This window comes from Caballeronia sp. AZ7_KS35, assembly GCF_023631045.1.
Lineage (GTDB): Bacteria > Pseudomonadota > Gammaproteobacteria > Burkholderiales > Burkholderiaceae > Caballeronia > Caballeronia zhejiangensis.
Genome location: NZ_JALQDV010000039.1, coordinates 169589 through 219856 on the forward strand (window position 1 = coordinate 169589; position 50268 = coordinate 219856).

Genomic DNA, 50268 nt, shown 5'->3' on the forward strand with positions numbered 1-50268 from the left:
GAGCGCTCCGATTTGCGCATCGCGGCCACCGACGCGTTGCAGGCGCTGCGCGACGCGACGCAGGAGACGGTGCATCTGGCAGTGCGCAGCGGCTCCGAGATGGTGTACATCGAGAAGCTCGAAAGCCCGCATGCGGTTCGCATGGCGTCGCGCATCGGCACGCGCGTGACGCTGTATTCGAGTTCCGTCGGCAAGGCGTATCTGTCGACGCAATCGCCCGCCGAACGCGATGCATTGCTGCATGGCCTGAAGTTCGAACGCTTCACACCGAACACGATCACCGATCGCGCCGCGCTCGACGCCGAACTCGATGCAACTCACGCGCGCGGCTATTCGGAAGACCGCGAGGAAAACGAGGCGCAGATTTTCTGCTACGGCAGCGCGATCGTCGGCGCGAATGGCGTGACGCTCGGCTGCGTGAGCATCAGCATTCCGCTGTTCAGAAAGAGCGCGACGCCGCTCGAAACCTACGTCGAGCCGCTGAAGGACGCGTCGCGCGCGATCGCGGAGCGTATGTCGCCGGGTACGCGTTGACGCGCTAATGCCCGCGCCTTGGCTCGGAACCAGCGCCCCTCAGTCCCGCCGAAACGCGCCCGCCGCATCCGCCCGCTGTGCGATGAGCCGCGGCAGACGCGGCAGTGTGTGCGGCCAGTGCGTCGCTTCGTGCGCAAAGCGCGCCGCCATGCTTCTGAAGCCGATCTGATCCGCCGCGAGCCGCACGATGACCCTGCGCGCGATCTTCCATACGTCGACGTCCGGCGCGATGTCCTCCGCGATGCGCTCGATGCGTTCCGCCGAACGCGCGAGCAGCACCGCGCGCGACGCGATGCGCCCGTGCGACGCGCTGAACATATGTTCGGCGGGCGCCTTGCCGATCGCGCCGAATAGATGCGCGACACCGACCTTGCTGCGTGCGTGCGGCGAAGCAAAGCGCTCGGCTTCGCGCCGATACGTCGCTTCGACGCGCACTTCGTGATGCGTCGCATGCGTCTCGGGCCGGCCGTGCTCGAGATGTGCGCGCGCGGCCGCCTTGTGATCGCCCTCCATCAGCGCATGCGATACGCCGACGATGAAGTCGCGCTCGTGCGCCGCGAAGAACATCATCGGATTGTCGGCTTCCAGCACGATCTGGCCGCGCGTCTCGCCTTCGATGCCCACGCGCGCGCCCGCCGCGTCCAGTCCCGCGTGATACAGCCCGACGCCCAGCGCCATTTCGAAGAACGCTTCGATGAGCGTCGCGAGGACATCGGCCTGATCGAGCCCGCATGACGCGAGCGCTTGCGCATCCGACAGTGCGGCCGTTTCGATCGCGCGTGTCGTCAGCACCGAATCGTTGCAATAGTCCCAGAGCACTTCTGGCACGGCGAGACGCGCGTCGTCGCGCAGGCGAAAGCGCAAGTAGCTCTGATCGGCGGCGCGCTGGCGCAAGTCGATCATCGCATCGACGCTCTCGCGTGAACGGCGCACCCATTCCACCGGATGCATCTCGCGCGCCTTCGCCGAACGGCGTTCCGCGAAACGCGCAGCCGCGAGCGCGAGGTCGAGATCGTCAGCGAGTTCGGCATGCGCGTCGGCGCGCAATAGCGTGACGCGCACCGCCATATCGCGGATGCGAGCACGATGCGTCTGCTCCGCGATGCCCGAGCGCAACGGCACCGCGCTCAACTCGGTGAGCTCGAAGGAAAGCGCGGGCGGGAATGCGGCTCTGCAAGCGTCGCGAAAGCGCGTTGCGTCGTACGGCGTGAAGAGCCCGTCGAGTTCGGACAGCGCGACGCGCACCGCCGTTTCGGCAAGCGCCGGATGACTCGCGAGCGCGCCGGACGCGTTCTCCAGCACGCGCGAAAGTTGCGAGAGCGCGGGCACGCCGGCTGCCAGCGGCGCGGCGCGCGCGCCATGCGTGGCGAAGAAGCGCGCGACGCGCGTCATCGCTGCGCCGTCGCCGGTCAGATGGCTTTCGCGGACGAACGCCCGGCCAAGACGCCAGAGCGTCGCGAGTCGTCGGACTGACAAATTCGGGCTCGCTGAAAGTGAGTTGAAACCGCTGAAAGGCTGCGATGCCGCCGTGTGTGGCATCCGGATTGCTGACTGTGTAACACGATTCGTTCCTGCATGCACGCGGACGAAACGAAGCCCTCCTCATTTACTTCGCGATCCTTTTTAAATGACGACTTCTTCCTTACGCGAAGCGCTGACGAACGAATCCGGCGTGCGAAGCTTCATCGTCGCGCACGACGATGCGATCGCGTTCGAACATTATCGTGAGGACGTGACGCCGGAATCGCTCGAAAACATCAACTCGGTCACGAAGACCATCGTCACGCTTGCCGTCGGCGCGGCGCTTCGCGAAGGCGCGCTTCCGCCGCTCGATACCCCCGCCGCGCGCCTTGTGCCGCCCATGTGCGACACGGCGCTCGATCATCGCGTGCAGCGCATCACGCTCAGGCATCTGCTCATGATGACATCGGGATTCGAATGGGACCAGCGCACCATCGACGACTGCGTGCTCGGCAGTTGCGAGCGCTTCTCGGACGATGAAAGCCGGCTGCGCTTCATTCTCTCGCGGCCCTTCGCGAGCGAGCCGGGCACGCGCTTTCAATACGATTCGCACGCGGTCCAGTTGCTGTCGCTGGCGCTCGAATCCGCGACGGGGCGCACGCTCGCCGATTACGCGCGCGACACGCTGTTCGCGCCGCTCGGCATCGAAGCGAGCGCATGGATCAGCGACGAGGACGGTCACACGTTCGGCGGGCGCGGTCTCCTGCTGCGCGCACGCGACATGATTTCGCTCGGCGTTCTGATGATGCATCGCGGCGCATGGCGTGGCGCGCGCATCGTCGACGAAGCGTTCATCGACGATGCCATGTCGGTGCAAAGCGACGGCGGCCCGCCGATGGACGCGCAATACGGCTATCTCTGCTGGATCGATCCGCGTTATGTCTTCGCGGCGGGACACGGCGGCCAGTTCATCTTCATCGCGCAACGAGAGCGGATCGTCGCGGCCACGACGTGCGACAGCGGCGATGCACATCGCAACATGCGCGACCTGTTCGAGCGCCATGTGCTCGACATGGCGTGAAAGAAACCGCGCGACTGTATCTTTTTGTCGATGCACATTTCGGATTAATCTCAATACGGTATCTTATAAATGCGTCGCCTGGACGCATTCACATCAAGATCGAGAAAACTTCGAGCGCCGTGCACGAAGACTCATAACGATAAAAAGAGAAGCGCCATGCAATACCATTCCGAACCGCCGATGGCGAAAGCGATGTACATCCTTGGGCAGATCGGCGCGATCATCTGTCACGAACGCGGGCCGCGCCCGCAGACCGCGGTGCTGACGAAAATGGCATCGCGCCCCGCCGAGGGTTTCTCGATAGCTGTTGCGAGCATGAACGAAATGTGCCCGCCGCGGCGCGGAGAGCGCCGCGCGCTGCTGCAATGGAAGCACAAGGAGATCGGGCGCCTGCGCCGCATGCTGCCCGATCCGCTGCCGACGGCCGCATCCGCGCATACGCAGATGCCGTTCTGGGCCGGCTATTGTCAGTACTGGGAAGACATGTTGAAGGCGGACGCAGAGCGCGATGTCGAACCATTCGCGCCGAAGCTCGAACTCGTTCAGCGCAAGCGCACCGATGCATGATCGCCCTCGCCTTGACGCGCCGAGAAATAATCGCGCAGCACCGCGATCATGCCGTCGAGTTCGGTCGGCTTGACAAAGTAGCCGTTGAAGCCGGTGCGCTGCGCGCGCGACAGATCCTGCGGATCCGTGCAACTCGTATGCGCGAGCAGCAACATCGACAGATCGATGGCGCGGATCGCTTCGGCCGCTTCCCAGCCATCGCCGAGCGGCATCATCAGATCGAGCAGTACGACGCCCGGCCGCCACTTGCGCGCGAGCGACACGGCGTCGAGGCCCGTGTGCACCGCGCGCACGGTGAAGTCGGCGTCTTCGAGCGCGAGACAGATCGCGCGCGTCGCGTCCATGTCGTCATCGGCGATGAGCACGCGCGGCTCGTCGCAGCACGTCGCGCGCGGCGGAATCTGCCACAGCGCTCGCGTGGAAACACGTTCGTGTCGTTGCATCGTTCGGGCCTCGGAATGAACGGAGATGAGAGCAACGATCATTCCCTCGCGGGCCCGCAAAAGCGTGGCGTCAGGCGGCATGCGGCGCGCCGACGTTACACTTCGGGATTACCCGGTGGCTGTCGCGGCGCGTCGATGCACGCGCGCCGTGCAGGATTTGCATCGTCGTCGCATGAGCGTCGACGATGGTGCATTCATCTCCAAACGAGAGGCTAATCGATGTTCGTCGTGTATTGGCTTGGCGACAACCCTGACGCCGAAGGCGCGGCACGCTACAAGCGCTTCGATGCGAACGCGCTCGCCGATGCGCTGCGCTTCGCCGAAGACCTGCGCCGCCGTCAAGCCGCTGGCGAGAACATCGGCTTCGTCACGCTATGCAGTGAAAACCCGCATTCGGTCGGCAAGCCCGGCGTCGCCGATCCGCCCGCCGACTACGACTGGAAAAAGCGCAGACGTTAGTTTTGCGCGGTCGCGGATGCGTCGTCCTGCCATCCGCCGCCGAGCGACTTGTACACGGCGATGAGATCGGTCGTCACGTTGACGGTCGATTGCGCGAGCTGCTCGCGCGTCTGCGCAAGCTGACGTTCGGCATCGAGCACGGTCACGAAAGGCGTGAGTCCTTTGCGATAACTGTCCGTCGCGAGTTGCAGGCTGACGCGATTCGCCTCGACCGTGCGCGTGAGCGCCGCGCGCCGGTCCTGTTCGGTCCGATACGAAACCAGCGCGTTATCCACTTCCTGCAACGCGTTGAGCACCGTCTGCCGATACTGCAACGCCGCTTGCCCCGCCTGCGCCTTCGCCACGCGCACGTTCGCGCGCAACGCGCCGCCTTCGAAAATCGGCAGCGAAATGCTCGGCCCGACCGACCAGAACAGGCTCGACCAATGCGCGAGATAGCGCGCCTTCGTTGCACGCGTGCCGACCTGCCCAGTTAGTGAGATATCCGGATACATCTGCGCCACCGCGACGCCGACTTCAGCGGTCGCGGAATGCAGTTGCGCCTCCGCGCGGCGAATGTCTGGACGACGGCGCGCGAGCGTCGACGGCAAGCCGATCGGCACGACCGGCGGCACCGGCGGCAACGCGCGCGCATCGGACAGTTCCGCGTCGAGCGTGCCCGGCGCGTTGCCGGTCAGCACGGCGAGACCGTTCATCGCCTGCGCGATTTGCGCATCGAGCGTCGGCAGTTGCGCCTGCAACGATCCGACTTGCGCGCTCGCGCTCTGCACGTCCTGCTGGCTCGTCAGGCCGACGCGTGCCTGTTCGCGCGTGAGATCGAGAATCTGCTCTTCGGCGTCGATCTCGGCGAGTGTGATCTGCTTGATCGCCTGCGCGCCGCGCAATTGCGCATACGTGCGTGCGACTTCCGATTCGAGCGAAACGAGCGCGTCGTTGCGACTTTCGATTTCAGCCTGCGTCTGCGCATTCGCCGATTCCACCGAACGCCGCACGCGGCCAAAAAGATCGAGTTCCCACGATGCGTCGAAGCCGTCCTGAAACAGCGTGACCGGACCGGTCGCGGAATCGAGTCCCTGACGGATCTGTGCGCCGTTCGCGCCGAGACCGTCGAGCTTGTCGTACACGCCTTGCGATTCGAGCAGGCCTTTCAAGCCGAGTTGCTGACGCTTCACGCTCGCATTCGCGCTCAACTGCGGCAAGCCCTGCGCCGCCGCCGACACGCTCTCTTCCCGCGCCGCCGCGATGCGCAGCACCGCGCTCTGCAAATCGAGATTGCCCGCGATGGCGCGTTCGATCAGCGCATCGAGCGTCGCATCGTTGAACTGCTTCCACCAGCGCGGATCGGGATCGGCGGAAGTCTGCGCCGTCGATGGCGCGTCGGCATGGGGCACGCGCGGATCGTCCGGCGCGTTCTGCGCGCGCTGCGTGTCGCGCCAGTTATCGGGAACATCGGCTTTCGGCGGCGTGAAATCCGGGCCGACCGCGCACGCGCTCAATGCGAGCGCGAACATCGGAATGAACGGAATGATTGGACGCAGCTTCATCTCAATGCCCTCCCGCCTGGCCCGAAGCCTTCACGGGCGAAAAGAAAAACGTGAGCGGTATGAACATGAACGCGAAGATCGCGCACGCGGCGAACACGTCGAGATACGCGAGGATGGTCGCCTGCGATACGAGCGTCTTGTACATCTGCCCGGTCGCGGCGGACATCGCTTGCGACATCGTCTGGCCACTGTCCATCAGCGTGCGCGCGATGCGTTGCACCGACTCGTTGTACGGCTGATTGAGCGGCGTCAGATGCTCGACCATATGCGCCATGTTCGCCTGCGTGCGCTCGCGGATCATCGCGGTCGCGAGCGAGATGCCGATCGATCCCGCGACGTTGCGAAACATCGTGAAGAGCGCGGAGGCATCGTTGTTGAGCGACTTCGGCAGTGACAGATACGCCAGCGTCGTGACCGGCACGAACAGAAAGCCGATGCCGATGGATTGCGCGCTGCGCATCTTCGTCAGCGTCACGTAATCGACGTTCGGCACGAGATGATGCGAATACAAGAGCGCGCATCCCATCAGAAAGAAGCCGAACGCGACGAGAAAGCGCGTCTGAATCACGTTCATCAGCTTGCTGACGACGGGAATCAGGAACACGATGCAGATCGCGCCCGGCGAGAGCACGAGGCCCGCGAGCGTCGCCGTGTAGCCGAGCTGCTGTTGCGCGAGCTGCGGTATCAGCACGGCGCTGCCGTACAGCACCGATGCGAATCCGACGATAGCCGCCGAACCGAGCGCGAAGTTGCGATCTTTCATCACGCGAAGATCGACGACGGGCCGCTTCGCGTACAGCAGCCAGAATGTCGCGCCGACGATGCCTACCGCCGCGAGCACCGCGAACGTCACGATGAAGTTCGACGCGAACCAGTCGTCGTCCTCGCCGCGATCGAGAAATACTTGCAGACAGCCGAGCCCGAGCGCGATGAGGCTGATGCCGACCACATCGATGCCGATCTTCTTCGGGTCTTGCCGTTTTTCCCACGGCGGATCTTCGACGAACTGCATCACCGCGATGGTCGTCAGCACGCCCACCGGCACGTTGATGAGAAAGACCCAGCGCCAGGTGAAGTTATCGGTGATCCAGCCGCCGAGCGTCGGTCCGAGCACCGGCGCGACGACGATCGCGACCGCCGAGATCGAGAACGCGCGGCCGCGCTGCTCGGGCGGAAAGGTATCGAGAATGATCGATTGCTGGCTCGGTTGCAGGCCGCCGCCGAAGAAGCCCTGCAGAATCCGGAAGACGATCAGTTCACCGAGATTCGACGCGATGCCGCACATGAACGAGCAGACCGTGAACGCCCCGATGCAGATGAGAAAGTAGCGCTTGCGCCCGAGTATCTTCGAGAAGTACGCCGAAAGCGGCAGCACGATGCCGTTCGCGACGAGATAGGACGTGAGTGTCCACGTCGCTTCGTCGTAGCTCGCGGACATCGTGCCGGAAATGTGCGGCAGCGCGACGTTCACGATGGTCGTGTCGAGCACTTCCATGAACGCCGCGAGCGTGACGACCACGGCGATGAGCCACGGATTCGCGCTCGGCTTCCAGCCGCTGTGGTCGTGTTCCGCGGTGCTGTCGCTCATGATGTCAATGGCGCAGCATGACGGTCGGCACGACCGAAAGCCCGAGCGGCAGCGATGTGCCCGGCTTCAATCCATCGTCGATGACGATCTTCACCGGCACGCGCTGCACGATCTTCACGAAGTTGCCCGTCGCGTTTTCGGCGGGGAACGCGGAGAAGCGCGAGCCGCTGCCGAGCTGCACGCTGTCGACGTGGCCGTGCAGCTTCATGTCGGGATACGCATCGACGTCGATATCGACCTTGTCGCCCGGCTGCATCCGATCCAGTTGCGACTCCTTGAAGTTCGCGCTGATCCAGACGCGCGTCGTGACGAGCGAAAGTATCGACGTGCCCGCCTGCAGGAACGTGCCGTATTGCACGTTGCGCTTCGTGATCCAGCCATCGGCGGGCGCGCGCAGTTCGGTGTACGAGAGATTCAGTTGCGCCGATTCGACTTGCGCCTGCGCCTGCCGCACTTGCTGACGCCGCTCCTCGACGGTCGCCACGACTTGCGCGATCTGCTGCGGCACGAGGCTCGCGGTGCGGACCTGCGCACGCGCCTGCGCGACGTTCGCCTGCGCGCTCTTTTGCTGGGCGTCCGCGGTGTCGATGTTTTGTTGCGACGTCGCGCGGATATCGACGGAATGCTGCCGCTCGTACGCCGCGCTCGCCTGCGCGAGATTGGCGCGCGCGTTGAGCTCCTGCGCCTGGGCCTCTGCGAGCTGCGCTGGATACTGCACGCGCGCCACTTCGAGCTGCGTTTGCGCCGCGTGCAGTTGCGCCTGCGCGAGACCGAGCTGCGCGTTGGCCTGATCGAGTTGCGCCTGATAATCGCGCGGATCGATCCTGATGAGCAGATCGCCTTTGTGCACGAAGCGGTTGTCGTCGATGTGCATCGTCACGACATAGCCCGATACCTTCGGCGCGATCGTGACGGCATCGCCGTCGGTGTAGGCGTCGTCGGTGCTGACCTGATTGCGCGTCAGGAACCACCAGACGAACGCGCCGATCGCCAGCACCACGACGACGACGCCCAGAATGATCAGCGGCTTTTTGCCGGGCTTCTTGCGCGCTTTGTCTTCCGCTTTGTCTTCCGCTTTGTCGCCGTCGTCTTTCGCGTCCTTGCGAACATTCTCGCGCGCTTCGTCTTGAGTATCGGAGTCGTCTCGGTCTGACATCGCCGCTCGCTATCGGGTAATCGGATGAGTCCCGGACGAACGCCGGGCGAAGTTGCGCGAATGCCGGAGCGCTCGGACGCTCGATCAAGGCATTCGGAAGGCACACGATCAGCAAACGGTATTCCCTTACGGTTTCGATACGCGCAGGCGCAGCGGCGCGGGCGCAATGGCCAGCGATCCAGTCGCTTTGTAAAAGATGCAATTGCGCGCTCATTTCCCGCTAACTTTGCGAGCCGATCATCCGCTCTGAACCAAACAGACGGAGACTCATCATGTACAAGCACATTCTCGTCGCGGTCGGCACGAGCCTCAGCGAAAGCGCCCTGACCACCGCCATCACGCGCGCCCGCGACTGCAACGCGCGGCTGACCGCGCTGCACATCGTCGATCAGGCGCCGTGGTGGGCCATCGTCACCGCCGACAGCAATCCGGGCGAAACGCTCGATGTCATCGAGGATCACGCGCGTGCCGTCACGCGCTATGCGGCGCGATTGATCGATAGCGCGGGCATCGACGGCATTGCGCGCAGCGTCACGCAGCCGCTCGACGGCACGAGCGTCGGCGAACTGATCGCGCGCGAGGCGAAGGCGGCGGGCGCGGATCTGATCGTGCTCGGCGGCGAGGCGGAAGCCGGCTGGCGGCACGGCGAAGCGCGTCTGCGCGATGTGGTGTGCTCGCACGCAACATGCGACGTGCTGATCGCGGCGCACGCGAGCGCACCGCTTTCCGCAGGAACCGATCACGCGCGCGTCGCCGCTTCGTCGGCCTGCGCTGGCACGCGCGTATCACATCGTCAGAGCGCGCCGCGCAAGTGAGCTGCAAGCTGCACGATACCGATCGAAATCTGCTTCTCACGTTTCGGATCGAGCCGGCCGACCGGCACGCTCGTCGATACCGCGACGCGCTTGCCCGCCGGCGTCATCCCGACGTAAGCCGCGAAACACGCGAGGCCTTCCGCGACTTCCTCGCGCTCGACCGCGAGACCGCTCGCGCGAATCGACGCGAGTTCGCGCAGTAGCGCCGCGCGCCGCGTGATGGTGCGCGGCGTCACCGCTTCGAGACGGTCGGGCAGGCGCTCGATCACGGCTTCATCGGTCATTCCGGAAAGCAGCGCCTTGCCGAGCGCGCAGCAATGCGCGGGCAGACGCGAGCCGAGATCCGACACGAGCCGCACCGGACGATGCGCGTCCTCGCGCGCGATGTAGACAACCTGCACGCCGTCGAGCACGGCGAGCTGCACGACCTCGTTGTGCTTGTTGATGAACGCGCCGGCGCCTTCGCGAAACGCGGCTTGCAGCTTGTCGTGCCGCACATAGGCGTTGCCGAGCTCGAAGAGACCGACGCCGATCATGTAGCCGTCGTCGCGCTTTTCGATCCATTGCATGCGCGCGAGCGTTTCCAGCATCAGATAAAGCGTGCTGCGCGAGAGGCCGGTTTGTTCCGCGAGCGCGGCCGCACGCACCGGTTTCGCGGCGGCGGCGAGCGCTTCGAGAATGTCGCTGGCGCGGCGCAGCGCGGGAACGTCGTAAGTTTTTTCCATGACCGCATTATTCCAACGGGTTGGACATTTAATCAACCCAATGGACACTCTTCGACACGCGGGCTACGATCGGCATTCCTTTCCCGCCTGTCATCGCATTCATGCAAACCGTCAACGTCTCCTCCTGTCTGCCCGAAGATTTCGCCGACGCCGTGCTGATCGGCCGTGTCTGGCGCCCTGCGCCCGTGAACGGTCCCGCCGTCGTCGCGGTGCGCAAGGGCGAAGTGTTCGACATCACGCGCGCCGCGCCGACCACCGCCGACCTCTTCGATCACGCCGATGCGCTCGACATCGCCCGCAACGCCGAAGGCGAGCATCTCGGCAACGTTCAGGATCTGCTGCAAGCGACGCTCGATGCATCGGCCGGCGGCCTGCGCCTGCTCGCACCCTGCGACGTGCAGGCGGTGAAGGCGTGCGGCGTCACGTTCGCGGTGAGTTTGCTGGAGCGCGTCATCGAAGAGCAGGCGGGCGGCGACGCAAGCCGCGCGCAGGAAGTGCGCGACACGATCAACAAGCTGATCGGCGCGGATCTGTCGAAGATCGAGCCCGGCTCGGACGCCGCGATGAAGCTGAAGGCCGAACTGGAGCGTCGCGGCGCGTGGTCGCAATACATGGAAGTGGGCATCGGGCCGGACGCGGAAGTGTTTTCGAAGTCGCAGCCGATGTCGTCGGTCGGGTTCGGCGCGGATGTCGGCCTGTATCCGACGTCGAAATGGAACAACCCGGAGCCGGAGATCGTGCTGGCGGTGAATGCGCGTGGCGAGATCGTCGGCGCGACGCTCGGCAACGACGTGAATCTGCGCGATATCGAAGGCCGCAGCGCGCTGTTGCTGGGCAAGGCGAAGGACAACAACGCGTCGTGCGCGATCGGCCCGTTCGTGCGTCTTTTCGACGAGCGCTTCACGCTGGATTCGGTGCGCGCGACGAGCGTGTCGCTGCGCATCGAAGGCGCGGACGATGGCTTCGTGCTCGAAGGCGTGAGCCACATGAGCGAAATCAGCCGCGATCCGGCGGATCTCGTCACGCAGACGCACGGCGCGCATCATCAGTATCCGGATGGATTCATGCTGTTCCTCGGCACGATGTTCTCGCCGATCAAGGACCGCGACACCGAAGGCGGCGGCTTCACGCATCATCTCGGCGATGTCGTGACGATCTCGACGCCCAGTCTCGGCGCGCTCGTCAATACGGTGAAGCTGTCGACGGAAATCGAGCCGTGGACGTTCGGGGTGCGGGCGCTGTATCGGAGTCTTGCGGCGCGGGGGCTGGTTTAACGCGCTCTAAGAAGCCCCGAACCGAAACCCCTTCGCTGCCCCTCTCGTCACCAGTTGCACCGGCGTTTCCATATACGGCGACAAGTCTCTCTGCCGCCGCTTCTCCACGAGCGCCTTCACCGCGACATCCAGACCGAACACCGCCTGCCGCGCGCCGAATTGCTCGACGGTCGCAAGCAGGCGGCCGTCGTCGAGCATCGGCTGCACGGTTTCGATGTTGTTGTAGCCCGTTACCAGCACGCGGCCCCTTTTTCCGGCGATGCGGATCGCGTCGATCGCGCCCATCGCGATGTTGTCGTTCGCGCAGAGCAAGCCGCGCAAGTCCGGATGCGCATAGAGCATCTCCAGCGCACTCGCCTTGCCGCTCACGAGGGTCCAGTCGCCGCTGTCCACGGCGGCGATACGCATGCCCGCCGCGTTCATCGCGTCCGTGAAGCCGACCGTGCGCTGCTGCGCGTTGCGATCGTTCGCCGGCCCGCCGATGATCCCGACTTCATCGCCCGCCTTCAGCTTCGAGCCGAGATACCCACCGACGAGCCTCGCCCCGCGCCGGCTGTCCGGTCCGACGAACGGAATCGTGACGCGCGCCGCGTCCTGCGCGGCTTCGTCGAAAGGATTGTCGATGGCGATCACGATGATGCCCGCCGCGATCGCCTTCGCCGCCACCGGCAGCAGCGCCTTCGAATCCGCCGGCGCGATGACGATCGCGTTGACCTTCGCTTCGATGAGCGACTCGACGATGTGAATCTGCCCGGCGACGTCGTTGTCAGTGAGCGTGCCGTTCGTCGTGAGATCGAGCTGCGATGCGTAATGGCGCTGATAGTTGCGCGCGCCTTCGATCATCGACACGACGAACGGATCGCCGAGCGACTTCATCACGAGCGCGACGGTCGCCTTGTCCGATGCCGCGCGCACGTCGCGCACGCGCGCGAACGCACACGCGCTCATGGCGCATGCGGCAAGCAGGCGGCGGCGGACGAGGCTCGTCATGAAATTTTGAGACGGATGAAAACGTCCCATTGTAGACGCACGCGACCAGTCGTCCGATGAGGACAAATTCTCAGCGCGAGGCCGCTTCCACGAGCGCGGCCGCGCCGTTATCCGCTGCTTCGACGTTCATTTTTTCCACGCGAGCGCGATGAACTCGGCGCACAGCGCTTCCATGCCGAGCGCGTCTTCATCGTCGAAGCGGTTCGGCACGGGGCTATCGACGTCCCACACGCCGATCAGCGCGCCGTCGCTTCCGACGAGCGGCACGACGATCTCCGAGCGCGACGCCGAATCGCAGGCGATGTGGCCCGGAAACGCGTGCACGTCCGGCACGACCTGCGTGCGCCGTTCGCGCGCCGCCGTGCCGCAGACGCCGCGTCCAAGCGCGATCCGCACGCACGCCGGCTTGCCCTGAAACGGCCCGACGACGAGTTCGGTGCCATCGAACAGATAGAAGCCGGCCCAGTTCAGATCCGGCAGCGTGTGATAGATGAGGGACGAAAAATTCGCCGCGTTGGCGATGAAGTCGGCTTCATCGGCGAGGAGCGCGCGGGCTCGCTGCAGCAGATCGTCGTATTGCGCGGCCTTGGTCGCGTGCGTGGCTTCGGAAATCGAGAACATGAAACGGCGGCCAATGTGTCGAAAAGTGTCGCCGACGATAGCACATCGATCCGCACGACGCTGCGCGCGCCGCGCGTCGAAAGCTGGCTGCAAAGCCGTGTCGCAAAGCTTGGAACTGACGATTGCATCGCCTAGTGTGAAAGCGCACCGGGTCCGCGGTTTGCAATGGTCGCGCAGCGCGTTTCGCATTCCGCTGAACAAAATGCTTCGGGATTTCCCTGCTTTACTTCGCCGCGCCGTCGGTCTTAAATAAATCAACTTGATTTAATTAATGGCCACGACTCGATGGCCGGCTACTTCGGAGACAGCGCGTGAAATCCCCAAGCGGCAGAGGCAGCAATTCCGCGAGCGTGCGCCGGTACAACGAACGTCTGCTGTTGCAGGCGCTGCGGCGCACCGAGCCGGCATCGAAGGCCGATCTCGCGCGTCACGCGAATCTCACGAGCACGGCAGTCGGCAGCATCGTCGAATCGTTGGAAAATGCGGGCCTGATCGAATACACCGGTCGTCGTCTCGAAGGCCAGCGCGGTCAGCCCGCGTCGCTGATCCGGCTCGATCCGCGCGGCGCGTTCGGTATCGGCGTGCGGCTGGATCGCACGGGCATCGAAACGGTGCTCGTGAATTTCGCCGGCGACGTGCTCGCCCGCAGCGCGCTGGACGCCATCCTGCCGCATCCATCCGAAGTGCTCAAAATCGTGCAACGCGACGTCAAAAGCATGCTTCGCCTGCTTTCCGAGCCGGAGCGCGAGCGGCTGACGGGCATCGGCATCGCACAGCCCTTCAATCTCGGCAGCTGGCTGCGCGAACTCGGCCTGCCCGCCGAACGCTTCCGCGCGTGGGACGAAACCGATTTCGCCGATGAACTGGCGCGCACGCTCTCGCTGCCGGTTTTCAGCGAAAACGACGGCAACGCCGCCGCGACGGCCGAGCTTTTCTACGGCCACGGCCGCAGTTGCGACGACTTCGTCTATCTCTTTCTCGGCTCCGCGATTGGCGGCGGCATCGCGATCAACGGCGACTGCCTGCGCGGCGCGTCGGGCAATGCGGGCGACATCGGCGTGATTCCGGTGCCGCCGAGCCGCCTGCCGTCCGCGCCGCAACCGGCCGGCCAGTGGGACATCCTGCTGTCGCGCGCATCGCTGAACGCGCTCGTGCGGCATCTCAACTACTGTGGCGCCGCGGCGGATAACCGCGTCGATCTGCAGGCTTGCATCGAGCGCAGTCTTCCCGCCGTCGACGAATGGATCGACGACTGCATCGAAGCGCTCGCGCCCGCCCTGCGCGCGACGCTCTGCGTGCTCGACGTGCCGATGGTCGTGATCGATTCCGACATCGACGGCGGCCTCCTCGACAAGCTCGTCGCACGTCTGTCGACGACGCTCGCCGCCAACGCGCCCGAAGCGCGCGGCACCCCGACGCTCGTGCGCGGCTCCTTCGGCCCGGATGCGGGCGCGATCGGCGCGGCCACGTTGCCGATGTTCTTCAACTTCTCACCGCGCGCGGCGATCCGCCACGCGGGCATCAAACCGCAGGAGATGAACCATGCCGCATGATGCTTCCAGCCGACCGCCGCTGCTCGAAATGCGCGGCATCAGCAAAACCTTTCCCGGCGTGCGCGCGTTGAACGACGTGCGTCTGTCGGTCTATCCCGGCGAAGTGCATTCGCTGATGGGCGAAAACGGCGCGGGCAAATCCACGCTGATGAAAATCCTCTCGGGCGCGTATCAGGCCGATGCGGGCGGAGAAATCCTGATCGACGGCAAGACCGTCACCATCGACGGGCCGCTCGCCGCGCGCGCGCTCGGCGTCGCGGTGATCTATCAGGAACTGAGCCTCGCGCCGAATCTTTCCGTCGCGGAGAACATTTACGCGGGGCGCGAATTGCGGCGCGGCAGGCTCGTCGATCGCGCGGGCATGGAGCGCGGCTGCACCGACGTGCTCAAGCGTCTCGGTGCGAACTTCAAGCCGCATACGCTCGTGGGCGACCTGTCGATCGCGGAGCGGCAACTCGTCGAAATCGCGCGCGCCGTGCATGCTCACGCGCGCATCCTCGTGATGGACGAGCCGACCACGCCGCTCTCCTCGCGCGAAACCGATCGCCTGTTCGAGCTCGTGCGGCAACTGCGCGAGGAAGGCATCGCGATCATCTACATCAGTCATCGGATGGCGGAGATTTATGAACTGAGCGACCGCGTTTCGGTGCTGCGCGACGGCGCGTACGTCGGCACGCTGATGCGCGACGAACTCTCCGCCGACAGCCTCGTCAAGATGATGGTCGGCCGCGACATCTCCGGCTTCTACAAGAAGCAGCACGCGCCTTACGATCCGGGCAACGTCGTGCTGTCCGTGCGCGATATGGCGGACGGCAATCGCGTGAAAGGATGCAGCCTCGATCTGCACAAGGGCGAAGTGCTGGGCATCGCGGGACTCGTCGGCGCGGGACGCACGGAGTTCGCGCGTCTGATCTTCGGCGCGGAACCGGCGATACGCGGCGAAGTGTCGATGCACGGGAAGCCGCTCAAGCTGCGCACGCCGCGCGACGCGATCGATGCCGGTCTCGTCTATCTGACGGAAGACCGCAAGGGCCAGGGCCTCTTCCTCGACATGAGCGTGCGCGACAACATCAATATCACCGTCGCCGGACGCGATGCGAACGCCGGCGTGATGGACCTGCCGCGCGGCAACGCGCGCGCGAAGGACGCGATCGCCGCGCTGACCATCCGCGTGCCGAACATGCGCGTGAACGTGGGCGCGCTGTCAGGCGGCAATCAGCAGAAGGTGCTGCTGTCGCGCCTGCTCGAAACCAAGCCCGAAGTGCTGATTCTCGACGAGCCGACACGTGGCGTCGATATCGGCGCGAAGTCGGAGATTTATCGAATCATCAACGATCTCGCGCGGTCGGGCGTCGGCGTGATCGTCATCTCGAGCGAGCTGCCGGAAGTGATCGGCGTGGCGGACCGCGTGCTCGTGATGCGCGAAGGCGAAATCGCGGGCGAACTCGGCGGCCATTCGGGCAAGCCGATTTCGCAGGAAGGGATCATCGAACTGGCGACGGGCTCGAAGGTCGCGCTCGATCAGGCGGCTTAACGGATATCTGGAGAGAGACATGGCTAACACGACGAAACACCACGACAGCGCGCCGGTTGCGAAGGCGGAGAGCGTATCGCAGCGGCAGAACCGCATCGAGCATCGCGAACGCATGCAGGTGCTGATGCGAACCGCGGGCATGCTGCCCGTGCTGATCCTGCTGTGCATCGGCTTCGGCATCGTCACCGACGGCTTCTTCAGCTTCCAGAATCTGTCGATCGTCACGCAGCAGGCATCGATCAACATCGTGCTCGCGGCGGGCATGACCTTCGTGATTCTGACGGGCGGCATCGACTTGTCGGTCGGCTCGATTCTCTCGGCGGGCGCGGTCGCCGCACTGCTCGCATCGAACATTCCGGGATGGGGATGGCTCGGCATTCCCGCCGCGCTCGCCGTCGGTCTCGGCTTCGGCGTCATCAACGGATTGCTGATCGCGCTGCTCAAGCTGCCGCCGTTCATCGTGACGCTCGGTTCGCTGACCGCCGTGCGCGGTATCGCGCGGCTCATCGGTCACGATACGACGATCTTCAATCCGCAATTGCCGTTCGCGTTCATCGGCAACGACACGCTCTTCGGCGTGCCCTGGCTCGTCATCATCGCGCTGCTCGTCGTGCTGGTGTCGTGGTTCATCCTGCGACGCACGGTGCTCGGACTGCGCATCTATTCGGTCGGCGGCAATCCGGAAGCGGCGCGTCTTTCCGGCATCAAGGTGTGGGGCATCCAGCTTTTCGTCTACGCGATCTCGGGCCTGCTCGCCGGTCTCGGCGCCGTGATGTCGGCCGCGCGTCTCTACGCCGCGAACGGTTTGCAACTCGGCCAGTCGTATGAACTCGACGCCATCGCCGCGGTCATTCTCGGCGGCACGAGCTTCGTCGGCGGCGTGGGTTCGATCGTCGGCACGCTGGTCGGCGCACTCATCATCGCGGTGCTCTCCAACGGCCTCGTGCTGCTCGGCGTGTCGGATATCTGGCAGTACATCATCAAGGGCCTCGTGATCATCGGCGCGGTGGCGCTCGATCGTTACCGTCAGCGCGGCTCGGCTCGCACCTGATCTGGCTAAACCGGGCGCATTCGGGTCCGCTTGCGCCCGCCCTCAAAAATATGGACCACCCCGGAGACAACAACATGCGCAAACACAACAAGCTTTTCGCCAGCGTCGCACTCGCTCTCGGTTTCACGATGTCGCTATCCGCGCACGCCGCCGACAAGCAGTTGAAGTCCATCGGCATCACGGTCGGCTCCCTCGGCAATCCGTACTTCGTGACGATCTCGAAGGGCGCGGAAGCGAAGGCCAAGACGCTCAATCCGAACGTGAAGGTGACGGCTGTTTCGTCGGATTACGACATGAACAAGCAGTTCACGCAGATCGACAATTTCATTTCGGCGAAGGTCGACATGATCCTGCTGAACGCCGTCGATCCGAAGGCGATCGAGCCGGCGGTGAAGAAGGCGCAGAAGGCGGGCATCGTCGTGGTCGCGGTGGACGTCGCGGCGGCCGGCGCGGACGCGACCGTGCAGACCAACAATGTGCAGGCCGGCGAGATTGCCTGCGATTATCTGGCGAAGAAGCTCAACGGCAAGGGCAACGTGGTGATCGAGAACGGGCCGCAAGTGTCGGCGGTGATCGATCGCGTGAACGGTTGCAAGAGCGTGCTCGCGAAGAACCCGGGCATCAAGGTACTTTCCGACGATCAGGACGCGAAAGGCTCGCGCGAAGGCGGCATGAACGCGATGCAGGGTTATCTGACGCGTTTCCCGAAGCTCGACGGCGTGTTCGCGATCAACGATCCGCAAGCGATCGGCACGGACCTCGCGGCGAAGCAACTGCATCGGAACAACATCGTGATTACGTCGGTGGATGGCGCGCCCGATATCGAAACCGCGCTCAAGACCGACACGATGGTTCAGGCGTCGGCGAGCCAGGATCCGTGGGCGATGGCGCAGCAGGCGGTGAGCGTCGGCTACGATCTGATGAACGGCAAGAAGCCCGCCAACTCGACGATCCTGCTGCCGTCGACGCTCGTCACGCGCGACAACGTCGGCAGCTATAAGGGATGGTCGTCGCCGCGATGAGCGACACCGTCGCTATTTGATCGGCACCACGCGCAGCGCGCTCGGCTTGTCCGGCGCGCTCGACCGATCCACGACGACGAGCCGTTTGCGCGCGACGTCCACCGCCACGCCGCGCGGCGATTGCAGATCGTCGGCGATGACCGTCGCGCGGCCGCGCTTCGAGATGCTGCATACGGCGTGCGCGCCGCATTTCGTGAAGAGCCGGCCGTCGGGCGTCGCGGCCATCAGGTCGGGCGCATCGACCGTCGCGAAGACATCGCTCGCCGGCACGGGCGCGCTCGCCGCCCGCGCCGACTGCAAGTCCACCTGATAGATGCGGTTCGCGGCCTGATCGCTGATGTAGAGCGTGTCGCCGACCGTAGCCAAGCCGACCGGCTTGCCCAATCCGGTGACGATGTCGCGCTCGATCACCTGCCGCGGCGCCGTGCCACGCGTAATCACGCTGACGCCGCCTTCTGCCGGCGCGCCACCCTCCTCCATGAACCAGCTCGACAGAAACGTGCCGCCATCGAGCACGAGCAGGCCGACACGCCGCCGCGCGGAATTCGTGTCCGATGCGAGCGCGACCTGACCGCTCGGCGCGACATCGTAGATCGCGGCCGACGTGCCGAAGCCGAATTGCTCGACGAGCAGATGACCGTTCGGCGCGAACGCGATCTGGCTCAGGCTCGTGCGTTCGCCCTCGGCTGCCGGAATGCGCGCGTAGAGCGAAAACGCGGGCGCGTCCTCTTCGCCGATATGCGACGTCATCACGACGCCGTTGGTCCGGTCGTCGGTGACGAACACGGCGCCGTCCGAATCGCGCACTGCGACGCCGTTTGGCGTGCCCGCGAGCGGGACGGTTTGCACGGCCGCGTCCGGCGGGACGGAGCCGCACGCCGCGAGGAACATCGTCATTGCGATTGCCGCCATCAGCCGACGCTTCATGCACTTCTCCCGTCGATGAGCCCGGCGCAAGGGCGTCGGACCGAACGACCAATATAGCGCGGCTTGCGACAGGTCAATCCGGCGAAGCGTCGTATCCGCGCTTGAATGCGGACGCCCGGGCCGGCCGTTCCCATGCCGCCAGCCGTTGCAGCGCGACGAGTCCGAGCAGCGCGAGCGCGAGTCCCAACGTGAAATCAGCGTGTACGCCCGCACGGTCGACGATCGTGCCGCCGACCGCCGATCCCACCGCAATCGCCACCTGGATGATGCTCACGAACATCGCGGAACCCGCTTCGGGCAAGTCCGCCGTGCCGCGCTGAATCCACACGCTGAAGCACAGCGGCAAGGCGCCGAACGCAATGCCCCACAGCAGCATCCCCGCCGTTTCGCCGATGATCGAGTGCTCCAGCAGCAGCATCGACGAAATCGCGCCGAGCAGCAGCAACACCATCGCGGCGACCGACTTCTTGAGATGACCGGAGACGACCATCGACATCAGCGCATTCGAGAAGAAGCCGACGAGGCCGAAGCCGAAGAGCAGCAGCGTGATCGTGCTCAACGAGAAGTCCTGTTCGAGCAGCGGCGCAATGTACGTGTAGGTCGAGAAATGCGCGCCGAAAACGAGCGCGACCATCAGCATGCTCAATCGCGTGTGAGGACGCGCGAGCAGCTTTCTGAAATCGGCGATGCGCAACGCCGATGCCGACGGCAACGAAGGCACGAGCAGCGCCTGTGCAATCAGCGCCACGGCGACGAGTCCCGCCGTCGCCGCGAACGAGAAACGCCACGACGCGAACGACGCGATGAACGTGCCGAGCGGCACGCCGACGACCGTCGCGAGCGTCACGCCGGTCAGAATGGTCGCGGTGGCCTTCGCTGCATCTTTCGGCTGCACGAGTCGCGGCGCGGCGGCGGTCGCCAAAGTCCAGAAGCCGCCCAACGCGGCGCCGAGCATGGCGCGGCCCGCGAGCATGACCGGCAGATTGTTCGCGACGGCGCTGACGAGGTTCGCGATCAGAAGGACGGCGGTGAGGAGCAGGAAGACATATCGCCGATCCATTCGGCCCGCGCTGACGATGAGCGTCGGGGCGAATATCGCGGCCATGACGCCGGGCGTCGTCACCATGAGACCCGCGACGCCGGGCGACACGCCGAGATCGTGCGCGATCTGCGGCAGCAAGCCGACGGGCAGGAATTCGGCCGTCACGAACGCGAACGCGCTCACGGCCACGGCGATGACGGCGAGCCATTGGCGCATCGACGTCGAACGTCCTTCCGGCGATGCTGCAATTGCTGGTGTATCGATTTGCATGATGGCACTGAGGCTAGATTGGAGTTGGCCACTTTAAGCGCGCTTCCAATCGGGAAAAAGCCGTGTGCCTTGAACAGAGATGCCGGCGCGGACGAACAATGTCCGCGCCGGCTGGTGAATCAGCCCTGCACGAATGCGAGCAGGTCTGCGTTGAGGACGTCCGCGTTGACGGTCAGCATGCCGTGCGAGAAGCCCGGATACGTCTTCAGCGTGCCGTTCTTCAGCAGCTTGATGGACTTCAGCGCGGCATCGGCGATCGGCACGATCTGGTCATCCTCGCCATGCAGAACGAGCGTGGGGACGGAGATCGACTTGAGATCTTCGGTCTGATCCGTTTCCGAGAACGCCTTGATGCCCTCGTAGTGCGCCTTGGCGCTGCCCATCATGCCCTGACGCCACCAGTTCTGGATGACGCCCTGATGCACCGTCGCGCCCGGGCGGTTGAAGCCGTAGAACGGACCTGCGGGCACATCGACGAAGAACTGCGCGCGGTTGTCCGCGAGCCCTTTGCGCAAACCGTCGAAGACGTCGATAGGCAGGCCTTCCGGGTTGGCTTCCGTCTTCAGCATGAGCGGCGGCACAGCGCTCACGAGGACCGCCTTCGCGACGCGTCCCGCCGGTTCGCCGTGCTTCGCGACATAGCGGGCGACTTCACCGCCGCCCGTCGAATGTCCGATATGGATTGCGTTGCGCAGATCGAGCGCCTCGACGACCGCGAAGGCGTCGGCGGCGTAGTGATCCATGTCGTGACCGTCCGAGACTTGCGACGAGCGGCCGTGTCCGCGCCGGTCGTGCGCGATCACGCGATATCCCTTCTGGACGAAAAACAGCAATTGCGCGTCCCAATCGTCGGAAGAAAGCGGCCAGCCGTGATGGAAAACGATGGGCTGCGCGTCCTTCGGGCCCCAATCCTTGTAGAAAATTTCGACGTTATCTTTGGTCGTGACGAACGGCATGACAATCCTCTCTCGTTGATGGGATGGAGCGGGATGCCGGCTGGGCGGATCGCTCAGCCGGCTGCGACGTTCTCGCGGGTAGAACAGTACACGTTTGCCCATTTTGTTGCCCAATCGTGCGCCGGGCATGCCGATTATGTGCGGACAGAAATGTCATCGGTGCGACATCGTAATATATTCCCGGATATAGCCCATTTCGCGCGACCCCATGTTTCGAGGAATCATGTCGTCATGGAGCGAGAGCAATTCGAGTAGCCCATATATCGAGATCGGCGGCGCGGTGCAAAGGCCGCTGACGCTCGATGTCGCCGCAATGCGCGAATTCGGGCGCGTGAGCATCGAACCGTTCGATCTCGTGTGCTTTTCGACGGGCCGCTACATTCGACCGATGGGAAGCTATCGCGGCGTGCCATTGCGCGTGCTGCTCGACGCCGCGGGCGTGCGCCGGCCGGACAACACCGATTTCAAGCGCACCGTGTTCCTCGCGCACGCGCACGATGGCTATGCGGTGACGTTCTCCTGGCACGAGCTTTTCAATACGCCGATCGGCGCGCAGGTGATTGTCGCGTATGAGTGCGAGGATCGGGAACTTGGCATCGAGGACGGATTGCCGGTGCTCGTTTCCGGCGCGGACACGGTGCGCGCGCCGCGCCATCTGAAGCGCCTCGTGCGCGTCGATGCCCACGTTCTGGGTGCGTCGCATCGATGAACGGATCGGCCGATCGCATGCTGTTCGCGCGGGAAATCGGCGCGACGATCACTTCGGCGAAGGAAGTCGCGCTTGCGCGAGGCGTTGAGACGACGTGTGCGCCGGGTTGTCCGCGATGTGAGGTTTTGTGATCCGGTATCCGGACACGCCCTAGATCGCCGCGCACAGACCGGGACTCGCGCTCGTTCGTTCCAAACTCAGAATTTCCCCACTCGAATAAACGCCTCGCATCTCGCGAGGCGTTTCTTCTTTCAGAGTTATCCGTATGAATTTTCAGTTAAGGATGGCTGAAAATTCGGAGTTCTCTGCCGCTAAGCAGTGGCGCGCAGACGCTGACCCCGCCGACTCAATCCCGAAAAGAATCATGAATAAGGGTTTTTACAAACTCGTCTATAGCCGCGTGCGGCATATGCTCGTCGCCGTCGCGGACTTCGCCAGCGCTCATCGCACCGCGCCCGGCGCGCGTCGTCCCGCGACGCGCTCTCATCACGCCGGGCCCGTGCCCGCATTGCGCGCGCTCGTTCTCGCCGCGATGGTCCTTATCGGCAATGTCATCCTAAGCGCGCCGTCAATTGCGCAGATAGTCGCGGTGCCCGGCTCGGGCGCTCAAGTCATACAGACGCAAAACGGGTTGCCGCAAGTCAATATCTCGCGACCCAGTTCGGCGGGCGTGTCGGTCAACAATTATTCACAATTCGACGTCCAGCGCCAGGGCGCGATTTTGAATAACGCTGCAACCATCACGCAGACGCAACAGGCCGGATACGTGAATGGCAATCCGAATCTGACGCCCGGTCGTGAGGCGCGGATCATCGTCAATCAGGTGCAGAGTAATTCGCCGTCGCAATTGCGCGGGTATCTCGAAGTGGCGGGATCGCGCGCAGAGGTGGTCGTCGCGAATCCGCAAGGGATTCGGGTCGACGGCGCGGGTTTCATTAATACGTCCCGAGCCGTGTTGACGACCGGAACGCCGAATTTCGGGCCATCGGGGAATCTGACGGGCTTCAACGTCACAGGCGGGACGATCACGGTACAAGGCGCCGGTCTCAATGTGACGAACGTCGATCAGGTCGATCTGTTGAGTCGCGCTATTCAAGCCAACGCGGCGATTTATGCGAACAACCTTAACGTGGTCGCGGGCGCGAATCAGATCGATCACGACACGCTCAACGCTACGCCGATCGCGGGCACCGGTCCGGCGCCGTCGGTGGCGATCGACGTCGGCGCGCTCGGTGGCATGTATTCGAATCGCATCTATCTGACATCCAACGAATACGGTGTGGGCGTCAGCAATCGCGGGATTCTGGCGGCGCAGGCCGGCGATCTGACGCTCAAGTCCAATGGCCAGCTCGTGCTCGCCGGAACGACGAACGCAAGCGGGAGCATGAGCGTATCGGCGCGCGATGGCATCGATAACAGCGGCGTGACGTATGCTCAGCGCGACGTGATCGTCGCGACATCGGGCGCGCTGACGAACAGTGGCACGCTCGCGGCGCAGCGGAATACGAGCGTCAATGCGGGCAGCGTCGCATCGACTGGAACGCTCGGCGCGGGCGTCAATCAGGATGGCACGGTCGCGCAAGGCGGCGATTTGACCGTTCTGGCTTCGGGCGCACTGAATGCGACTGGCCGGAACGTCGCGGGCGGCAACGCGACGCTTGCGGCCAGCAGCCTCAATCTCGCAAGCAGCCAGACGGCGGCAAACGGGAACGTGTCGCTCGCAGCGAACGGGGGCGACCTGAATCTATCCGGCGCGACGACGAGCGCCGGCGGGTCGATCAACGCCGACGCGACGGACGCGCTCATCAACGACCACGGCACGATGACCGCCGGCAACGGCCTGACGCTCAACGTGGGCCGTGTGTCGAATCAAAGCGGTCAGGTTTCGGCGCATGGGCCGCTCGTCATCCAGTCGGCTGGGCAGATTGCCAATCAGCGCGGCTCGTTCGTATCTGACGGCACAATGCAGGTGCGCGGCGGCGTCATCGCGAACAGCCAGGGGACGATGCAAAGCGCTGCGGCCCTGTCGGTATCGGGTACATCGCTCGACAACACCGCGGGGCGCATCGTCAATCTCTCTACCCGATCATCGACCGTCCGCGATGACCACCTCGCGCCTCCCGTCAGCCCGAGCCACATGCATGTCGCAAACACGGCCTTGCATATTCCCCGCTGCCGTCCTATCCGGACAACCGATAACGCCCGCAAGCCCCTCGTCAAACGCCCCTCCGATTTCCTTCGTGTATCCTCTCGGGCATGGCGACGACCCTGAAAACACCGGAAAACGCATCAGACACCGACGCGGCGAACCAGCCGATCGAAGTGCGCTTTCGCATGCGCATCACGAAAGGCGAGACCATCGCCATCGGTCCGGGCAAGGTGTCGCTGCTCGAAGCGGTGCGCAAGCACGGCTCGATATCGGCGGCGGCGCGCAGCCTCGACATGTCGTACCGGCGCGCGTGGCTGCTCATCGACGAGCTCAATCGCTCGCTCAAATCGCCCGCGACCATCTCCGAACAAGGCGGGCAAAGCGGCGGCGGCTGCGTGCTGACGCCCGTCGGCGAAAGCATCGTGCGGCTTTATCGCGATGTCGAAACACAGGCGCAAGCCGCGTGCGCCGAGCAGATCGAATCGCTCACGCAGTTGCTCAAGCCCTAACCGTGTCGTAAGCAGAACGCCGACGGCGGCGGCGCGCTCGCCTGACCGCCACGCGCGCCAATCGTGAGCCGTCCGACGAACTCCACGAAACTCGCGACGCTCGCGGTGCGCAACGGCGAATACTCGACGCCATGCCGGTCGCAGACGCGCTTGAGCATGCTCATCGAATCGTGATCGATGCAATCGACGGGAAACAGCACGACATCCGCGTTCGGCAGCGCGGCCGCGAGCAAGCCCTTGCGATCTTCGATGCCGCCGTCATGGACGATCAGCTCGCCGCCCGCGGCCTCCACCAGCGCCTTCAGCACCGCATTCGAATTCGGCCTTCCGCCGACATAGACGATGCGCCTGCCGCTCACCCATTCCATCGCGCGTCGGCGCACGTCGGGGCGATCGCAGGCACCGAGCGTCGCGCGTTCCAGCGCCGCGCACTCGGCCTGTACGACCTTCAGCAGCGCCTGAACTTCGCCCAGCTTGTTGCGCAATGCGCGTGTCTCGTCCTCGTCCCGGAGCGCGCGCTGCTCGGCGGCTTCGCGGCGGCTCGTGTGCAGCGCGAGCCTGCGTTCACCGTCCTCGATTTTTTCGCGCAGGCGCTCGACTTCGGCTTCGAGCTGCGCCGTCGGCATATCCGCCTTGCGTTGCCCGAACGCTGCGAGTTGCAGCGCGTGCTCGCTCGCCTGTCTGACGGACGCATCGCGTTCCGCGCTCAGTTCGAAAAGACGCGCCTGCTGCCGATCGATCTTTTCCCTAAGCTCCTGATTCTCCGCTTCGAGCGCGACGAGCCGCCGGATATCCGCGCGATTCGCCGCGCCGACGAGATGCGACAGCATATGAAGTTCGCCGAACGCGGACTGGCGCACTGCAATCGTCGCGTGCGGATGCGACATCACCGCCCAGTACGCGGGCGGAATATCGCCGGACTTCAGCGCCTCGTTCCACAGATCGAGCAGCGCCTGCGTATCGCGCGCGGCGTCAAAACGGCGGATCGCGCCTGAATAGCGTTCGTCGAGCGCCTTGTTCAGCGCCTTCGCGCCCGCGCCGCCCGCAATCGCGAGTTCGACAGCGGCGTGATGAATCTCCAGATCGCTCGCGTGATGGCGGTCGAGATCGGTGAATTTGGGCACGAGCTTGCGTAGCTCGCCCGTCGAAAGACAAGTGCCGATCACCGAGCAATGCAGATGCGAATCCAGTTCGGCAAGACGCGCGCGACGACGCGAGGCGCGAAGATCGGATTCGGTCGGCTGACAGCACGCATCGCGTAGGCCGGGCGCGCTCGAGCGTGCAAGTTGAAACGGAGGGGTCCGCATGATCACCTCGTGCTTTCGTGTTCCGCAATATACCATCGAATATAACGATGACTCAAAGCCGAGGCGATGCGCGAGTCGAGGGCCGTATCCCGCGCGCGCGGTCCGGACACGGCGTATCCTTGTGTCCTTCGGCGCGTCAGGCCGGCCGGACAAGGCCGCGTCCGCAAGGCACGCAGCCGGACATTTCCCATCGCGACGAATTGCTCAACAGGAGAATCTGAATGGCGAGGGTTGAAGTCAAGGTTCCGCAGCTTTCCGAATCCGTCACCGAAGCGACGATGTTGCCGTGGAAGAAAAATGCGGGCGACGCCGTGGCGCAGGACGAAATCCTCATCGAGCTGGAAACGGACAAGGTCGTGCTCGAAGTGCCCGCGCCATCGGCCGGCGCGATCGTGGAAGTGCTGAAGAAGGCAGGCGACATCGTTCACGCGGACGAAGTCATCGCGGTCATCGATACGGACGCGAAGGCATCGGCATCGGCGCCCGCGTCTGCACCCGCTCCCGCTCCCGCGTCTGCCCCGGCGCCTGCGCCTGAAAAGCCCGCCGCCGCGTCAGGTCAGAAGGCCGATTTCGACGTGATCGTCATCGGCTCCGGGCCCGGCGGCTATATCGCCGCGATCCGCGCCGCGCAGCTCGGCCGCAAGGTGGCGTGCGTCGAGGAATGGATCAACCACGCCGGCAAGCCGAAACTCGGCGGCACCTGTCTGAACGTCGGCTGCATTCCGTCGAAGGCGCTGCTCGCGTCATCGGAGCAATTCGAGAAGGCGCAACTCCACTTCGACGAGCTCGGCATCAACCTGGACAACCTTTCCGTCGATGTCGGCAAGATGGTCGGCCGCAAGGAAGCGATCGTCGAGAAGATCACGGGCGGCGTCGAGTTCCTCTTCCGCAAAAACAAGATCACTTGGATCAAAGGTCACGGCAAGCTCGCGGGCAAGGACGGCGCGAACTTCAGGATCGACGTCGGCGGTGAAACGCATACCGCGCAGCATGTGATCATCGCGACGGGCTCGAAGGCGCGGCATCTGCCGAACGTGCCGGTCGACAACAAGATCGTCTCCGACAACGAAGGCGCGCTCGCCTTCACGTCCGTGCCGAAGAAGCTCGCCGTGGTCGGCGCGGGCGTGATCGGGCTGGAGCTCGGCTCCGTGTGGCGCAGGCTGGGCGCGGAAGTGACGATTCTCGAAGCGCTGCCCGAATTCCTCGGCACGACCGACTCCGCGCTGCAAAAGGAGGCCGCGAAGCTCTTCAAGAAGCAAGGTCTCACGATTCATCTCGGCGTGAAAATCGACGGCGTGAAGACGACGGATTCGAGCGTCTCGATCTCCTACAAGGACAAGGACGGCAACGCGCAGACGCTCGACGCGGATCGTCTGATCGTGTCGATCGGCCGCGTGCCGAACACGGACGATCTCGGTCTCGATTCCATCGGCTTGTCGGTCGATGAACGCGGCTTCATTCCGGTCGACGGCCATTGCGCGACGAAAGTCCCGAACGTCTACGCGATCGGCGATGTCGTGCGTGGCCCGATGCTCGCGCACAAGGCGGAGGACGAAGGCGTGCTGGTCGCGGAGATCATCGACGGGCAGAAGCCGCACATCGACTACAACTGCATTCCGTGGGTGATCTACACGCATCCGGAAATCGCGTGGGTCGGGCAGACGGAGCAGGCGCTGAAGGCGGAAGGCCGCGCATTCAAGGCCGGCCAGTTTCCGATGCTCGCCAACGGCCGCGCGATGGGCATCGGCGAAACGGACGGCTTTATCAAGATCCTCGCCGATGCGAAAACCGACGAGATTCTCGGCGTGCACATCATCTCGGCGAACGCGTCGGATCTGATCGCGGAAGCCGTCGTCGCGATGGAGTTCAAGGCGGCGAGCGAGGATATCGGGCGCATTTGCCACCCGCATCCGTCGCTGTCGGAAGTGATGCGCGAAGCGGCGCTCGCCGTCGACAAGCGCGCGCTGAATATCTAAACGCGCCGCGCCATCCACACGCGCAACAGCGAGTAAAGCCGGTCGATGTCGATCGGCTTCGCCAGATAATCGCTCGCGCCCGCCGCGAGACATTGCTCCTGATCGTCCTTCATCGCCTTCGCGGTGATCGCGATCACCGGCAGCTTCCGAAAGCGCGCGTCCTCGCGAATACGCCGCGTCGCTTCGAGTCCGTCCATGCCGGGCATCATCACGTCCATCAACACGACGTCGATGTCCGGATTCTTGTCGAGCGCCTCGATTGCCTCGAAACCGTTGCGGCCGATATCCACCTTCAATCCCTGATGCTCCAGCGCGCTCGATAGCGAGAAGATGTTGCGAATGTCGTCGTCGACGAGCAAAACGCGGCGGCCATCCAGCACGCGGTCGCGCGAGCGCGAAACATGCAGCATCGCCTGACGATCCGCGGAAAGATCCGTCTCGACCTTGTGCAGGAACAGCGTGACTTCATCGAGCAGACGCTCGGGCGAACGCGCGCCCTTGATGATGATCGACTGCGAGTAGCGCATCAGTTCCGCTTCCTCGTCGTGCGTCAGATTGCGGCCCGTGTAGACGATCACCGGCGGGAACGAATACGCGTCGATCGCGGCCATCTGGCGCAAGAGGTCGCCGCCCTGCATATCGGGCAGCTTCAGGTCGATGATCATGCAATCGAAGATCGTCGTCTTCAGCAGTTCGAGCGCGTCGCGGCCGAACTCGACCGGCGTGATCTCCACGTCCGTATCGCTGATGAGTTCGACGATGCTCTGACGCTGACGCGCATCGTCCTCGACGAGCAGCACGCGCTTGATCTTCTGGCTGCTCTTCTCTTCGAGGCGCTGGAAAATCGCCGTCAGTTGCTCGCGCGTCGTCGGCTTCACCGCGTAACCGATCGCGCCGAGGTGCAGCGCGGCCTCGCTTCTGTCCGACGCCGACACGACATGCACCGGAACGTGCCGCGTTTTCGGATTCGCCTTCAGTTCCTGCAGCAGCACGAGCCCCGAGCGGTCGGGCAAGGCGATGTCGAGCAGGATCGCGTTGGGCGCGCTGTCCTGCGCGAGCTTGAGCGCCTCGCGCGCCGTGCCGCTCACGATGCATCGATAACCCAGTTCGTGCGCCAGATCGAGCAGCACTTGCGCGAAGCCCGGCTCGTCTTCGACCACGAGCACGAGACGTCGCCCGGGCGTGACATCGAAGCGATCGTCGTCGATGACGTGGAGCGCTTCGATCGGCGCCTCTTCTTCGACGACCACGGGCGCGGGCGCTTCCGCTACGGCGCTCGGCAACGCGTCGGACGCGCCGTAGACGAGCGGCATCGTCAGCGTGAACGTGCTGCCGGCGCCCTGCGCGCTGCGCACCGCGATATCGCCGCCGAGCAGATGCGCGAGACTGCGCGAAATCGACAAGCCGAGACCCGTGCCGCCGTAGTGACGGCTCGTGGTGCCGTCGGCTTGCTGGAACGCTTCGAAGATCGCTTCGAGCTGATCCGGCGCAATGCCGATGCCGGTATCCGTCACGACGAACTGCACCGCGCCCTCGCCTGCGCGCTTGAGCGTGAGCGAGACCGCGCCCGCATCCGTGAACTTGACCGCGTTCGACAGCAGGTTCTTCAGAATCTGTTCGAGACGGCGGAAATCGGTCGTGAGCGTCGGATAGTCGTCGATATCGTTGCGCAGTTCGAGCCGGAGCTTCTTCTGCCGCGCGAGCGGATCGAAGGTGCGCGCAAGCGAATCCATGATGCGCTGCAAGGGCACGTCCTCGATATGCAAATCGAGCTTGCCCGCCTCGACCTTCGAGAGATCGAGAATGTCGTTGATGAGATTGAGCAGATCGTTGCCCGCAGAGTAAATCGTCTGCGCGTACTTGACCTGGTCTTTCGTCAGATTGCCGGGCTTGTTCTCCGACAGTAGCTTCGCGAGAATCAGCGAACTGTTCAGCGGCGTGCGCAGTTCGTGCGACATGTTCGCGAGAAACTCCGACTTGTAGCGGCTCGCGCGCTGCAGCGCTTCGGCGCGCGTTTCGAGTTCGCCCTGCGCGGCATTGAGCGCGACGTTGCGTTCGTCGAGCACGCGCGCCTGTTCCGCGAGCCGATCGTTGGTCTGTTCGAGTTCGGCCTTCTGATTCGCCAGATAAACGTGCGCCTGCGAAAGCGCGGCCGTCTGCTGTTCGAGTTCCTCGTTGGTCGTGCGCAGTTCTTCCTGCTGCATCTGCAGCTCTTCGTTCAACTGCTGCGTTTCTTCGAGCACGCGTTGCAGGCGCTCGCGATACTGCGCCGCCTCGACGAAATCGCCGATATTCCCCGCAATCGACTTCAGGAACTGCTCGTCGCGTTCGGTCAGCTTGTGCATCGCGCCCAGTTCGATGGCGCCGTTCGCCTGGCCTTCGTTCTCTATCGGCACGATCGCGAGACTCGCGGGCGCGCTCGCGCCGAGCGCCGATGTCACCTTCCAGTAACCAGCGGGCACGTCGTTCATGCTCGTCAGCTTGCGCGCGTGCACCGCCTGCCCGACGAGGCTTTTCACGCCCGCGAGCGATTCGGGAACCGGCGCGCTGTCGGGATCGAAGCCGAAGCTCGCGGTGCGCTTCAACGCACCGTCGGCTTCGAGCACATAGAACGCGCCCATCGAAATCTTCAGGTAATCCGCGAGGAAATCGAGGATCGTCTGACAAAGCTGATCGAGCGATTGCCGGCCGATGACTCTCTCTGCAAGCCGCGTCTGCCCTTCGCGCAGCCAGGCCTGTTCCTGAAGCGCGCGCGTCTGCCGTTCCTGCTCGCCGATCGCCGTGCCGAACGCGCTGGAAAGCTGCATCAATTCGCGTCTGCCGAAGATTGCGAGAATCACGGACAGCGCGAGACTCAGGATCAGGAAGACGACGACGGTGATCGTCGTGAGCTGTTTCGCCGATTCCACGCGCTGCAGCCGCAAGGCCTGCTCGATGTTGAGAAACGCGAAAAGCTCGCGCTCGGTCTCCGCGCGTTCGGCCGATCCGCGCCCCGCGCGCACCAGCGGAACGGAATCCTGCGCGCGGCGGCGGGCATCGATGAGCTCGTCGGCGACCTTGTCCCACTGCGTCTGCAAGGCGCGAATGCGAATCAGGCGATCGACTTGCGGCGCGTTGTCGGAGACGAGATCGGCGAGCGTGTCGATATCGGCGCTGAGCTTCGGCTTCGCGGTGTCATACGGCGCGAGAAAGCTCTCGTCGCCGGTAATCAGATAGCCGCGAATCGCGCTTTCTTTCTCGCTGACGAGCCGGCCGATTTCCTGCGCATTGCCGATCACGCGTTCCGAATGCTCGACCCAGTTGATGCCCGACAGCAGATACAGCACGAGCGCGACGAACGCGACGGCCGTCACGACGCCCGTTCCGAGCGGCAGCGCGATGTTGCGAAAGAGGATGCGACGAAAGCTGGCCTCGTCGACGCCGGACCGCAATGGCATAAACAGCTCCGATGTGGCGTGAAGGTCGCGTGCCGGGCAGATGTCTGGAAGCGGCCCGCACGACGGCGACGATCGCGAAAGTTGTAGTTCTTGTTTCAGCCGCTGCGCATGATACCCGGTTCGCCCGCGCCGCGTAGCGGGCCTCCGGCACGCTCGCGAAGCGTCGCATCGCTTCCTTTCAGCACATTCGTTCGAATGCTTTCATCGCGCTGAACGCCTGTGCGGAGCGCCCGCTCAGCGCGCGTCGAGAACTATTTTTTTCCGCATTGCGTTTATTAATTATAGGTACATATAATAAACCAGCGTCGAAACCGGTGGGCCCCCGCTTCGCGTGAACACCGGCATGTCGCCGGCCTGGTGACAATGGACGGCGAAGCGCCGTCGACAACGAGGAGTTGGTCATGTCGCAAGCAGAGCTTCACACCGGCCCGGCATTCCCGCCGCGCGCCGGGCATTCGACGGCGTCCGATCGGGGCGATGCGTGGAGCGGGAGCGTGCCTGTCGAGGAGTTCATCGACGCGCACCGCTTCTCGCGCTTTCAATGGACGCTGATGGGCGTGTGCTTTCTGATCGTGCTGATCGACGGCATGGACACGGCAGCCATCGGCTATATCGCGCCGGCGCTCGTCAAGGGCTGGGGCATCACGAAGGGCGCGCTCGCGCCCGTTCTAAGCGCCGCGCTCTTCGGGCTCGCGGCGGGCGCGGTCGTTTCCGGGCCGGCGGCGGATCGCTTCGGACGGCGCGCGGTGCTCATCGCCGCGACCGCCTTCTTCGGCGCGATGAGTCTCGCGACCGCGTTCTGCGGCTCGGTCGAATCGCTCGTCACGCTGCGCTTTCTGACCGGCATCGGTCTGGGCGCGGCGATTCCGAACGCGATCACGCTCGTCTCCGAATACGCGCCGGCAAAGAGCCGCTCGATCATCGTCAATACGACGTATTGCGGCTTCACGGTCGGCGCGGCGCTCGGCGGCTTCATTTCATCGTGGCTGATTCCCGCATTCGGATGGCATAGCCTTTTCGTCGTCGGCGGCGTGGTGCCGCTCGTGCTCGCGCTGTTCGTCGCGATGCTCGTTCCGGAATCGGTGCGCTATCTCGTCAAGCGCGGCGCGTCCAAAGAGAAAATCTGGGCGCCGCTTTCGAGGATCGCGCCGCTCGATCTCGCGCGCATCGATTCGTTTCGTCTGTCCGAGCGCACGCGAACGCACGCGAAATCGTCGGTCGGCGCGATTCTCTCGCGCAATTTCGTCGTCGGCACGCTGATGCTGTGGCTCGTGTACTTCATGGGCCTCGTCATCTTCTATCTGCTGATGAGCTGGATGCCGCTGCTCATGAACGAAGCCGGCTTCACGCCCGAGCGCGCCGCGCTGCTCACCGCGCTCTTTCCGCTCGGCGGCGGCATCGGCACGATCGCATCGGGGTGGCTGATGGATCGCTGGAACGCGAACGTCGTCGTGATGCTCGGTTATCTGCTGACCGCCGTGCTGATCTTCGTGGTCGGGCAGGCGATCGGCAGCATCGGGCTCGTGAGCGCGCTGATCTTTCTCGCCGGCACGACGATGAACGGCGCGCAATCGTCGATGCCCTCGCTCGCCGCGATGTTCTACCCGACGCAAAGCCGCGCAACCGGCGTTTCGTGGATGTATGGCGTCGGGCGCTTCGGCGGCATCGCGGGCGTCGCGCTCGGCGGATTGTTCGCGCAGTGGAAGCTCGGCCTGCCGGCGGTGTTCGCGCTGCTCGCCGTGCCCTCGGTGATCGCGGGCATCGCGCTGTTCGTCAAGCTGAAGGCGCACCCGGAGACGGAACGCGCGTGATTCTCGCGGGCCGCGCACGACGCGCGGTCCGCATCATCTCTTTGAAACGACAGGAAGCAAAGATGAGTCAGGAACTGGAAGTGTTGACCGGCAAGCTGCATGGCCTCACCGCCGCGCTCAGCGTGATCGCGGCGGCGTTGCCGCAACAGGCATCGGCGGATGTACAGGAAACATTGCGCGACATGATCGGCGAAACGGCATCGTCGGACTTGCCCGGCGCGACGCTCGCATCGATGCATTCGACCATCGCGCAAGTGCTCGAGTCGATGGAAATCGGTTTGCGGCGCTGAACCTTGCTTTTATGCGGCGCGTGCGGAGCGCGTCGTCTTCGGCTTCGCGACCTTCTTCGCGCTGGCCGGAGATGACGCGCTCGCCTGCGCCTCCAGACCGCCGACGATGAAGTTCGTCAACTGCTCCAGCGTTTCGTTCGCGTCCCACGGATCGCACGCGCCCTTGGCGAGCACGTCGAGACGATGCGTGTCGGAGAACGCGTAGAGATATGCGCCGATCATCATGGTCACACGCCAGTAGAGATCTTTCGCGGGCAGGCCGGGCAGCGCGGCGCGCAGCGCTTCGACGTAGGCATCGGTCGAATCGCCGTAAGCGGTGCTGCGCAGGCTGTACGAGATTTCGGGCGGCTCCGTGTGCAGGCGCGCCTGCAGACGAATGAACGCGCGGCCGCCGTCCGTCTTGCGCAGCGCGACGAGCGGCAGCAGAAACGCGCGCACGATATCGCGCACGTTCGCCTCTTTTCCATCGATCAGTTCATTGAGCAGCGTCACGCGCTCTTCGGAGATCAGCATCGCGCGGCGCAGGAACACCTGCTCGAAAAGCTGCTGCTTGGTGCCGAAGTAATACGTGATGAGCGCCTGCGTGACGCCGCACGACGCGGCCACTTCCTTGAGCGATGTGCCCGCGTAACCGCGCTGCGAGAAATCGACCTCGGCTGCGTCGAGGATGTTCTCACGTTGATTGATATTGCCCGCCGGGCGGCCAAGCCGCTTGCGCTTGCTCGATGCGCCGTGTGCGCGGACGTGAGTGGTGTCGTCTTTCGTCATGCCTGAGCGATGCTGCCGATGAAGTGAGAAGCCGGTTCGCTTCGTATTCTACGGGCGTTTGAGGCATGCTCCAGCGAATTCGTCGGAAAAGGCGAAGTGGCCCGCGCGCCGTTCGAAGCGAACGGGCCACCGCGACCGGCCCAGTTGCAATATCCCTGCGATGCGTACGTGCCGCCGCCCGGCGCGGCGGTCGAACACAGCGTGTTCAGCAGCGACGCGATGTTGCCTGCTCCGTAATTGCCATAAGTCGCGTTCGGATACTGCGTGTTCTGACGGAACTGCGACGCATAGTTGTCCTTGATCGCGTTCGGATCGGACGAGCCCCAGGACGTCACGCCGATGATCGACAGATTCGACGCATTGCCGATGACCGCGCCCCCGGAAAGCACGGCATCGCGCGGCCTGAAGTTGACGATCCACGGTCCGCCGCTCGCGCCGCTCGTGAGATTGCTGCCCTGCCAGAGTTGCGATGCGCCGCTCACGGTCGTCGTATAGGCCGGGCCATCGGTGCGCTGCATGATCGCGCCGCCGTCGAGCAAGGTCGGATAGCCGAAGGTCGTGACGGCGGCCGTCTGAAGATTCCCGGTCTTCGGCGACGATATGAAGGAATAGTTGTTCCAGCCATAGCTCAAATAGCCGGTGATATCGCCGATAAACTGATTCGACGCGTTCTTCGCGATCGCGATGACGGCGATGTCGTTGTTGCGCGCCGAGCCCGAGCCGGTATCGGTGCCGTTCGCCCACGCCGATGGCCGCACGAGTGCCGCCCAGTTCCACGTTCCATAAGGCGCGATCTGAGCAGACGTGGCGCCGGACGCGCCGTAGTGTCCGGGGCGGAATTGCCAGTTCGAGAACAGCGAACTTCCGCTGCCGAAGCTCTGGATGCAGTGCGCCGCCGTGACGATCACACTTCTGCGAATCAGGCTCGCGGTGCAGTAGCCGGCGCTGAAGGTGAGCTTGCCGATCGCCCGATACGGATACGTCGTGCTGAGATAGTTCGCGCTCGTGGTGCCCGCCGCGCTCTGGTTGCCGTCCTGCACGCGGCCGGTCGAATAGGGTATGCCGAAGGTGCCATACGCTCTCGTCTGCGCATTGCTCACGATGCCGGCCGGCGTGTTGACGCCCGGCGTATAAGGCCCGGCGCTGGTTTCCGGCATGATCGCGGATGTGTCCGGCGGCGCGAGCACATTGACGACCGGCTTAAGATTCGACAGATCCGCCGGCGCCTCGCGCGATGCCGCCGGATTCGGATTCACCACGGCTTCGTCGTCTGCATGAGCGACGCCTGCGCTCGCCATCGACAGAGCGACAAGCGCCGTCGCCTCCACGCACGCGACTCGTTTCGATCTCTTCATGACACCCTCCGGTTGAAAGATACGATGTGTCGGCTGACGCATCGATCCGCCGTTCTTTGGTATTCCTAAGTCTTATGAAAAACACTGGGCCGGCTTGTCGATCTTGCGTTCGTGTTCTGATTCGTCGGATGCTTGGCTGCGCGCTTTGCTTCGACGAATGCGCGCGCGTCTATGCAATAGATCAGGAAAGCGAACGATAAATAACTCTAGTTCAAATTTGCGCCAATCTCGATCCCGGTCTTTGATCAGCGGATAGAGACGATATCCCCGTCCGATTGACCGGTCGTGCGCTTGGAGTGCGGTCTACGGCACAGAGCGCGTTTGACGCTTCGCATCCATACAGATAGCCTACATTCACCTTTCTACGGAAGCCAGCAACGGGTGCGCGAAACGCGTGACATTCGGCATCGCGAAGATTCATCGACATGCGATGCATCTGCTGGCTGGCCGCCGCGCCTGCGCGCGATTCTGACGTGCAAGACCGGGACGAGCGTATGAACTTACGACGCTTCCGGCCGTCCGCAAACGTTCTCTGAGCGCTCGCGCACTGCGCGAAATGACGACGCCCTCGCGTCCGGTTAATTACCGCACAGAACGCACCGTACAGCCTGTCATTCTTGCCCCACATCGCGTTCGACTCTGCATCCGACGCGTGGCGAAGAAACACTACAAGGGGCACAAATGAGCAATCCTAAAAAATTCAAATTGAATACTGCGATCAAACTCAGCGTCATCGTGATCGCGGCGGCCATGTCGAATTTCGCGTCCGCGCAAACGACGGGGAATCCTTGCAACCAGACTTCCGAGGGATGCGTGCCGCTCGGCACGAGCGCCGTGATGATGGTTGCGGCGGCGGACTCGCAGACGCGTGTATCGCCGACGACGGATCCGACCGTCGAAACGGTGTCGGCGGTCGTGCCGTTGCTCGAGGGCGGTCGCGGTGGCGAGGGATCGCCTGGAGCGGCTTCGGGCGGCGGAAATTCGAGTGGCTCGGGATCGGGTGCGGGTGCGGGTGCGGGCGCGGGCGGCGGTCAAGGCTCGTCCAGCAGCGGTCCGGGCGCGACGGCGGGGGCTGGCGGAAGCACGAGCGGCGGAGGCACCGGAACCGGCACAGGATCGGGTGGAACAGGTAACGGCAGTCAGGGCGCTGGAGATTCCGGTGGCGACTCCGGCGGGGACTCGGGCGGCGATTCGAGTGGACATGGGCACCATGGTCACGGGCACGGGCATGGCGATGGCGATGGTGACGGCGACGGCGATGGGCATGGCCACGGTCATGGACATGGCCACGGCGATGGTGACGGTGATGGCCACGGTCATGGTCATGGCGATGGCCACGGCGATGGTCATGGTGACGGACACGGTGATGGCCACGGCGATGGTCATGGTGATGGCCACGGCGACGGACACGGTGATGGCCACGGGGATGGACACGGCGTAGGGCATGGCGACGGTCACGGCGATGGTCATGGTGACGGCCACGGCCTAGGTCACGGCGATGGCCATGGCGACGGCCACGGCGATGGTCATGGCGACGGCGGTCATGGCGGAGTTGGTCACGGAGACGGCGGTCATGGCGACGGCGGCCATGGCAACGGTTCGCCTGGCGGCCACGGTAGCGGTAACGGCAATGGCGGCGCAGCCGGTGGTCACGGTGGCGGCGGTCAAGGCGGTGGCAACGGCGGCAATGGCGGCGGCGGTCACGGCGGTGGTGGAAGCGGCGGCGGTAGCGGCGGCGGTAGCGGTGGCGGCGGCGGTCACGGTGGCGGCGGCGGTCACGGTGGTGGCGGCAACGGCGGCGGTGGCGGCAACGGCGGCGGTGGCGGCGGTCACGGCGGTGGTGGAAACGGCGGTGGTGGCAGCGGCGGTGGCGGCAATGGCGGCGGCGGTCACGGTGGCGGCAACGGCGGTGGCGGCAACGGCGGCGGCGGTCACGGCGGTGGCGGCAACGGCGGCGGCAACGGCGGCGGCGGTCACGGTGGTGGCGGCAACGGCGGTGGCGGCAACGGTGGCGGCGGCAGTGGCGGCAACGGCGGCGGCGGCAACGGCGGCGGTCACGGCGGCGGTGGCGGTCACGGTGGCGGCGGAGGCCACGGCGGCCGGTAACTTGGCAGCATGGCGCAAGGAAGAACCGATGCTCTTAACCCGGCATCGGTTTTTTCCTTTACTTGCCGTGAGCGCCTCGCGCGTATCCGCGATACCCGATCATCGATCGCATCGCGATCAGCGAAATCATCACGACGCGCGCAAACTGGGCCCTTCTCACCCATGACGAAGGATCGCGCCATGCCCTCTCACACTCTCGATCTGAACGGCCGCGTCGCGCTCGTGACGGGCGGCTCACGCGGCATCGGTCGCGCGATTTCGCTCGCTCTCGGCGCATCCGGTGCATCGGTAGCGGTGAACTATCGGCAGCGCGAAAACGAGGCCACCGGCGTGGTCGCGGAAATCGAGCGCAGCGGCAATCGCGCGATCGCGGTACGCGCCGACGTGTCGACAGGCAACGACGTCACCGCGATGATCGACGACATCGTTCAACGCCTCGGCCACATCGACATCTTGGTGAACAACGCGGGCACAGCGACGATGATCGATATCGACGATCTCACCGAAGCCGAGTTCGACCGCACGCTCGCCGTCAATCTGAAGTCGGCGTTTCTCTGCACGCAAGCCGTGCTCAACGGCATGCGCGCGCGGCGCTGGGGACGCATCGTCAATCTGTCGTCGGCGGCGGCGCGCGGGCCGGGTCTGGTGGGCGTTCACTACAACGCATCGAAGGCGGGCCTCGAAGGTCTGACGCGCGGTTACGCCGCACGGCTCGCGCGCGATGGCATCACCGTCAACGCCGTCGCGCCCGGACCGATCGACACCGAAATGGCCGAACCGCTCAAGGCGTCGAATGTTGCGGAGCGGCTGCCCGTCGGGCGGCTCGGAGAAGCGGACGAAGTCGTGGACGTCGTGATGACGCTAATCGGCAACGCGTTCATCACCGGACAGACGATTCCGGTGAACGGCGGCGCCAGCTTCATCTGAAGAGACGCTGCTACACCCTCGGCGGGCCGACGTGCGTGACGACTTCCTTCACGCCCGGCGCGTTTTCGGCCGCGACGCGAACGGCCTTCGCTTCGTCGTCGTTCGTGACCGTCATCCACAGATGCACGGTCCCGTTTTCGACGATGACGTTCTCGCGAGCGAGCGCCCACGGATGGCCCGACATCGCCGCGATGACCGCCTCGCGGATCGAGTGATCGGTGATATCGGCATCGACGGGCAACTCGGGCGCCATTGTGACGAGCGCGCGAATCAGATTGGCGCGGCTCACGACACCGACCACCTTGCCGTCGCGCAGCACCGGCACGCGCTTGATGCGCTTGCGTTCGAGCAGCTCGGCGATGTCGGCGACGGGGCATGTTTCGCTCACGGTCGCGACGTCGGTGGTCATCACGTCGCTGACCTTGCGCGCGTGCTCCTTGACATACTGGCTCGCCAGTTCGCGCGTGGATGCAACGAGTTCGAGCCACCACGCGCGCTGCTTGACGCCGGTCCCGATCTCCGCGCGATGCATCAGGTCGCCCTCGGTGACGATGCCGAGCAGGTTGCCCTCCTCGTCGATCACAGGCATGCCGCTGATGCCGGCGAATACCATCGTGCCCGCGGCCTGGCGCACGGACATATCGGGACTGGCGGAAACGATCGATGTCGTCATGATGTCGGCAGCTCGCACGTTCATCTCCCTCTGAAAAGACAGTGGCGTTATGGATAAGCGTTATGGTGCCTGCGGCGTCGGGTCGTCGTCCGGCCGGCGCGTGCGTCGAGCTTGATACAGGTCAACGGTCAGAATGCGCGCGATGAAGAAACGGAACCGCCCTCTCGCACCGCTGCTCGCGATGCGAACCCATCATCGGGAGCTTGATGAACGATACAACAGAACGCGCTGCGATACCGATCTCAAGTATGCGCTCACGCGGTTCGAGCTGAAGGTCGAACCCGCGCTCTTCGGCCTGCGCACGATCATGGACGAATCCGTCGAGATTTGCGCGAATCGCAGGCGCACTGCAGAAACGGTCATTCTTCCCGCCGTCGAGTGCCATCTATCGGAATTCGACCAGGCACCCATCGACGCAGCACTCGAATCTCGGCCCGACGCTTCCGCGATGCAACATCGAAGGAGAGCGCCGGGAGTTCTGTACCGCCTGATAACAGAGGCCGTCAGAGCCGTCGGGAGAATTTACTGACTCCGAACTCGAATCCGAAGAAGTAAGTTTTTCTGCCACCGCAACGCCGCAGCAGATTTTTTTACTGTGACAGACGTTTACATTCATCTCATAAGACGATAACCTTGCAGCCGTTGATCAGGTTTCGGCAACGGTTGCCGAGGTAGCGGAATAACTCCGAAACGATTCGGCAAGTTTGACTGCAAACGCGCAAACGTTACCTATCCGACGACGATGCCTTCGAACTGAGCAGGTTTGTCATTTCGTAAGGCCCACGAGAGCGAACGCAATCGTTTGCTCGACTCAGCCATCCAGAGCGCCTGCTGCATCGCGCAATGGACCCAGCAGTGAATCCGTGCCGTTCAGTCTGTCCTTTAGCGCCTAACTTCGGCGTCGAGCAAACAGTCTGTCCTGAGCATGTAGTTTGGATGACTAACGAGTGTCATTTCGACGACAAACGGATCAGACGATCGCCACGTTTCCGAGTGGCATCGTGAATCACTGAAGAGGTCCGGGCAGCATTCTGGGTTTTACGAGCCTTACGCAAGTACATTAGTACCACTAAACACAATGACGAACCTTAACCAGACCTCGCTTCGTAACTTCAACGTTTTCTCGGCCCGCAAGGCCGCAGCGATCGCCACGGCAGCGCTTACGAGCGTGCTGCTCGCCGCGTGCGGCGGCGGCGGTGAAACCGCGTTCGACGACGCGACTGCCAAGAGCGCCGCCGCTCCGGAATCGACGGCGAAAGCGGCGACGAGCACGTCGATCTTCTACGGCGCGAACGGCCGCAACACGAACGGCGGCGCGTACGACTCGACGCCCGTGGCGACGCAGCTCGCGCAACTGAAGGACATCGGCGCGACGATCTATCGTAACGACGTATACAACCTGGCGTCGGCGAAGGTCATCGCGAAGATGGCGCAGACGATGGCGGCGAGCGGCGTGACCGTGTATCCCGTGATCCTGCTCGGCACCGGCTTCAGCAACGAACAGGATGCGTACAACGCGGCCTACACGCTCGGCGCGCAAGTCGCGAGCACGTACAAGTACAAGTACTACGAAGTCGGCAACGAACTCGAAGCGACGGCGCTGAACGGCAACGTCGACGGCACGAGCTGGACGCATTACAAGAATCAGCCCTACGTCGTCGCGCGCGGCGTGATCCGCGGTCTCATCGCCGGCGTGAAGTCGAAGGACAGCACGGCGAAGATTGTCGTCAACGGAACGTGGCTGCACTACGCGTTCTTCCAAATGCTGATGGACGGCTCGCAGCCGGACGGCACCCGCGGCCACCCGACGGTTAGCTGGGACATCACCGCATGGCACTGGTATTCGGATCAGGGCAACATGACGCGCGCATGCGGCGGCACGGGTTGTTACGACATGCTCGGCGTTCTCCATTCGTTCGGCAAGCCGGTGTGGCTCAGCGAATTCGGCGTGCGTCCGAACTACGGCACGGATCAGCAGATCGCGAACTACATGGTCGGCAGCATGATGATGGCGCAGTACCAGAGCGTCGCATCGAAGTACAACATCCAGTCGATCCAGGCGTTCGAGCTCTATGACGACAACGAAGGCAACTTCGGGCTGATGAAGTCCGACGGTCAGACGACGAAGCCCGCTTACTGGTCGTACAAGAACTTCGTTGCGACCCACCCGATGTAATTGCGCGGGGCAAGTCACCCCGTTTAACTGACCCAACGATCAACGAGCGACCCACAGTGGTCGCTCGTTGCGTTTTGAGCCCTTAAAACAGGCGGTTTCCTTATCGGCGCGGCCGTATGACTGGTATTCCGTCATGGCGGCTTGTCGGCGGCTGCGGTCCACCCTACTCTGACTGCGAGCCTGCCCCGACGATCACCGCCGGGTTTGGCCATCCCATTCGATCCATACACTGCCTCATCTTCCGTTCTCGGAGGATGCCGGTCCTATTGGAGAAGATATGCGCGACAACCTGATTCCGGTCATCGAACGCGACGTGCTCAAAGAGCGCGTGTGATCCATTCTTTATTGCGGTGAATCCGGCGCCGCGTCGATCGTCGGAATCGCGAAGCGGCTCGCGTCGGCGGGCAGGCACTTCGAAGTGCACCACTTCGCGCGAGCGGCCGACCACGCGATGTTCGTCGATGAATTCGACGCACTGCGCGAGCACGGCAAGATCTACCATCATCTGGACCTGACCGATGATCTCTTCGCACAGGAAAGCGCCTTCACCATGAGTCCGACGCGCGCTTGCACGCAAATCTACTGCAGCGGACCGCCCGCGTTCACGGATCTGGTCGAGCGTCAGGCGCGAGAATGGGTGCACGCCTCGAACATCCACAAGATCGTGCTCAACGATCTCGCTGCGCGCAACTGACGCAAGCCGTCAAAGCGCCGCGGGATCGAGACCCAGCGCCTCTGCCAACTCGCGCGGCGAGCGCACGACCTGCGCTTCCCTGGGGAAAAGCGCGGCGCCTTCATCGTCGAAAGGCCATGCCAGAACGCGCATATGCGCCGCGATGGCGGCACGCGCGCCGGTCGGACTGTCCTCGACTGCGATCACTTCCTCGGGCGTGAGCCGTAAGAGCCACGCCGCGCGCTCGTACGGCTCGGGACTCGGCTTGCCGTTGCGAACATCGTTGACGCTGATGCTCACGAGCGAAGGCTCTTCGATACCGAGCGCACGCAGATTCGCTTCGAGCAGCATGCGCGATGCATTCGACACGATCGCCTGCGTGATGCCCGCGGCCTTCGCGGCGCGATACACCTCCAGCGCGCCGGGACGCGGCACGAGCGCGGGCGCATTCTCCAGATACGTCCGCGCGCGAAACATCGACCAATCCGCGAAGTCGACCGTCAAGCCGAAGCGCTCACGACACAGCGCATGCACCTCCCGCCCCGTCTTGCCGAAGACGAGCGGATGCATCTCCTCGCCCGCCTCCACGCCATGCCGCGCGAGCGCAGCGATCAACGTCTTCAGATGCAGCGACTCGCTTTCCGCGAGCGTGCCGTCCATGTCCCACAAAATCGCCTTGATCAAAGCCTGACTCTTCCTTGTCGTATGCGGACGGTCGCCGCGAAATGGGCGCAGCCTATCACGCCGTCACGAGCATCGTCATTGCCGTTGCATTTATTTATACGGCCATATAATATCGACATCAATCCATACGACTCAATCTTCGGAAGGACGAGATCATGAGCAGAACACTTCGCGTCGGCGTTGTCGGCGGCGGAATCGGCGGGGTCGCATTGACCGGCGCGCTCGCGCGGCACGGCATCGAGGTGCGGCTTTTCGAGCGCGCGGGCGTTTTCGGCGATGTCGGCGCGGGCATCCAGATGACGCCCAATGCGGTGAAGGTGCTGCAGGCGCTCGGCATCGGCGATGCGCTGCGCGATGTCGCGTTCGTGCCGCAAGCGATCGTCGGGCGCAACTGGGAGACCGCGCGCGAGAACTTCCGCATTCCGCTCGCTTCGGAATGCCCGAAGCTGTATGGCGCGCCGTTCTATCACGTGCATCGCGCGGATCTGCATCGCCTGCTGACGACGCTCGTGCCCGCCGATGCCGCGCGTCTGTCGACGAGTTGCATCGACATTCGGCAGGAGAGGGACGCCGCCGTCGCCGTCTTCGACGATGGCAGCGAATTCGAAGCGGACGTGATCGTCGGCGCCGACGGCGTGCGTTCCATCGTGCGCTCGAAGCTCTTCGGCGACGAAGCGCCGCGCTTCACGGGCAACATGTGCTTCCGCGCCGTCGTGCCCTTCGATGAGACGCCCGAATTTGTGAGTCCGGATTCGTCGTTCTGGCTCGGGCCGCACGCGCATGTCGTCACGTATTACGTGCGTGGCGGCGCGGCGGTGAACATCGTCGCGGTCGCGGAGACGCAGAGCTGGGTCGAGGAATCGTGGAACGCGAAGTCGAGCCGTGAGGAATTGCTCGACGCGTTCGAAGGCTGGCATCCGAATTTGCAGCGTCTTTTCGAGCGCGCGGAATCGGTCTTCAAATGGGGCTTGTTCGATCGCGATCCGATGCGGACTTGGTCGCGTGGCAACGTCACATTGCTCGGCGACGCCGCGCATCCGATGTTGCCGTTTCTCTCGCAAGGCGCGGCGATGGCAATCGAAGATGGCTACGTGCTCGCGCAATCGCTCGCGGCGCATGGCACGGACATCGCGCACGCATTGGGCGACTACGAGGCCGAACGTCTGCCGCGCACGAGCCGCGTGCAACTCGAATCGCGCGAGCGGGGCCGCACGTATCACTTGCCGAGCGCGTTCGCGCAGAGAAAGCGCGATCTCATCTACAAGTTCAAGTCGTATCTGAATCCGCAGGCGTCGGGCATTCAGGCCAACTGGGTCTATGCGTACAACGCAACGGATTTCGCGCCGCGCGCGGCTGTGTCCAACGTTTCAGCGGAGGTTTGAGATGCCGGGAAAGGTTTATCGCATCGGGCAGATCGTCCCGAGTTCGAATACGACGATGGAAACCGAAATTCCGGCGATGCTGACTGCGCGTCAATCCATCGAACCGGAGCGTTTCACCTTTCATTCGAGCCGCATGCGGATGAAGAAGGTCGTGAAGGAAGAGCTCGCCGCGATGGATGCTGAGTCGGACCGCTGCGCCGTCGAGCTTTCCGATGCGCGCGTCGATGTGCTGGGTTATGCGTGTCTCGTCGCGATCATGGCGATGGGGCGCGGTTATCACCGCGTATCGCAGGCGCGTTTGACCCGGCATACGGCTGCGAATGGCGGCGAGGCGCCGGTTGTGACGAGCGCTGGTGCTTTGGTCGATGCGTTGAAGGTGATGAAGGCGAAACGCGTCGTCGTGGTGGCGCCTTATATGAAGGCGCTGACTGAGCTTGTGGTCGACTATATTCGAAGCGAAGGGTTCGATGTCATCGACTATCGCGCGCTCGAGATTCCCGACAATCTCGATGTGGCGCGGCATGATCCGGTTCTTCTGCCCGCTATCGTGCAGTCGATGCGCTATCAGGACGCTGATGTCGTCGTTCTCTCCGCTTGCGTGCAGATGCCGTCTTTGTCCGTTGTGCCGATGGTCGAGGCGTTGACCGGGAAGCCCGTCGTGACTGCTGCAATCGCTACTACTTTTGCGATGTTGTCTCAGCTTGGGCTCAAGCGGGTTGTGCCCGGGGCCGGGGCTTTATTGTCTGGGGCTTTTTGATTTTTTTTCTTCGCCGGATCCCGTTTTCGCGTCGGTCTATTAGCGTTGCCCCTGTGCGGGGCGGCACTCACTTTCTTTGCTGCTGCAAAGAAAGTAAGCAAAGAAAGCAGCTCGTTAAGCCCGCGGTCACACGCAATTTGGGTAGTCCTCTCGTCCCCGGTGGCACTCGCCTAAAGAGTGCCCTCATCACAATAACGGGGCTTGGCTCGCGCACGGTCCGCCGCCCGAAAACGCTGAGGACACTGGTTCAGCACGAAAGAGCTTCGGCACAGCGCTACGCGCTGTCGCCGGGTCTGCAAGGGAAACCGGCGAGCGGCGAGTGCCGTGAGATGGAGGCGTTAGTAGAGAAGCACATGCATCCCCGATTGACCGGTCGGCCGCGAAGCGGGCTGGAGCTATTTGGTGCTGAACCAGCTTGTTGTGTGGTGCGATGTGGCAGACCGTGCGCGATCCAAGCCCGGTTGGGCCTATGAGGGCACTCTTTAGGCAGCCCACGAACGACGAGAGGACTACCCAAATTGCGTGTGACCGCGGGCGTATCAGTAGCTGCTTTCTTTGCTTACTTTCTTTGCAGCAGCAAAGAAAGTGAGTGCCGCCCCGCACAGGGGCAGTGCTAATAGACCGCCACGACAACGGGATCCGGCGAAAACGGAAGTAAACGAGAAAGACACACGATGAAATCGACCCTACTCTACGGCGCAAACATCAACGCAAACGGCATCCGCCAACACTATCTGCGCTACGGCGGGCCGCAAGCAACCCACGATGCCATCGTGCTAATCCCCGGCATCACGAGCCCGGCCATCACCTGGGGGTTCGTCGCCGAAACGCTAGCCCGCCACTTCGATACCTACGTGCTTGACGTCCGCGGCCGCGGCCTCTCCGAAGCCTCATCGACGCTCGATTACAGTCTCGACGCGCAAACCGCCGATCTCATCGCGTTCATCGAAGCGATCGGCCTAAAGCAAGCCAACGTGCTCGGCCATTCGATGGGCGCACGCATCGCCCTGCGCGCCGCACGGCAAACAAAGTCCATCGCGCGACTCGCGCTCATCGATCCGCCCGTGTCCGGCCCGGGCCGTCGCGCCTACCCCGCGCAACTCGCGTGGTACATCGATTCGATCGCGCTCGCACGCAAAGGCATCGACGTAGAAGGCATGCGCGCGTTCTGCCCGACGTGGACCGACGAGCAACTGCGCCTGCGCGCGCAATGGCTGCACACCTGCGATGAACGCGCGATCCGCGCGAGCTTCGAAGGCTTCCATACGGACGACATCCACGCCGACATGCCGCACGTCACGCAACCCACGCTGCTGATGTCAGCCGGCCGCGGCGACGTGATCCGCGATGAAGACATCGCAGAAATGCGCGATCTGATGCCGCAACTCGAAGTCGTGAAAGTGCCGAACGCAGGCCACATGATCCCGTGGGACGACGAACAAGGCTTCTATCGCGCGCTCGGTTCGTTCTTCGGCGCAACACTCACCTGAAACGTAGGCGACACATCATGCCAATCAGCGACCATCAACTGATTCAAGCGTGGAAAGAGGTGCTCACGCTGTCGCGCCTGAAAGCAGGCCAGACCGTGACGATCCTCACCGGCGCCGCAACGCATCCGCAAACGCTCGCCTGCGCCTTGATTGCGACGCAATCGATGGGCGCCATCGTCAACCGGCTCGATCTTCCGCCCGTCAACGGCGAGAAGGCGCTGAGCCGCGACGCCCTCGCCTATCTCGGCCAAACGCCGCTCACCGGAAACCGCGCGGCCATCGCGGCCCTCAAGGCAAGCGATCTCGTGCTCGATCTGATGACGCTGCTTTTTTCGCCCGAGCAACACGACATTCTCGCGTCGGGCACGAAGATCCTGCTCGCCGTCGAACCGCCCGAAGTGCTCGTTCGCATGACGCCGTCGCTCGACGACAGAAGGCGCGTGCTCGCCGCCGCGAAGCGCATCGAACAGGCGCGCGAGATGCGCGTCACATCGAAAGGGGGCACCGATCTGCGCTGTCCGCTCGGCGAGTTTCCGGCCATCGCCGAATATGGTTTCGTCGATGAACCCGGCCGCTGGGATCATTGGCCGAGCGGTTTCGCGCTCACTTTTCCGAACGAAGGCGGCGCGAACGGGCGCATCGTGATCGATCGCGGCGACATCCTTCTGCCGCAGAAGAGCTATTGCACGGAACCGGTCGTGCTGACCGTCGAAGGCGGCTACGCGCGCCGCATCGAAGGCGGCGTCGATGCCGATCTCCTGCGCGAATACATGCTCTCGTTCGACGACCCCGAAGCCTTCGCGATCTCGCACATCGGCTGGGGCCTGCAAAAGCGCGCGCACTGGTCGACGCTCGGTCTCTACGATCGCGAGGCGACGCTCGGCATGGACGCCCGCGCGTTCGACGGCAACTTCCTGTTCTCGCTCGGTCCGAACAACGAAGGCGGCGGCAAGCGCACGACGGCTTGCCATATCGACATCCCCTTGCGCCGCTGCACCGTCTCGCTCGACGGCGTGGACGTCGTGCGCGAAGGAAGAACCATCGAGGAAACGTCATGAACGACGAGGTTTATCAGCGGCAAGGTTTCGGCAACGACCTTCGCATCGAAGGCCGCATCGGACTGTTGATCGTCGACTTCGTGAACGGTTTCGCCAATCCGGACGTGTTCGGCGGCGGCAACATCGCGCAGGCGATCGAGCGCACGGTGCCGCTGCTGCGCGCGGCGCGTGAGTTGCGCTGGCCGATCGCGCATAGCCGCATTGTCTATGCCGATGACGACGCCGATGCCAACATCTTCTCGCTCAAAGTCCCCGGCATGCTGACGCTGAAAGAGCACGCGCACGACAGCGCGATCGTGCCGCAACTCGCGCCGGAAGACGGCGAGCTCGTCGTGCGCAAGAACGTGCCGTCGGCGTTCTTCGGCACGTCGCTCGCCGCGTGGCTCACCATGCGCGGCGTCACCACGCTCGCCGTCGCGGGCGCGGTGACGAGCGGCTGCGTGCGCGCGAGCGTCGTCGATGCGATGCAGTTCGGCTTTCGTCCCGTGGTGCTATCCGATTGCGTCGGCGATCGCGCGCTCGCGCCGCATGACGCCAACCTTTTCGATATGGCGCAGAAATACGCGGCCGTGATGTCGTCGGATGAATTGCTCAACCGCGCGCGTCGTTCTCCGGCACGCAGCTGAACGATACGGTCGATGTCTGCTCTTGAAGCGAGCGCACGCCGCTCGTCGCTTCCGACCGGATCGCGACGCGTTGCGCGCGCTGCTTGCAGTATTCGGAGGCGGCGTCCATCGCCGCGTTGCGCGCCGTCACCCACGACATGCGCGTGCCCGTCGCCTTGCCGGTGACGGTGTAGGTGTTGGGCTGCGCGCCGGCCGTGACGCCGTTCGTCGTGCCGCAGGCCGCGAGCAGACACGCGAGCGCGAGCGCGCCGAACGCGCCGAACCTGCGCGGCGTCGAAATCATCGATCTGATGTAAGAGAACATACTGGCGAACCGTGAATTTGAGATACGGCCGAATGGTACAAGCGGACGCGAATTTCTTCACGGATCAGAGGAATGACGCTGCACGACGGGGCCGAACAAGCGGCGGCGCGGGCCTTGCCTGCGCGCGTTTTCACGGTCGACCGCGTGCGCGCTTTGTTGCTCCGCTCAGGCCTGAGCGATGCGATCCAGCAGGCGTTGCAGGCGCGAATGCTGCGACGGCGCGAGTCCCGGTGTGGAAAGCGCCTGCACGACGCGTCCGCGCCAGTATGTCTTGGAGAAGAGCGAGTTCGCGCCTTCGAGGCTCAGCACTTGCTCGAGATGTTCGATCGCCGAATCGAGATGACCGACGCTATAAAGGAGTGCGCGCGCGCTGACGTTGTGCATGGCACGGGTGTTTCAGATGAAGATCGATTCGATGCGAACACGAAGCGGCGCGCGCTGACACACGCGCCGCTCGCGGACATCAGCTCATGTGCTGGCCGCCGTTGATCGCGATGTTCGAGCCGGTGACGAAGCCCGCGTCATCGGAGCACAGGAACGCGACGAGCGCCGCGACTTCCTCGGGCTTGCCGAGACGGCCCGCCGGAATCTGCGGAAGAATCTTCGTGTCGAGGATCTCCTGCGGAATCGCCGTCACCATCTTGGTCGCGAGATAGCCCGGCGAAATCGTGTTCACCGTCACGCCCTTCTTCGCGACTTCGAGCGCGAGCGACTTCGTGAAGCCGTGCATGCCCGCCTTCGCCGCCGAATAGTTCGTCTGGCCGATCTGACCTTTCGAGCCGTTCACCGACGAAATGTTGATGATGCGGCCAAAGCCGCGCGACACCATCTCTTCGCAGACCGGCTTCGTCATGTTGAAAACCGAGTCGAGGTTGGTGCGCAGCACGGAATCCCAGTTCACCTTCGTCATCTTCTTGAAGGTCGTGTCCTGGGTGATACCGGCGTTGTTCACGAGGATATCGATCGGGCCGACTTCAGCCTGGATCTTCGCCACGCAGTGCTGGGCGGAATCGTAATCGGCGACGTCCACGCCATACGCGCGGAAGTTGTAGCCCTGGCGGTCCATGCTCGCAAGCCATTCGCCGACCTTCGCGTTGCCCGGCGAATGCGTCACGACGACCGCGTAACCCGCGTCGTGCAGCTTCATGCTGATTGCTTCGCCCAGACCGCCCATGCCGCCCGTCACCACTGCGATTCGCTTAGTCATGCTGATACTCCTCGTCATTTCTCTCAGGTTAATGAATCTCGGAATGGCGCCGACGCGGCCATCTTGCCCAACGCTAATATTGTTTTGATGACGCGTCGGGACGCGCGCGCGGCGCCGTCGTACTGCATTCGTTACGGACGTTCCACCGCCAGCGCGACACCCATGCCGCCGCCGATGCACAGCGACGCCAGACCCTTCTTCGCGTCGCGCTTCTGCATTTCGTGCAGCAGCGTGACGAGAATCCGGCAGCCCGACGCGCCGATCGGATGACCGATCGCGAT

General features: G+C 63.9%; 47 protein-coding genes and 1 pseudogene (1 of these 48 running past the window's edge). 26 read left to right on the top strand and 22 right to left on the bottom strand.

The window, feature by feature from the left end; translation table 11 throughout:
- A protein-coding gene (locus tag NCT05_RS24900) for an IclR family transcriptional regulator (RefSeq protein WP_175982662.1) crosses the window boundary here: on the top strand, positions 1-534 show its 3' portion. Its footprint begins 264 nt before the window's first position; the window shows 534 of its 798 coding nt (coding positions 265-798); its start codon lies beyond the left edge, outside the window; it ends in the stop codon at positions 532-534.
- 39 nt (positions 535-573) lie between these two features.
- Here NCT05_RS24900 and NCT05_RS24905 read toward each other — a convergent pair whose 3' ends face one another.
- Positions 574-2010 (bottom strand): AarF/UbiB family protein, encoded by a 1437-nt coding sequence (locus tag NCT05_RS24905; protein WP_250503402.1) that lies wholly within the window; start codon positions 2008-2010, stop codon positions 574-576.
- A 151-nt stretch (positions 2011-2161) separates the two neighbouring features.
- Between NCT05_RS24905 and NCT05_RS24910 the strand changes: the two genes are divergently transcribed.
- Complete coding sequence (locus tag NCT05_RS24910) at positions 2162-3076, top strand: serine hydrolase domain-containing protein (RefSeq protein WP_250503403.1); 915 nt, start codon at positions 2162-2164, stop codon at positions 3074-3076.
- Between the two features lie 156 nt (positions 3077-3232).
- Positions 3233-3643: a hypothetical protein gene (locus NCT05_RS24915; RefSeq protein WP_250458184.1), complete on the top strand. Its 411-nt coding sequence runs from the start codon at positions 3233-3235 to the stop codon at positions 3641-3643.
- Here NCT05_RS24915 and NCT05_RS24920 read toward each other — a convergent pair.
- Positions 3619-4086, bottom strand: coding sequence for a response regulator (locus NCT05_RS24920; RefSeq protein ID WP_175982666.1), 468 nt, complete (start codon positions 4084-4086; stop codon positions 3619-3621). The two genes, NCT05_RS24915 and NCT05_RS24920, sit on opposite strands and share 25 nt — an antisense overlap.
- Positions 4087-4305: 219 nt before the next feature.
- Here NCT05_RS24920 and NCT05_RS24925 point away from each other — a divergent pair, with 219 nt between their 5' ends.
- Positions 4306-4545: a hypothetical protein gene (locus NCT05_RS24925; RefSeq protein WP_175982667.1), complete on the top strand. Its 240-nt coding sequence runs from the start codon at positions 4306-4308 to the stop codon at positions 4543-4545.
- Here the strand turns inward: NCT05_RS24925 and NCT05_RS24930 are convergent.
- Genes NCT05_RS24930 through NCT05_RS24940 form a run of 3 tightly spaced genes read right to left on the bottom strand, consistent with a single transcriptional unit; the run spans position 4542 to position 8833 of the window.
- The gene (locus NCT05_RS24930) at positions 4542-6089 is read right to left on the bottom strand and encodes an efflux transporter outer membrane subunit (RefSeq protein WP_250458185.1); all 1548 of its coding nucleotides are present in this window, start codon (positions 6087-6089) and stop codon (positions 4542-4544) included. The two genes, NCT05_RS24925 and NCT05_RS24930, sit on opposite strands and share 4 nt — an antisense overlap.
- 1 nt (position 6090) lies before the next feature.
- Positions 6091-7677, bottom strand: a complete 1587-nt coding sequence (locus NCT05_RS24935) for a DHA2 family efflux MFS transporter permease subunit (RefSeq protein ID WP_008349125.1) — start codon at positions 7675-7677, stop codon at positions 6091-6093.
- 4 nt (positions 7678-7681) lie between these two features.
- Positions 7682-8833, bottom strand: a complete 1152-nt coding sequence (locus tag NCT05_RS24940; RefSeq protein WP_250503404.1) for an HlyD family secretion protein — start codon at positions 8831-8833, stop codon at positions 7682-7684.
- 272 nt (positions 8834-9105) lie between these two features.
- Here NCT05_RS24940 and NCT05_RS24945 point away from each other — a divergent pair, with 272 nt between their 5' ends.
- Positions 9106-9648: a universal stress protein gene (locus NCT05_RS24945; RefSeq protein WP_008349129.1), complete on the top strand. Its 543-nt coding sequence runs from the start codon at positions 9106-9108 to the stop codon at positions 9646-9648.
- Here NCT05_RS24945 and NCT05_RS24950 read toward each other — a convergent pair.
- Complete coding sequence (locus tag NCT05_RS24950) at positions 9627-10373, bottom strand: IclR family transcriptional regulator (protein ID WP_008349131.1); 747 nt, start codon at positions 10371-10373, stop codon at positions 9627-9629. The two genes, NCT05_RS24945 and NCT05_RS24950, sit on opposite strands and share 22 nt — an antisense overlap.
- Before the next feature lie 101 nt (positions 10374-10474).
- On the opposite strand from NCT05_RS24950, the gene NCT05_RS24955 reads away from it, so the two are divergent.
- The gene (locus NCT05_RS24955) at positions 10475-11647 is read left to right on the top strand and encodes a fumarylacetoacetate hydrolase family protein (protein WP_008349133.1); all 1173 of its coding nucleotides are present in this window, start codon (positions 10475-10477) and stop codon (positions 11645-11647) included.
- Between the two features lie 6 nt (positions 11648-11653).
- Here the strand turns inward: NCT05_RS24955 and NCT05_RS24960 are convergent, their stop codons facing one another.
- Together NCT05_RS24960 and msrC are read right to left on the bottom strand one after the other, a co-directional pair.
- On the bottom strand, positions 11654-12637 hold the full coding sequence (locus NCT05_RS24960) for a substrate-binding domain-containing protein (protein WP_033536490.1): 984 nt from the start codon (positions 12635-12637) through the stop codon (positions 11654-11656).
- A gap of 126 nt (positions 12638-12763) precedes the next feature.
- The gene (msrC, locus tag NCT05_RS24965) at positions 12764-13258 is read right to left on the bottom strand and encodes a free L-methionine (R)-S-oxide reductase MsrC (protein WP_250503405.1); all 495 of its coding nucleotides are present in this window, start codon (positions 13256-13258) and stop codon (positions 12764-12766) included.
- Between the two features lie 311 nt (positions 13259-13569).
- Between msrC and NCT05_RS24970 the strand changes: the two genes are divergently transcribed.
- The 4 genes from NCT05_RS24970 to NCT05_RS24985 all read left to right on the top strand — a co-directional run bounded on the left by NCT05_RS24970 (position 13570) and on the right by NCT05_RS24985 (position 18418).
- Positions 13570-14811, top strand: coding sequence for an ROK family transcriptional regulator (locus NCT05_RS24970; protein WP_175982673.1), 1242 nt, complete (start codon positions 13570-13572; stop codon positions 14809-14811).
- Positions 14801-16345, top strand: a complete 1545-nt coding sequence (locus tag NCT05_RS24975; RefSeq protein ID WP_250503406.1) for a sugar ABC transporter ATP-binding protein — start codon at positions 14801-14803, stop codon at positions 16343-16345. The genes NCT05_RS24970 and NCT05_RS24975 overlap by 11 nt, the downstream gene beginning before the upstream one ends.
- A gap of 19 nt (positions 16346-16364) precedes the next feature.
- Positions 16365-17396: an ABC transporter permease subunit gene (locus NCT05_RS24980; protein WP_008349138.1), complete on the top strand. Its 1032-nt coding sequence runs from the start codon at positions 16365-16367 to the stop codon at positions 17394-17396.
- Positions 17397-17524: 128 nt separating this feature from the next.
- Positions 17525-18418, top strand: coding sequence for an ABC transporter substrate-binding protein (locus tag NCT05_RS24985; protein ID WP_404989962.1), 894 nt, complete (start codon positions 17525-17527; stop codon positions 18416-18418).
- A gap of 12 nt (positions 18419-18430) precedes the next feature.
- Here the strand turns inward: NCT05_RS24985 and NCT05_RS24990 are convergent, their stop codons facing one another.
- From NCT05_RS24990 to NCT05_RS25000, 3 genes are all read right to left on the bottom strand, one after another.
- Positions 18431-19345 carry an NHL repeat-containing protein gene (locus tag NCT05_RS24990; protein WP_250503407.1) on the bottom strand — a complete coding sequence of 305 codons (915 nt, stop codon included), beginning with the start codon at positions 19343-19345 and terminating at the stop codon, positions 18431-18433.
- 73 nt (positions 19346-19418) lie between these two features.
- Positions 19419-20657: an MFS transporter gene (locus NCT05_RS24995; RefSeq protein WP_033536488.1), complete on the bottom strand. Its 1239-nt coding sequence runs from the start codon at positions 20655-20657 to the stop codon at positions 19419-19421.
- 119 nt (positions 20658-20776) lie between these two features.
- Positions 20777-21613 (bottom strand): alpha/beta fold hydrolase, encoded by an 837-nt coding sequence (locus NCT05_RS25000; protein WP_008349142.1) that lies wholly within the window; start codon positions 21611-21613, stop codon positions 20777-20779.
- A gap of 223 nt (positions 21614-21836) precedes the next feature.
- Between NCT05_RS25000 and NCT05_RS25005 the strand changes: the two genes are divergently transcribed.
- The 3 genes from NCT05_RS25005 to NCT05_RS25015 all read left to right on the top strand — a co-directional run bounded on the left by NCT05_RS25005 (position 21837) and on the right by NCT05_RS25015 (position 24980).
- Positions 21837-22322, top strand: coding sequence for a molybdopterin-dependent oxidoreductase (locus NCT05_RS25005; RefSeq protein WP_250503408.1), 486 nt, complete (start codon positions 21837-21839; stop codon positions 22320-22322).
- A 364-nt stretch (positions 22323-22686) separates the two neighbouring features.
- Positions 22687-24594 (top strand): two-partner secretion domain-containing protein, encoded by a 1908-nt coding sequence (locus NCT05_RS25010; RefSeq protein WP_350029897.1) that lies wholly within the window; start codon positions 22687-22689, stop codon positions 24592-24594.
- A complete protein-coding gene (locus NCT05_RS25015) occupies positions 24579-24980 on the top strand; it encodes a winged helix-turn-helix domain-containing protein (protein ID WP_008349149.1) in 402 nt (133 codons plus the stop codon). Before NCT05_RS25010 ends, NCT05_RS25015 begins: the two co-directional genes overlap by 16 nt.
- On the opposite strand, the gene NCT05_RS25020 is transcribed toward NCT05_RS25015, so the two are convergent.
- A complete protein-coding gene (locus tag NCT05_RS25020) occupies positions 24977-26287 on the bottom strand; it encodes a DUF2325 domain-containing protein (protein WP_250441217.1) in 1311 nt (436 codons plus the stop codon). The genes NCT05_RS25015 and NCT05_RS25020 overlap by 4 nt on opposite strands.
- Positions 26288-26508: 221 nt before the next feature.
- Between NCT05_RS25020 and lpdA the strand changes: the two genes are divergently transcribed.
- A complete protein-coding gene (gene lpdA, locus NCT05_RS25025) occupies positions 26509-28263 on the top strand; it encodes a dihydrolipoyl dehydrogenase (RefSeq protein ID WP_250460633.1) in 1755 nt (584 codons plus the stop codon).
- On the opposite strand, the gene NCT05_RS25030 is transcribed toward lpdA, so the two are convergent.
- The gene (locus tag NCT05_RS25030; RefSeq protein WP_250503409.1) at positions 28260-31700 is read right to left on the bottom strand and encodes a response regulator; all 3441 of its coding nucleotides are present in this window, start codon (positions 31698-31700) and stop codon (positions 28260-28262) included. The two genes, lpdA and NCT05_RS25030, sit on opposite strands and share 4 nt — an antisense overlap.
- 401 nt (positions 31701-32101) lie before the next feature.
- Between NCT05_RS25030 and NCT05_RS25035 the strand changes: the two genes are divergently transcribed.
- Together NCT05_RS25035 and NCT05_RS25040 are read left to right on the top strand one after the other, a co-directional pair.
- The gene (locus NCT05_RS25035) at positions 32102-33511 is read left to right on the top strand and encodes an aromatic acid/H+ symport family MFS transporter (RefSeq protein WP_250460637.1); all 1410 of its coding nucleotides are present in this window, start codon (positions 32102-32104) and stop codon (positions 33509-33511) included.
- 62 nt (positions 33512-33573) lie between these two features.
- Positions 33574-33801, top strand: a complete 228-nt coding sequence (locus NCT05_RS25040) for a hypothetical protein (protein ID WP_250503410.1) — start codon at positions 33574-33576, stop codon at positions 33799-33801.
- A gap of 9 nt (positions 33802-33810) precedes the next feature.
- Here the strand turns inward: NCT05_RS25040 and NCT05_RS25045 are convergent, their stop codons facing one another.
- Positions 33811-34569 carry a TetR/AcrR family transcriptional regulator gene (locus tag NCT05_RS25045; RefSeq protein WP_175982681.1) on the bottom strand — a complete coding sequence of 253 codons (759 nt, stop codon included), beginning with the start codon at positions 34567-34569 and terminating at the stop codon, positions 33811-33813.
- Positions 34566-35924 (bottom strand): trypsin-like serine peptidase, encoded by a 1359-nt coding sequence (locus NCT05_RS25050; RefSeq protein ID WP_250503411.1) that lies wholly within the window; start codon positions 35922-35924, stop codon positions 34566-34568. Before NCT05_RS25050 ends, NCT05_RS25045 begins: the two co-directional genes overlap by 4 nt.
- Before the next feature lie 1201 nt (positions 35925-37125).
- Here NCT05_RS25050 and NCT05_RS25055 point away from each other — a divergent pair.
- The gene (locus NCT05_RS25055) at positions 37126-37365 is read left to right on the top strand and encodes a hypothetical protein (RefSeq protein ID WP_250503420.1); all 240 of its coding nucleotides are present in this window, start codon (positions 37126-37128) and stop codon (positions 37363-37365) included.
- A 44-nt stretch (positions 37366-37409) separates the two neighbouring features.
- On the opposite strand, the gene NCT05_RS36840 is transcribed toward NCT05_RS25055, so the two are convergent.
- Positions 37410-38000, bottom strand: a complete 591-nt coding sequence (locus tag NCT05_RS36840; protein WP_284507568.1) for a hypothetical protein — start codon at positions 37998-38000, stop codon at positions 37410-37412.
- A 210-nt stretch (positions 38001-38210) separates the two neighbouring features.
- Here NCT05_RS36840 and NCT05_RS25065 point away from each other — a divergent pair, with 210 nt between their 5' ends.
- The gene (locus NCT05_RS25065; RefSeq protein ID WP_250503412.1) at positions 38211-38957 is read left to right on the top strand and encodes an SDR family NAD(P)-dependent oxidoreductase; all 747 of its coding nucleotides are present in this window, start codon (positions 38211-38213) and stop codon (positions 38955-38957) included.
- A 10-nt stretch (positions 38958-38967) separates the two neighbouring features.
- Here NCT05_RS25065 and NCT05_RS25070 read toward each other — a convergent pair whose 3' ends face one another.
- Positions 38968-39654 (bottom strand): CBS domain-containing protein, encoded by a 687-nt coding sequence (locus NCT05_RS25070; RefSeq protein ID WP_008349162.1) that lies wholly within the window; start codon positions 39652-39654, stop codon positions 38968-38970.
- 118 nt (positions 39655-39772) lie between these two features.
- Between NCT05_RS25070 and NCT05_RS25075 the strand changes: the two genes are divergently transcribed.
- The 3 genes from NCT05_RS25075 (at position 39773) to NCT05_RS25085 (ending at position 42500) form a co-directional block, all read left to right on the top strand.
- The gene (locus NCT05_RS25075; protein WP_250503413.1) at positions 39773-40159 is read left to right on the top strand and encodes a hypothetical protein; all 387 of its coding nucleotides are present in this window, start codon (positions 39773-39775) and stop codon (positions 40157-40159) included.
- A gap of 549 nt (positions 40160-40708) precedes the next feature.
- Complete coding sequence (locus NCT05_RS25080) at positions 40709-41806, top strand: glycosyl hydrolase (protein WP_175982103.1); 1098 nt, start codon at positions 40709-40711, stop codon at positions 41804-41806.
- Between the two features lie 418 nt (positions 41807-42224).
- On the top strand, positions 42225-42500 hold the full coding sequence (locus NCT05_RS25085; protein WP_250503414.1) for a ferredoxin reductase domain-containing protein: 276 nt from the start codon (positions 42225-42227) through the stop codon (positions 42498-42500).
- A 9-nt stretch (positions 42501-42509) separates the two neighbouring features.
- Here NCT05_RS25085 and NCT05_RS25090 read toward each other — a convergent pair whose 3' ends face one another.
- Positions 42510-43163, bottom strand: coding sequence for an HAD family hydrolase (locus NCT05_RS25090; RefSeq protein WP_175982102.1), 654 nt, complete (start codon positions 43161-43163; stop codon positions 42510-42512).
- Positions 43164-43318: 155 nt separating this feature from the next.
- On the opposite strand from NCT05_RS25090, the gene NCT05_RS25095 reads away from it, so the two are divergent.
- The 5 genes from NCT05_RS25095 to NCT05_RS25115 all read left to right on the top strand — a co-directional run bounded on the left by NCT05_RS25095 (position 43319) and on the right by NCT05_RS25115 (position 48476).
- Positions 43319-44545 carry an FAD-dependent monooxygenase gene (locus NCT05_RS25095; protein ID WP_008349167.1) on the top strand — a complete coding sequence of 409 codons (1227 nt, stop codon included), beginning with the start codon at positions 43319-43321 and terminating at the stop codon, positions 44543-44545.
- A gap of 1 nt (position 44546) precedes the next feature.
- On the top strand, positions 44547-45302 hold the full coding sequence (locus NCT05_RS25100) for a maleate cis-trans isomerase family protein (RefSeq protein WP_275445957.1): 756 nt from the start codon (positions 44547-44549) through the stop codon (positions 45300-45302).
- A 674-nt stretch (positions 45303-45976) separates the two neighbouring features.
- Positions 45977-46792, top strand: coding sequence for an alpha/beta fold hydrolase (locus NCT05_RS25105; protein ID WP_250503415.1), 816 nt, complete (start codon positions 45977-45979; stop codon positions 46790-46792).
- A gap of 17 nt (positions 46793-46809) precedes the next feature.
- Positions 46810-47850, top strand: coding sequence for a 2,5-dihydroxypyridine 5,6-dioxygenase NicX family protein (locus NCT05_RS25110; RefSeq protein ID WP_250503416.1), 1041 nt, complete (start codon positions 46810-46812; stop codon positions 47848-47850).
- Positions 47847-48476, top strand: coding sequence for an isochorismatase family protein (locus tag NCT05_RS25115; protein ID WP_250503417.1), 630 nt, complete (start codon positions 47847-47849; stop codon positions 48474-48476). Before NCT05_RS25110 ends, NCT05_RS25115 begins: the two co-directional genes overlap by 4 nt.
- On the opposite strand, the gene NCT05_RS25120 is transcribed toward NCT05_RS25115, so the two are convergent.
- The 4 genes and pseudogenes from NCT05_RS25120 to NCT05_RS25135 all read right to left on the bottom strand — a co-directional run.
- Positions 48442-48780, bottom strand: a complete 339-nt coding sequence (locus tag NCT05_RS25120) for a hypothetical protein (RefSeq protein ID WP_008349173.1) — start codon at positions 48778-48780, stop codon at positions 48442-48444. The two genes, NCT05_RS25115 and NCT05_RS25120, sit on opposite strands and share 35 nt — an antisense overlap.
- Positions 48781-48945: 165 nt before the next feature.
- Positions 48946-49164 carry a hypothetical protein gene (locus NCT05_RS25125; RefSeq protein WP_008349174.1) on the bottom strand — a complete coding sequence of 73 codons (219 nt, stop codon included), beginning with the start codon at positions 49162-49164 and terminating at the stop codon, positions 48946-48948.
- A 79-nt stretch (positions 49165-49243) separates the two neighbouring features.
- The gene (gene phbB, locus NCT05_RS25130) at positions 49244-49987 is read right to left on the bottom strand and encodes an acetoacetyl-CoA reductase (RefSeq protein ID WP_008349175.1); all 744 of its coding nucleotides are present in this window, start codon (positions 49985-49987) and stop codon (positions 49244-49246) included.
- 131 nt (positions 49988-50118) lie between these two features.
- Positions 50119-50268 (bottom strand): annotated as a pseudogene (locus NCT05_RS25135) (acetyl-CoA C-acetyltransferase); the annotation flags it as partial.

Excerpts from the sequence above, each read along its gene's own strand:
- NCT05_RS24910 (WP_250503403.1), top strand. The coding sequence starts at position 2,162 with ATGACGACTTCTTCCTTACGCGAAGCGCTGACGAACGAATCCGGCGTG.
- NCT05_RS24915 (WP_250458184.1), top strand. The coding sequence starts at position 3,233 with ATGCAATACCATTCCGAACCGCCGATGGCGAAAGCGATGTACATCCTT.
- NCT05_RS24920 (WP_175982666.1), bottom strand. The coding sequence starts at position 4,086 with ATGCAACGACACGAACGTGTTTCCACGCGAGCGCTGTGGCAGATTCCG.
- NCT05_RS24925 (WP_175982667.1), top strand. The coding sequence starts at position 4,306 with ATGTTCGTCGTGTATTGGCTTGGCGACAACCCTGACGCCGAAGGCGCG.
- NCT05_RS24930 (WP_250458185.1), bottom strand. The coding sequence starts at position 6,089 with ATGAAGCTGCGTCCAATCATTCCGTTCATTCCGATGTTCGCGCTCGCA.
- NCT05_RS24935 (WP_008349125.1), bottom strand. The coding sequence starts at position 7,677 with ATGAGCGACAGCACCGCGGAACACGACCACAGCGGCTGGAAGCCGAGC.
- NCT05_RS24940 (WP_250503404.1), bottom strand. The coding sequence starts at position 8,833 with ATGTCAGACCGAGACGACTCCGATACTCAAGACGAAGCGCGCGAGAAT.
- NCT05_RS24945 (WP_008349129.1), top strand. The coding sequence starts at position 9,106 with ATGTACAAGCACATTCTCGTCGCGGTCGGCACGAGCCTCAGCGAAAGC.
- NCT05_RS24950 (WP_008349131.1), bottom strand. The coding sequence starts at position 10,373 with ATGGAAAAAACTTACGACGTTCCCGCGCTGCGCCGCGCCAGCGACATT.
- NCT05_RS24955 (WP_008349133.1), top strand. The coding sequence starts at position 10,475 with ATGCAAACCGTCAACGTCTCCTCCTGTCTGCCCGAAGATTTCGCCGAC.
- NCT05_RS24960 (WP_033536490.1), bottom strand. The coding sequence starts at position 12,637 with ATGACGAGCCTCGTCCGCCGCCGCCTGCTTGCCGCATGCGCCATGAGC.
- msrC (WP_250503405.1), bottom strand. The coding sequence starts at position 13,258 with ATGTTCTCGATTTCCGAAGCCACGCACGCGACCAAGGCCGCGCAATAC.
- NCT05_RS24975 (WP_250503406.1), top strand. The coding sequence starts at position 14,801 with ATGCCGCATGATGCTTCCAGCCGACCGCCGCTGCTCGAAATGCGCGGC.
- NCT05_RS24980 (WP_008349138.1), top strand. The coding sequence starts at position 16,365 with ATGGCTAACACGACGAAACACCACGACAGCGCGCCGGTTGCGAAGGCG.
- NCT05_RS24985 (WP_404989962.1), top strand. The coding sequence starts at position 17,525 with ATGTCGCTATCCGCGCACGCCGCCGACAAGCAGTTGAAGTCCATCGGC.
- NCT05_RS24990 (WP_250503407.1), bottom strand. The coding sequence starts at position 19,345 with ATGAAGCGTCGGCTGATGGCGGCAATCGCAATGACGATGTTCCTCGCG.
- NCT05_RS24995 (WP_033536488.1), bottom strand. The coding sequence starts at position 20,657 with ATGCAAATCGATACACCAGCAATTGCAGCATCGCCGGAAGGACGTTCG.
- NCT05_RS25000 (WP_008349142.1), bottom strand. The coding sequence starts at position 21,613 with ATGCCGTTCGTCACGACCAAAGATAACGTCGAAATTTTCTACAAGGAT.
- NCT05_RS25005 (WP_250503408.1), top strand. The coding sequence starts at position 21,837 with ATGTCGTCATGGAGCGAGAGCAATTCGAGTAGCCCATATATCGAGATC.
- NCT05_RS25010 (WP_350029897.1), top strand. The coding sequence starts at position 22,687 with ATGAATAAGGGTTTTTACAAACTCGTCTATAGCCGCGTGCGGCATATG.
- NCT05_RS25015 (WP_008349149.1), top strand. The coding sequence starts at position 24,579 with ATGGCGACGACCCTGAAAACACCGGAAAACGCATCAGACACCGACGCG.
- NCT05_RS25020 (WP_250441217.1), bottom strand. The coding sequence starts at position 26,287 with ATGCGGACCCCTCCGTTTCAACTTGCACGCTCGAGCGCGCCCGGCCTA.
- lpdA (WP_250460633.1), top strand. The coding sequence starts at position 26,509 with ATGGCGAGGGTTGAAGTCAAGGTTCCGCAGCTTTCCGAATCCGTCACC.
- NCT05_RS25030 (WP_250503409.1), bottom strand. The coding sequence starts at position 31,700 with ATGCCATTGCGGTCCGGCGTCGACGAGGCCAGCTTTCGTCGCATCCTC.
- NCT05_RS25035 (WP_250460637.1), top strand. The coding sequence starts at position 32,102 with ATGTCGCAAGCAGAGCTTCACACCGGCCCGGCATTCCCGCCGCGCGCC.
- NCT05_RS25040 (WP_250503410.1), top strand. The coding sequence starts at position 33,574 with ATGAGTCAGGAACTGGAAGTGTTGACCGGCAAGCTGCATGGCCTCACC.
- NCT05_RS25045 (WP_175982681.1), bottom strand. The coding sequence starts at position 34,569 with ATGACGAAAGACGACACCACTCACGTCCGCGCACACGGCGCATCGAGC.
- NCT05_RS25050 (WP_250503411.1), bottom strand. The coding sequence starts at position 35,924 with ATGAAGAGATCGAAACGAGTCGCGTGCGTGGAGGCGACGGCGCTTGTC.
- NCT05_RS25055 (WP_250503420.1), top strand. The coding sequence starts at position 37,126 with ATGGGCACCATGGTCACGGGCACGGGCATGGCGATGGCGATGGTGACG.
- NCT05_RS25065 (WP_250503412.1), top strand. The coding sequence starts at position 38,211 with ATGCCCTCTCACACTCTCGATCTGAACGGCCGCGTCGCGCTCGTGACG.
- NCT05_RS25070 (WP_008349162.1), bottom strand. The coding sequence starts at position 39,654 with ATGAACGTGCGAGCTGCCGACATCATGACGACATCGATCGTTTCCGCC.
- NCT05_RS25075 (WP_250503413.1), top strand. The coding sequence starts at position 39,773 with ATGAAGAAACGGAACCGCCCTCTCGCACCGCTGCTCGCGATGCGAACC.
- NCT05_RS25080 (WP_175982103.1), top strand. The coding sequence starts at position 40,709 with ATGACGAACCTTAACCAGACCTCGCTTCGTAACTTCAACGTTTTCTCG.
- NCT05_RS25095 (WP_008349167.1), top strand. The coding sequence starts at position 43,319 with ATGAGCAGAACACTTCGCGTCGGCGTTGTCGGCGGCGGAATCGGCGGG.
- NCT05_RS25100 (WP_275445957.1), top strand. The coding sequence starts at position 44,547 with ATGCCGGGAAAGGTTTATCGCATCGGGCAGATCGTCCCGAGTTCGAAT.
- NCT05_RS25105 (WP_250503415.1), top strand. The coding sequence starts at position 45,977 with ATGAAATCGACCCTACTCTACGGCGCAAACATCAACGCAAACGGCATC.
- NCT05_RS25110 (WP_250503416.1), top strand. The coding sequence starts at position 46,810 with ATGCCAATCAGCGACCATCAACTGATTCAAGCGTGGAAAGAGGTGCTC.
- NCT05_RS25115 (WP_250503417.1), top strand. The coding sequence starts at position 47,847 with ATGAACGACGAGGTTTATCAGCGGCAAGGTTTCGGCAACGACCTTCGC.
- NCT05_RS25120 (WP_008349173.1), bottom strand. The coding sequence starts at position 48,780 with ATGTTCTCTTACATCAGATCGATGATTTCGACGCCGCGCAGGTTCGGC.
- NCT05_RS25125 (WP_008349174.1), bottom strand. The coding sequence starts at position 49,164 with ATGCACAACGTCAGCGCGCGCGCACTCCTTTATAGCGTCGGTCATCTC.
- phbB (WP_008349175.1), bottom strand. The coding sequence starts at position 49,987 with ATGACTAAGCGAATCGCAGTGGTGACGGGCGGCATGGGCGGTCTGGGC.